At 68.9% G+C, this 55,051-nt stretch carries 54 protein-coding genes; 22 read left to right on the top strand and 32 right to left on the bottom strand.

The genetic code is table 11. The annotated features are described in order from the left end of the window. Positions 1–294 precede the first annotated feature (294 nt). From FOZ76_RS00005 to FOZ76_RS00030, 6 genes are all read right to left on the bottom strand, one after another. On the bottom strand, positions 295–1,065 hold the full coding sequence (locus FOZ76_RS00005; protein ID WP_143946066.1) for an enoyl-CoA hydratase/isomerase family protein: 771 nt from the start codon (positions 1,063–1,065) through the stop codon (positions 295–297). 128 nt (positions 1,066–1,193) lie between these two features. Next, positions 1,194–2,276, bottom strand: coding sequence for a serine hydrolase domain-containing protein (locus tag FOZ76_RS00010; protein WP_143946067.1), 1,083 nt, complete (start codon positions 2,274–2,276; stop codon positions 1,194–1,196). A 37-nt stretch (positions 2,277–2,313) separates the two neighbouring features. Then, entirely contained in the window at positions 2,314–2,913 is a 600-nt protein-coding gene (locus tag FOZ76_RS00015; protein ID WP_143946068.1) for a DUF2076 domain-containing protein, read from the bottom strand. 145 nt (positions 2,914–3,058) lie between these two features. Then, positions 3,059–3,817 carry a Crp/Fnr family transcriptional regulator gene (locus tag FOZ76_RS00020; RefSeq protein WP_143946069.1) on the bottom strand — a complete coding sequence of 253 codons (759 nt, stop codon included), beginning with the start codon at positions 3,815–3,817 and terminating at the stop codon, positions 3,059–3,061. Positions 3,818–3,926: 109 nt separating this feature from the next. Continuing rightward, the gene (locus FOZ76_RS00025) at positions 3,927–4,664 is read right to left on the bottom strand and encodes an aspartate/glutamate racemase family protein (protein WP_143946070.1); all 738 of its coding nucleotides are present in this window, start codon (positions 4,662–4,664) and stop codon (positions 3,927–3,929) included. 14 nt (positions 4,665–4,678) lie between these two features. Next, positions 4,679–5,458, bottom strand: a complete 780-nt coding sequence (locus FOZ76_RS00030) for an ABC transporter ATP-binding protein (RefSeq protein WP_143946071.1) — start codon at positions 5,456–5,458, stop codon at positions 4,679–4,681. 134 nt (positions 5,459–5,592) lie between these two features. Between FOZ76_RS00030 and FOZ76_RS00035 the strand changes: the two genes are divergently transcribed. The 5 genes from FOZ76_RS00035 (at position 5,593) to FOZ76_RS00055 (ending at position 11,914) form a co-directional block, all read left to right on the top strand. Beyond that, on the top strand, positions 5,593–6,579 hold the full coding sequence (locus tag FOZ76_RS00035; RefSeq protein ID WP_143946072.1) for an ABC transporter substrate-binding protein: 987 nt from the start codon (positions 5,593–5,595) through the stop codon (positions 6,577–6,579). 24 nt (positions 6,580–6,603) lie between these two features. Then, entirely contained in the window at positions 6,604–7,689 is a 1,086-nt protein-coding gene (locus tag FOZ76_RS00040) for a CapA family protein (RefSeq protein ID WP_143946073.1), read from the top strand. Positions 7,690–7,705: 16 nt separating this feature from the next. Beyond that, positions 7,706–8,503, top strand: a complete 798-nt coding sequence (locus FOZ76_RS00045; protein WP_211365895.1) for an ABC transporter permease — start codon at positions 7,706–7,708, stop codon at positions 8,501–8,503. 161 nt (positions 8,504–8,664) lie between these two features. Continuing rightward, a complete protein-coding gene (locus tag FOZ76_RS00050) occupies positions 8,665–10,050 on the top strand; it encodes an amidohydrolase family protein (protein ID WP_143946075.1) in 1,386 nt (461 codons plus the stop codon). A gap of 145 nt (positions 10,051–10,195) precedes the next feature. Continuing rightward, on the top strand, positions 10,196–11,914 hold the full coding sequence (locus FOZ76_RS00055) for a SulP family inorganic anion transporter (RefSeq protein WP_281282909.1): 1,719 nt from the start codon (positions 10,196–10,198) through the stop codon (positions 11,912–11,914). A 30-nt stretch (positions 11,915–11,944) separates the two neighbouring features. Here the strand turns inward: FOZ76_RS00055 and FOZ76_RS00060 are convergent, their stop codons facing one another. Further along, positions 11,945–13,009, bottom strand: a complete 1,065-nt coding sequence (locus FOZ76_RS00060; protein WP_143946077.1) for an MBL fold metallo-hydrolase — start codon at positions 13,007–13,009, stop codon at positions 11,945–11,947. Between the two features lie 84 nt (positions 13,010–13,093). Between FOZ76_RS00060 and FOZ76_RS00065 the strand changes: the two genes are divergently transcribed. Next, positions 13,094–13,495: a MerR family transcriptional regulator gene (locus FOZ76_RS00065; RefSeq protein ID WP_143946078.1), complete on the top strand. Its 402-nt coding sequence runs from the start codon at positions 13,094–13,096 to the stop codon at positions 13,493–13,495. A gap of 16 nt (positions 13,496–13,511) precedes the next feature. Here FOZ76_RS00065 and FOZ76_RS00070 read toward each other — a convergent pair whose 3' ends face one another. Then, positions 13,512–14,432: an alpha/beta hydrolase gene (locus FOZ76_RS00070; protein WP_143946079.1), complete on the bottom strand. Its 921-nt coding sequence runs from the start codon at positions 14,430–14,432 to the stop codon at positions 13,512–13,514. 13 nt (positions 14,433–14,445) lie between these two features. Then, complete coding sequence (locus FOZ76_RS00075; protein ID WP_425473206.1) at positions 14,446–15,732, bottom strand: muropeptide transporter; 1,287 nt, start codon at positions 15,730–15,732, stop codon at positions 14,446–14,448. A gap of 105 nt (positions 15,733–15,837) precedes the next feature. Here FOZ76_RS00075 and FOZ76_RS00080 point away from each other — a divergent pair, with 105 nt between their 5' ends. Further along, on the top strand, positions 15,838–16,290 hold the full coding sequence (locus FOZ76_RS00080) for an acyl-CoA thioesterase (RefSeq protein ID WP_143946080.1): 453 nt from the start codon (positions 15,838–15,840) through the stop codon (positions 16,288–16,290). 68 nt (positions 16,291–16,358) lie between these two features. Here the strand turns inward: FOZ76_RS00080 and FOZ76_RS00085 are convergent, their stop codons facing one another. From FOZ76_RS00085 to FOZ76_RS00095, 3 genes are read right to left on the bottom strand one after another with little or no spacing between them, the layout of a single operon-like run. After that, positions 16,359–17,744, bottom strand: a complete 1,386-nt coding sequence (locus FOZ76_RS00085; protein ID WP_143946081.1) for an amidase — start codon at positions 17,742–17,744, stop codon at positions 16,359–16,361. Beyond that, positions 17,741–18,499, bottom strand: coding sequence for an aspartate/glutamate racemase family protein (locus tag FOZ76_RS00090; RefSeq protein WP_143946082.1), 759 nt, complete (start codon positions 18,497–18,499; stop codon positions 17,741–17,743). Before FOZ76_RS00090 ends, FOZ76_RS00085 begins: the two co-directional genes overlap by 4 nt. Beyond that, positions 18,496–19,395, bottom strand: coding sequence for a polysaccharide deacetylase family protein (locus FOZ76_RS00095; RefSeq protein WP_246129221.1), 900 nt, complete (start codon positions 19,393–19,395; stop codon positions 18,496–18,498). Before FOZ76_RS00095 ends, FOZ76_RS00090 begins: the two co-directional genes overlap by 4 nt. A 154-nt stretch (positions 19,396–19,549) precedes the next feature. Here FOZ76_RS00095 and FOZ76_RS00100 point away from each other — a divergent pair, with 154 nt between their 5' ends. Then, positions 19,550–20,047: a nucleoside deaminase gene (locus FOZ76_RS00100; protein ID WP_143946084.1), complete on the top strand. Its 498-nt coding sequence runs from the start codon at positions 19,550–19,552 to the stop codon at positions 20,045–20,047. A gap of 47 nt (positions 20,048–20,094) precedes the next feature. Here FOZ76_RS00100 and FOZ76_RS00105 read toward each other — a convergent pair whose 3' ends face one another. Genes FOZ76_RS00105 through FOZ76_RS00115 form a run of 3 tightly spaced genes read right to left on the bottom strand, consistent with a single transcriptional unit; the run spans position 20,095 to position 22,944 of the window. Beyond that, complete coding sequence (locus FOZ76_RS00105; protein WP_170235230.1) at positions 20,095–21,003, bottom strand: ABC transporter permease; 909 nt, start codon at positions 21,001–21,003, stop codon at positions 20,095–20,097. Then, positions 20,996–21,850 carry an ABC transporter permease gene (locus FOZ76_RS00110; RefSeq protein WP_143946085.1) on the bottom strand — a complete coding sequence of 285 codons (855 nt, stop codon included), beginning with the start codon at positions 21,848–21,850 and terminating at the stop codon, positions 20,996–20,998. Before FOZ76_RS00110 ends, FOZ76_RS00105 begins: the two co-directional genes overlap by 8 nt. Positions 21,851–21,855: 5 nt before the next feature. Further along, entirely contained in the window at positions 21,856–22,944 is a 1,089-nt protein-coding gene (locus tag FOZ76_RS00115) for an ABC transporter ATP-binding protein (RefSeq protein ID WP_143946086.1), read from the bottom strand. Positions 22,945–23,230: 286 nt separating this feature from the next. Between FOZ76_RS00115 and FOZ76_RS00120 the strand changes: the two genes are divergently transcribed. The 3 genes from FOZ76_RS00120 to FOZ76_RS27665 all read left to right on the top strand — a co-directional run bounded on the left by FOZ76_RS00120 (position 23,231) and on the right by FOZ76_RS27665 (position 25,785). Continuing rightward, complete coding sequence (locus tag FOZ76_RS00120) at positions 23,231–24,286, top strand: ABC transporter substrate-binding protein (protein WP_143946087.1); 1,056 nt, start codon at positions 23,231–23,233, stop codon at positions 24,284–24,286. 88 nt (positions 24,287–24,374) lie between these two features. Then, complete coding sequence (locus FOZ76_RS00125; protein ID WP_143946088.1) at positions 24,375–25,088, top strand: GntR family transcriptional regulator; 714 nt, start codon at positions 24,375–24,377, stop codon at positions 25,086–25,088. 76 nt (positions 25,089–25,164) lie between these two features. Beyond that, complete coding sequence (locus FOZ76_RS27665) at positions 25,165–25,785, top strand: hypothetical protein (protein WP_211365898.1); 621 nt, start codon at positions 25,165–25,167, stop codon at positions 25,783–25,785. 87 nt (positions 25,786–25,872) lie between these two features. On the opposite strand, the gene FOZ76_RS00135 is transcribed toward FOZ76_RS27665, so the two are convergent. The 5 genes from FOZ76_RS00135 to FOZ76_RS00155 all read right to left on the bottom strand — a co-directional run bounded on the left by FOZ76_RS00135 (position 25,873) and on the right by FOZ76_RS00155 (position 30,944). Continuing rightward, on the bottom strand, positions 25,873–26,757 hold the full coding sequence (locus tag FOZ76_RS00135) for an ABC transporter permease (RefSeq protein ID WP_143946089.1): 885 nt from the start codon (positions 26,755–26,757) through the stop codon (positions 25,873–25,875). Continuing rightward, complete coding sequence (locus tag FOZ76_RS00140; RefSeq protein ID WP_143946189.1) at positions 26,757–27,722, bottom strand: ABC transporter permease; 966 nt, start codon at positions 27,720–27,722, stop codon at positions 26,757–26,759. The genes FOZ76_RS00135 and FOZ76_RS00140 overlap by 1 nt, the downstream gene beginning before the upstream one ends. A 136-nt stretch (positions 27,723–27,858) precedes the next feature. After that, a complete protein-coding gene (locus tag FOZ76_RS00145; protein WP_143946090.1) occupies positions 27,859–29,163 on the bottom strand; it encodes an ABC transporter substrate-binding protein in 1,305 nt (434 codons plus the stop codon). 36 nt (positions 29,164–29,199) lie between these two features. Continuing rightward, the gene (locus FOZ76_RS00150; RefSeq protein WP_143946091.1) at positions 29,200–30,234 is read right to left on the bottom strand and encodes an ABC transporter ATP-binding protein; all 1,035 of its coding nucleotides are present in this window, start codon (positions 30,232–30,234) and stop codon (positions 29,200–29,202) included. Continuing rightward, positions 30,231–30,944: a GntR family transcriptional regulator gene (locus FOZ76_RS00155; RefSeq protein WP_170235231.1), complete on the bottom strand. Its 714-nt coding sequence runs from the start codon at positions 30,942–30,944 to the stop codon at positions 30,231–30,233. The genes FOZ76_RS00150 and FOZ76_RS00155 overlap by 4 nt, the downstream gene beginning before the upstream one ends. Before the next feature lie 308 nt (positions 30,945–31,252). Here FOZ76_RS00155 and FOZ76_RS00160 point away from each other — a divergent pair, with 308 nt between their 5' ends. Both FOZ76_RS00160 and puuE read left to right on the top strand, forming a co-directional pair. Then, on the top strand, positions 31,253–31,999 hold the full coding sequence (locus FOZ76_RS00160) for an aspartate/glutamate racemase family protein (RefSeq protein ID WP_143946093.1): 747 nt from the start codon (positions 31,253–31,255) through the stop codon (positions 31,997–31,999). Positions 32,000–32,016: 17 nt separating this feature from the next. Beyond that, positions 32,017–32,946, top strand: a complete 930-nt coding sequence (puuE, locus tag FOZ76_RS00165) for an allantoinase PuuE (protein ID WP_143946094.1) — start codon at positions 32,017–32,019, stop codon at positions 32,944–32,946. Between the two features lie 33 nt (positions 32,947–32,979). On the opposite strand, the gene FOZ76_RS00170 is transcribed toward puuE, so the two are convergent. Continuing rightward, on the bottom strand, positions 32,980–33,888 hold the full coding sequence (locus tag FOZ76_RS00170; protein ID WP_143946095.1) for a DUF808 domain-containing protein: 909 nt from the start codon (positions 33,886–33,888) through the stop codon (positions 32,980–32,982). Positions 33,889–34,084: 196 nt separating this feature from the next. Between FOZ76_RS00170 and FOZ76_RS00175 the strand changes: the two genes are divergently transcribed. Continuing rightward, positions 34,085–34,366 carry an antitoxin gene (locus tag FOZ76_RS00175; protein WP_143946096.1) on the top strand — a complete coding sequence of 94 codons (282 nt, stop codon included), beginning with the start codon at positions 34,085–34,087 and terminating at the stop codon, positions 34,364–34,366. After that, positions 34,363–34,776: a type II toxin-antitoxin system VapC family toxin gene (locus tag FOZ76_RS00180; protein WP_143946097.1), complete on the top strand. Its 414-nt coding sequence runs from the start codon at positions 34,363–34,365 to the stop codon at positions 34,774–34,776. The genes FOZ76_RS00175 and FOZ76_RS00180 overlap by 4 nt, the downstream gene beginning before the upstream one ends. A gap of 28 nt (positions 34,777–34,804) precedes the next feature. On the opposite strand, the gene FOZ76_RS00185 is transcribed toward FOZ76_RS00180, so the two are convergent. Further along, positions 34,805–35,593 carry an exodeoxyribonuclease III gene (locus tag FOZ76_RS00185; RefSeq protein WP_143946098.1) on the bottom strand — a complete coding sequence of 263 codons (789 nt, stop codon included), beginning with the start codon at positions 35,591–35,593 and terminating at the stop codon, positions 34,805–34,807. A gap of 133 nt (positions 35,594–35,726) precedes the next feature. Here FOZ76_RS00185 and pyrE point away from each other — a divergent pair, with 133 nt between their 5' ends. Both pyrE and FOZ76_RS00195 read left to right on the top strand, forming a co-directional pair. After that, positions 35,727–36,398, top strand: a complete 672-nt coding sequence (gene pyrE, locus FOZ76_RS00190) for an orotate phosphoribosyltransferase (RefSeq protein WP_143946099.1) — start codon at positions 35,727–35,729, stop codon at positions 36,396–36,398. 8 nt (positions 36,399–36,406) lie between these two features. After that, positions 36,407–37,633, top strand: a complete 1,227-nt coding sequence (locus FOZ76_RS00195) for an MFS transporter (protein WP_143946100.1) — start codon at positions 36,407–36,409, stop codon at positions 37,631–37,633. A gap of 27 nt (positions 37,634–37,660) precedes the next feature. On the opposite strand, the gene FOZ76_RS00200 is transcribed toward FOZ76_RS00195, so the two are convergent. The 8 genes from FOZ76_RS00200 to FOZ76_RS00235 form a co-directional block, all read right to left on the bottom strand. Continuing rightward, on the bottom strand, positions 37,661–38,503 hold the full coding sequence (locus FOZ76_RS00200; RefSeq protein ID WP_143946101.1) for a c-type cytochrome: 843 nt from the start codon (positions 38,501–38,503) through the stop codon (positions 37,661–37,663). Positions 38,504–38,641: 138 nt separating this feature from the next. Then, positions 38,642–39,646, bottom strand: a complete 1,005-nt coding sequence (locus tag FOZ76_RS00205; protein WP_143946102.1) for a quinone oxidoreductase family protein — start codon at positions 39,644–39,646, stop codon at positions 38,642–38,644. Continuing rightward, on the bottom strand, positions 39,643–40,398 hold the full coding sequence (locus FOZ76_RS28110) for a FadR/GntR family transcriptional regulator (RefSeq protein WP_170235232.1): 756 nt from the start codon (positions 40,396–40,398) through the stop codon (positions 39,643–39,645). Before FOZ76_RS28110 ends, FOZ76_RS00205 begins: the two co-directional genes overlap by 4 nt. Positions 40,399–40,468: 70 nt before the next feature. Next, positions 40,469–41,449 carry a Bug family tripartite tricarboxylate transporter substrate binding protein gene (locus FOZ76_RS00215; protein ID WP_143946104.1) on the bottom strand — a complete coding sequence of 327 codons (981 nt, stop codon included), beginning with the start codon at positions 41,447–41,449 and terminating at the stop codon, positions 40,469–40,471. A 138-nt stretch (positions 41,450–41,587) separates the two neighbouring features. Next, a complete protein-coding gene (locus tag FOZ76_RS00220; protein WP_143946105.1) occupies positions 41,588–42,475 on the bottom strand; it encodes a fumarylacetoacetate hydrolase family protein in 888 nt (295 codons plus the stop codon). After that, complete coding sequence (locus FOZ76_RS00225; protein ID WP_143946106.1) at positions 42,472–43,548, bottom strand: cupin domain-containing protein; 1,077 nt, start codon at positions 43,546–43,548, stop codon at positions 42,472–42,474. The genes FOZ76_RS00220 and FOZ76_RS00225 overlap by 4 nt, the downstream gene beginning before the upstream one ends. 46 nt (positions 43,549–43,594) lie before the next feature. Continuing rightward, entirely contained in the window at positions 43,595–45,241 is a 1,647-nt protein-coding gene (locus tag FOZ76_RS00230) for an FAD-dependent oxidoreductase (protein ID WP_143946107.1), read from the bottom strand. Positions 45,242–45,422: 181 nt separating this feature from the next. Continuing rightward, a complete protein-coding gene (locus FOZ76_RS00235) occupies positions 45,423–46,601 on the bottom strand; it encodes an iron-containing alcohol dehydrogenase family protein (RefSeq protein ID WP_143946108.1) in 1,179 nt (392 codons plus the stop codon). Positions 46,602–46,705: 104 nt separating this feature from the next. On the opposite strand from FOZ76_RS00235, the gene FOZ76_RS00240 reads away from it, so the two are divergent. The 3 genes from FOZ76_RS00240 to FOZ76_RS00250 all read left to right on the top strand — a co-directional run bounded on the left by FOZ76_RS00240 (position 46,706) and on the right by FOZ76_RS00250 (position 50,347). Further along, entirely contained in the window at positions 46,706–47,536 is an 831-nt protein-coding gene (locus FOZ76_RS00240) for a GntR family transcriptional regulator (RefSeq protein WP_143946109.1), read from the top strand. Positions 47,537–47,748: 212 nt separating this feature from the next. After that, positions 47,749–48,528 (top strand): enoyl-CoA hydratase-related protein, encoded by a 780-nt coding sequence (locus FOZ76_RS00245; protein ID WP_246129223.1) that lies wholly within the window; start codon positions 47,749–47,751, stop codon positions 48,526–48,528. Positions 48,529–48,553: 25 nt separating this feature from the next. Further along, positions 48,554–50,347, top strand: coding sequence for an acyclic terpene utilization AtuA family protein (locus tag FOZ76_RS00250; RefSeq protein ID WP_143946110.1), 1,794 nt, complete (start codon positions 48,554–48,556; stop codon positions 50,345–50,347). A gap of 97 nt (positions 50,348–50,444) precedes the next feature. On the opposite strand, the gene FOZ76_RS00255 is transcribed toward FOZ76_RS00250, so the two are convergent. Continuing rightward, the gene (locus FOZ76_RS00255) at positions 50,445–51,470 is read right to left on the bottom strand and encodes an NADP-dependent oxidoreductase (RefSeq protein WP_143946111.1); all 1,026 of its coding nucleotides are present in this window, start codon (positions 51,468–51,470) and stop codon (positions 50,445–50,447) included. 40 nt (positions 51,471–51,510) lie between these two features. Further along, the gene (locus tag FOZ76_RS00260; protein ID WP_143946112.1) at positions 51,511–52,632 is read right to left on the bottom strand and encodes an NAD(P)H-dependent flavin oxidoreductase; all 1,122 of its coding nucleotides are present in this window, start codon (positions 52,630–52,632) and stop codon (positions 51,511–51,513) included. A 153-nt stretch (positions 52,633–52,785) separates the two neighbouring features. Here FOZ76_RS00260 and FOZ76_RS00265 point away from each other — a divergent pair, with 153 nt between their 5' ends. Together FOZ76_RS00265 and FOZ76_RS00270 are read left to right on the top strand one after the other, a co-directional pair. Then, complete coding sequence (locus FOZ76_RS00265; protein WP_143946113.1) at positions 52,786–54,015, top strand: CaiB/BaiF CoA transferase family protein; 1,230 nt, start codon at positions 52,786–52,788, stop codon at positions 54,013–54,015. 47 nt (positions 54,016–54,062) lie between these two features. Beyond that, a complete protein-coding gene (locus FOZ76_RS00270) occupies positions 54,063–55,016 on the top strand; it encodes a Bug family tripartite tricarboxylate transporter substrate binding protein (RefSeq protein ID WP_143946114.1) in 954 nt (317 codons plus the stop codon). The last annotated feature ends 35 nt before the right edge of the window (positions 55,017–55,051 follow it).

A 55,051-nucleotide genomic window follows, 5' to 3' on the forward strand; every position in this document is an offset into this window, starting at 1 on the left:
GCGTGCAGACCGCGTCGGTCGACACCCTTCAGATATGGCTGCTGCGCGTGCTGGATGCGGCGAAGCTGGACGACGTGTTCGAGGACTGATCGAGCCGCCGCGGCACGAGCCGACGTGCCCGTGCTGCGGCTTCTTGCTCGGGCCCGCCGCCCCAAAACCTGCACCCTACAAGCCGGATCCGGTGAGCCCTGGATCGCATCGCCGCAGTGTCATACCGCAGCGTGGCGCGCGCAGCGCCATGGATACCTGATCTGCAAAGCAGCCAGGCGCCGCAAGGCCATAGCCATGCGAACCTCAGCGGCGGAACACCGCCGGCCGCTTTTCCAGGAAGGCCTTGACGCCCTCGTCGAACTCGGTCGAGCCGAAGGCGGTCGCCTGTGCGTAGGCCTCGATCTCCAGGTATTCGGCCGGCGAGCGGAACGCGCTGTCCACCAGGCGCTTGGTGAGCCCGAGCGACACGGCGGGGCCGTCGGCGATCTGGGCGGCCAGCGCCAGCGCCTGCTCCTCGAGCGCCTCGGCGGGCGCGACGCGGCCGATCATGCCCATCGCCAGCGCCTCCTCGGGCGACACCTTGCGGTTGGAGAGCAGCAGATCCTTGGCGCGCTGCGCACCCACGGAACGCGTGAGCGACCAGGCTAGGCCGAGGTCGGGCGCGGCGCCCAGCTTGGCGAAACCGCCCATGAAATAGGCGTTGTCGGCGGACATGACGATGTCGCCCAGCAACGCGAACGAAAGCCCGGCGCCCACGGCCGGGCCGTTGACGGCGGTGATGATGGGCTTCTCGCAGGTCATCAGCGGGAGCAGCCAGGCGTGGCTGGAGGCCATGCGCGTGCGGATCGCCGGCGCCGAACGGTCCCCGCGCATGGTGCGGATGTCGCCGCCGGCGCAGAACACCCCCTGTGTGCCGGTGAGGACCAGGCAGCGCTGCTCGGGGTCGCCCAGGAAGGCCGGCACGTGCTCGATGAAGCCCTGCTTCATCTCGAAGCTCAGCGCATTGCGCGACTCGGGCTGGTTCAGGCGGAAAACGGTCACGGGACCATGGCGTTCGACGATAAGAGCGGACATCGGCTGTCTCCAGGTAAGCAGCTCGCGCATCGGACCACGGACCACGGGCGGCGCCGGATCGCGGCGAGCGTCGGTGTGAGGGAGTAACGTCCGGCATTATCGCGCCGGGACGCGGCCGTGCGGCGGCGCTACGCTCTGCCCTGCGCCGCCGCCACGATCCGGCCCAGCAGGGTCTGGTGCAACATCCGGGCGTAGCCGTCGCTGCCGGTCGGGGCGCTGGTGTCGGAGGTGAACACCACCGTCAGGCCGAGCCCGGGCAGGATGTAGAGCAGTTGCCCGCCGTAGCCCCAGGCGTAGTACAGCGGCTCGCCAGCCACCTGGGAAACGAACCAGCCGTAGCCGTAGCCGTCGCCCGTGAACGGAGAACGGGTGCGCGCCAGCCAGGAAGCCGTGATCCAGTCCGCAGGCAGCACCCGCTCGCCATCGGCGAGGCCGCCCTGTCGATACAGCTCGCCGACGCGCAGCAGGGCGCGCGGCGAGAGCGCCATGTTGTTGCCGCCCAGGTAGATGCCCTGCGGGTCGCGGTCCCAGGGCGAGAATGCGATGCCCAGCGGTTCGCCCAACCATGTGCGCGCCAACGCGAGCGTGCTGCGTCCGGTCTGCGCGGTGAGGATCGCCGACAACAGGTGGGTGCTGCCGGTCGAATAGAGCATGACGCCGCCGGGCTCGGCCACCATGGGGCGGGTCAAGACGTAGTCGACCCAGTTCGCGCTCGCGATCCAGCGCCCGTAATACTGACCGGACGTGCGCTCCAGGCCGGCGCGCATGGTCAGCAGGTCCTCGACCGTGATGTCCTTCACGCGGGGATCGGCCTGCGCCGGCAATGGACGGCCCAGCAGCGATACGGCCCGGGCCCGGACATCGGGCACGGCGCCTTCGGCGATTGCCCGGCCGACGAGCGCGGACAGCAGCGACTTGGAGATCGACTTGAGATTGGTCGGACGATCCAGACTGGCACCGCCGAAGGCCTCGCCGACGACCAGGCGGCCCTCCTGGGCCACCAGCAGGGTCTGCAGCCGACGCAGCGTGCGCGCCTGCTCGAGTACCGGCGCCAGATCCTGCGCAGACAGGCGGAGCGCCGCCCCGGCCGGGCCCGAGGCGGGCACAGAGACGCCGGACGGCGCCGCCTGAGCGCGGACCCGCAACGCGGGCCAAGCGGCGAGCGCACCTGCGAGCATGGCGAGAGTCAGACGGCGGCGCGATCCGGCCATGGTGGACGCTCCTGCCGTCACATGTGCGCGCAAGGCCTTAGAAGTCACCCATGTCCATGTCGTCCATGCCGCCGCCGTCGTCCCAGCCACCTTCGTCCTGACCGGCGTCCGCGGCCGGATCGGCGGCCTGCTCGGGCGCCGGCTCCGCGGCGTGCGCCGTGTTGCCGCCACCCAACATGCCGCCGAGCAGGCTGCCCAGCATCATCCCGCCGGCCACGCCGACGGCCGTCTGTGCCGCGCCGGCAAGAAACCCGCCGCCGGCCGAACGCCCAAAGCCCGTGGATTGCGCGCCAGGCACCGCCGACGCGGCGTTCGCGGTCGGCTGCGCGGCGCTGCGGCCGAACCCGAAGCGGCCAAAGCCGCCGGCAGCGGTCCCGGCGGCGGCCGTCTGCTGGCCCGCGGCGCCGCCCGAGCGGCCGCCCTGCTGCGCCAGTTCCTGGATGCGGCGCTGCGCATTCTCGAGCGCCTGCTGCTGGATCACGACGGTCTGGGCCAGATAGTAGGCCGAGCCGGGCTGGGTGCGCATGCGCTCCTGGATCATGGCCTCGGCCTCCCCGTCGCGCGGGCCGGCCTGGCGCTCGACTGCCTCCAGACGGGAGAAGACCTGTTCGATGGCCTGACGGTCCTGTGCATTCATGATGTTGCCTCTGCAGCGAAGTTTGAAGAGCGGGCGCAGCCACGGCGACGAGCACGCGGCGAGGCACCCGCCTGCATAGACCATGCCCGGGGCCTTGCGCTCCTTTTCGTTGCATTCACTTTCAAACTACGCGCGATGGCGTGCATCAGCGACTGCTGCGCTCCAGCGCGAGCAGTTTGCGCCGATCGACGATCACGACCTGTCCCTTATGCATACGGACGACGCCCTGATCCTGCAGGCGGCTGAGCATGGCGGTCACCCACTGGCGCGTGGCGCCGACCACGTTGGCCAGATCGGCATGATTGAAGTCCGCCGCAATGCGGATCGATGCGTCTTCGGCCACGCCATAGATTTCGGAGAGCCGCACCAGCAGGTGGATCAGCCTTTCCGCGACCGAGCGTGTACCCAGCATCTGCGCCAGGGCGGAATAACACTCGCCCTTGAAAGCCAGCCCCTCGATGATGCCGACAGCAAGCGCGGGGATATCCGTCACCAGTGCGCGCAACGCCAGCCCTGGCAGCATCAACACCGTCGTGTCCATCGTCGCGACGCCGGACCATGAATGGACGCTGTTGCCGAACACCTGCGGACCGCCGACGAAGTTGCCCGCGTTCCAGTAAGCCAGCGTGATCTGCCGACCGGAAGGCGCGGTGTAGAACACGCGGACCTGGCCGCGCTCGATCAGGTAGATTCCATCATGCCGATCACCCTGGACGAAGACATCGTCACCCGCTTCGATCAACCTCGTACGGCCGCGCATTCGCACCTGTGCCTGCTCTTGTGGCGTGAGCATATCCAGCAGCGTCGAAGGGCAGCCCACGAGGCTTGCGTTCTCGGAGAGAAACAGTCCGGAGGCAATCGAATCGTGGCCGCCAGCCGCCATGGAAGGCGCGATGGTGAGCATATGGGACGGAGCCGGCAGGAAACCCGCAGTGGTGGTTCTGGACAACCCCTGACCACATGAAAGATCCGTGCCATTATTCGCGCCGGCTCGCGCGCCGACGAGATGCTCGTCAATGGTGCGGGCGGCACCGTAAAGCGGCGGCCAGCGCGTCGGAAAGGCCGGTGGAATCGGCCGCGGCGCACCGAAGCGGAGCGGCGCGTATGCCCAGTCTCGTTGCCGTGCCGGCCGTTGCGATGGCTGCCTCGAGCCCGTCGATGAGCGGCACCGGCAGCATCCGGCGCAGCGGCGCCGAGAAAGCCACCAGACCGGCGCCGCCGATGACGATCGCTTCTGCGCCATCTCGTTCGATGCAGGCGAGGCAGGTCTCGTGCAACAGCGCCACGCTCTCCTGTGCGGCGTTGACGAGCGTAGCGCCGGTCGGCTCCACGGTGCGGATGCTCGCAATGCCGTGGGCCAGTCCGCGGGCGGCCAGGTAGTCCTGCAGCATCGGTTTCCATGCCGCGCCGCCGGTGACAATGGAGAAGCGCGGCGCAGCCTGCATCGCGGCATGCACGGCAGCCTCGGCCATGCCGACGACGGGCACGTCGGACAGCTCCCGCAGTGCGTCGAGCCCCGGGTCGCCGAAGCAGGCGAGAATGATCGCATCCTGCCCTGCGTGCTGCGCGGCCCAGGCGTCCAGTGCGGCATGACTCGCCACCGCGTACGCGGCGCGCGATGCAATGTAGGCGGCACCGAACCGCCCGGTCGCGGCCGTGAAGGCGATGTCCGGGGCGAACGCCTGCGCGGCGGCCAGCACCTTGGCGGTGATCGCGGGCGTCGTGTTCGGATTGATCAGCAAGGCGCGCATGGCGGGGCCGTCCTTCAGTGCTTGAGGCAGTGGAGAATTTCGGTACGGCGCGAGAGCACGTCCACATCGACATCGTTGACGCTGCGTGGCCTCGGCGTGGGAACCTCGATCGTGCGGATGATTCTTCCCGGCGCTGCGGACATCACATGCACCAGATCCGACAACAACAGCGCTTCATCGACGTCGTGCGTGACGAACAGTACGGTGATGCGATGCCGCTCCCACACCCGCAGCAGCAACTCGTGCATGGACAGACGCGTCTGTGCATCCAGCGCGCCGAACGGTTCGTCCATGAGCAGCACTCTGGGTTGCGATGCCAGCGTGCGGGCCACCGCCACCCGTTGCTTCATGCCGCCCGAGAGCTGACCCGGGTATTTCTTTGCATGCTGGGCCAGGCCGACCTCGCGCAGCGCCTCCATGGCGCGATCCCGCAGTTCCGCTTCGGCCAGGCCGAAGCGCTTGAGCGCGAAGACGATGTTGCCCATCGCAGTGAACCAGGGAAAGAGCGCGTACTGCTGGAAGATCACGCCGACCTCCGGTGTCGGCTGCTTGACGAGTTTGCCGTCGACGTGGATGCTGCCGCCCGACGGCGTGATGAAGCCGCCGAGCGCGTTGAGCAGCGACGACTTGCCGCAGCCCGAAGGGCCGATCAGCGAGACGAACGAACCGGGTTCCAGATCGAGGTCGGTGTCGTCCAGCGCGAGGCCGGCGCCCGAGGTCGTCCTGTACGTGATTCTCAGATTGCGGATTTCCACCTTGCCCGTCGTGGCTTCGACCAGGGTTCCAGCAGACATGGGATTCCTCCTGTCGGTGCAGGCATGGTAAGGAGTGAGGCGCGCCGGGCCACGCAATTAATTGCTTGGTGCAGTGCGTCCGGCACGCAATCATCGGTGCTTCCTTTCATGCCCATGTCCAAAGGAGCTCCACCATGCGACGTCTTCTCGTCCTCATGCAGGTGTTCGTGGCTTGCCTCGTGCTGCCTCTGCCAGCGTCGGCGCAGGCGCCCAAGCCCATCACCCTTGCGGTGCAGCTCAATTCCGACATCCCGCAGATCCTGATCGCGGCCGAGCGCAAGCTGTGGGAGGAGCAAGGCCTCGACGTGCAGCTCATTCCGACGGCCACCGGCCGCGAAACGCTGGAGGCACTGGCCGGGGGACAGGCCGACTTCGCCGTGTTCGCCGATCTGCCAGCCACGATCGCGGCGCTGCGCAGGCAGCCCTTCATGATCATTGCCGACGTGGCCCGGTACAACGGGCAGCGCGCCATCGCCTCGAAGAAGCGCATGAAGAAGTTCGACTCTCCCGCCGACCTCGATGGCGTGAGGCTGGGTACGACCCTGGGCACCAGTGTCGAATACCTCACCGCGGTGTTGCTGCAGCGTGGCAACGCAACCGCGACGATCGTCAATGCGACGCCGGCGGACCTCATCCCCGCGCTCGTGCGGGGCGACATCGACGCCAGCGTTCCCTTCCCGAGCGTCTATGCGCAGGCGAAGAAACTGCTCGGCGACGACTACATGGAACTCAAGGCCACCGGATACGCCGCGCACATCCTGCTGGCAACCTCGCCGGCCATGATCAAGGACCGCCCGGACGACGTGGAGAAGTTCCTTCGTGCCGTGCTGCAAGGCGAGGAGGTTGTGGTGAACGATCCCACTGCGGCCAAGGAAGCCGTGATCCGGGCGAGCAAGGGCGTGATGACGCTGGACGTGCTGGATTCCATGTGGCCCGACTACGACCATCGCCTGATCCTGACGAACGATCTGGCCACGTACATGAGCGAGCAGGCTGCCTGGGTGGCCGACAAGGGCATGATCAAGGTCGAGAAAGATCAAGGCAGCCCGCAGGCGCTGCGCGGCTATATCCATGACAAGCCGCTGGCCACGCTGGCGCCCGAGCGCGTGCGGCTGGACTGAAGTCGGCCGGCTTCGAGCAGCCCGATGGCGTCCGCGATCCTCGCGCTGGCCGGCGACTTCGTCGCGATCCGGCCGCAGCACGCGCCCGGCGAGAAGGCGTGCGCGGTGCACGCGCTGCTGCACGCGTCCGACCTGGCCATCGGAAACTTCGAAATGGCCCTTGCCGAGGGCGGCGTGCCGCTGGAGAAGACCGGGGTCCGCAGGGCGGATCCTGCCGTTGGCCCGACCTTGGGCGTGATCGGCTTCGATGTGCTGTCCGTCGCGAACAACCACACGGTGGACTACGGGTGGGAGGGGCTCGAGAGCACGATGCGCTCGCTTCGCGGCGCCGGCTGCAGCGTCATCGGCGGCGGAAGCACGCTCGACGAGGCGGCGGCGCCCGTGATTCGCCACGTGAACGGGCTGCGCATCGGCGTGCTGGCGTATTCGTGCCTCACACCCGCGGGCGCACGCGCCACCGAGGCCGGGCCGGGCATCGCATGCATCCGCATCCGCACAAGCTACGAAATCAACCCCCTGATCCAGATCGAGGAGCCCGGGGATCCGTCGGCCGTGGCCATACGCACCTGGCCGCTCGACGAGGATCTGCGCGACGCCGTACGCCGCGTGCGGCAACTGCGCGAACAGTGCGAGCATGTCGTGGTGAGCCTGCACTGGGGGTTCGGCAGCGGGGGAGCGCTTGCGGAATACCAGGCGCCCCTGGCGCGTTCGCTGATCGACGCGGGCGCGAGCGTGATCCACGGTCATCACCCGCATGCCGTGCAAGGTGTGGAATTTCATCGCGGCCGACCGATTCTCTACAGCGCCGGTATCTATATGGCCGAGCAATGGTCCCAGCCTGCGTCGCCGGTGGTGATGAAGATGCGCGCCGGCATGTCGAAGGACGGCTATGTGGCGTACGTGCAGCTATGCGCGGGCGAGGTGGCGCGGGTATGCCTGCACCCTATCGTGCTCGACGACGCGCACCAGCCGACCCGGGCAACGGGCACGGACTTCGAGCGTATCGCCCGGCAACTGGTGTGGCTGTCCACGCCGCTGGGCACGCGAATAGCCGTCGAGGGCGCCGCGATCTGCGCAGCGCCTTCCGGACAGACGATCAATCAAGGGTGACCCAATGGACCAGACCATGACGGCTGCAGCCAACGTTCCGCACATGCGGATCGCCAGGTTTTTTTCCATCTTCGTCGAACCCGCCAAGGTCCTGGTGTCCCTGGCCGGCGTGGTCTGCGTGTGGTGGCTGTTCGCAGCCAGCGGTGTCGTGTCCACCGATCTGTTTCCGTCGCCGCCGGCGGTGTGGGCCGCCGCCGTGGAGATGTACCGGAGCGGCACGATGTGGCTCGACCTGAGCGCGTCGCTCAAGCGCGCCATCGTCGGATTCAGCATCGGCTCGATCGTCGGCATCATCGTAGGCCTGCTGACGTCGAGGACGCGTTTTTTCCGCTTCGCGCTCAATCCCTTCCTCACGCTGGCCCGCCCGATTCCCGTCATCGCCCTGGTGCCGGTGGCGATCGTCTGGTTCGGCATCGGAGACGAGTCGAAGTATGCGGTGATTTCCTTCGCCGTCGGCCTGACCGTGTGGCTCAACACGCACCACGGCATGGAACATGTGCCGCAGACCTACATCCGCGCCTCCCGCTCGCTCGGCGCGCCGCTCGCCCGCGAGTTCTTCCAGGTGGTTATCCCGGCGTCGGCGCCGCACATCCTCGCCGGCCTGCGCATGGGCGCGGCGCTGGCCTTTCTCAGCCTTGTTGCGGCGGAACTCACGGGGGCGTCGTCGGGTATCGGCTACCGCTTGCAGGAAGCACGCCAGTACTTGCGCATGGACCGCATGTTCGTCGGACTGATCCAGCTCGGTGTGCTGGGCGCGCTGCTGGACCTGCTGTTCGTGGTCCTGGGTCGGCGTGTGGTGCATTGGGAGCAGTGAGCGCGGGTCCGGCACGGTCCGGGCGCAAACCGCCGGCGCCGGCGCTTTCTTCGGCCGCCGCGCCGGCGCAGATTGCGCCGCCCTCGCGCGGCAATTAATTGCTGTGCGTTCGCGTTTCGGGCGGCTACCCTGCAGCAAGACCAACTCACGGGCAGCACAGCGTGAACACACCATTCGAAGCGCTCCGTTCCCCTTCGTACGCGATCGCACCGGCGCTCGTCGTGACGCCGCAAGGTCCGGTTCGCGACTGCGTGGTGGTGGTGGCTTCCGGAAAGATCGCATCGGTCGAGACGATGCAATCGTTCCGGGAGCGGCAACCCGACGAACCGGTGCTCGAACTCAGGCACACCGCCATGATGCCCGGCATGGTCGATGCGCACACGCACGCGGGCCAGACTTTCGGCAAGGCGCACATCTGCGGCGAGCCCACCCAGATCTGGCGGCGGATCTGGGTGCCTCTGGAAGACGCGCTCGACGAAAGACGCGCCTATCTGTCGGCAAAGCTGATGTTCCTGGAAGCGTTGCGGGGCGGTTTCACCACCCTCGTGAATTTCAATCGCAATTCGCCGGAGAACAATGAAGCCGTGCATCGGGCGGCGGTCGATTCCGGAATCCGGCTCGTGTCGGGCGTGGCTGCGTCGACGGATTCTCCGTCCGCCGCCCACGTCATCCGGACCGCGCAAGACCACGTATCCGCCTGCCGTGCGCATCCGCGGGTACATCCGTCGCTGTGCTTCGGCTTCTACGGCGAGTCCCTGGCGGGCCTGGAGCTGGCAGCGCTGTCGGAGATCGGCAAGTTCTGCGTCGAAGACAAGCTGCTGTTCCAGATGCATTCCAACGAACACTTCCCCGACGTGCACGACTGCATCGTCCGTTTCGGCAAGCGGCCCATCGAACTCTGGAACGAACTCGGTATTCTGCACCGCCTCACGCTGCTGCATCACGCCACGCTGGTCAGCGCGAATGAAGTCGCCTTGCTGGAGGATACCGGCGCGGGGGTGAGCTACAACCCGGTGGCGAGCCAGTGGAAGGGCAACGCCGTCGCACCCGCGCTGGAATATGCGCGCCGAGGCATAGCGATGGGCCTGGGCACGGACGCAACGCGCATGGACGGGTTCCGGAACATGGACGCCGCCGAGAGCTGTCAGCGCATTGCGCACGGCATGCCGGTTCTGGACTTCTCTTGCGGTGCAGGCTGGACCTGGGTCGAGGCGGCGACGCGCGGCGGGGCAAGGGCAAGCGGTCTGGGCTCGATCACGGGTGCGATCGAGCCCGGCCTGGCCGCGGACTATCTCCTGCTCGACACCCGGATGCCCGAGCTGCTGCCGTCCTGCGACTTCGAATGGGAGCTCGTGCGGTTCTACCAACGCGACCAGATCCGCGCCGTCGTCGTCGGCGGCAATCTCGTGATGGTGAACGGCCGGCCGGTCGGCTGGGACATGGATGCGTTCATGGAAGAGACCGGGGTGGCCGCGCAGGAGATGCTCGAGGAAGCCCGCATTACCCGAGTGCATGCCGTCTCCAGCACGTTGCGCCCAGGCAAATAGGCGGGACGTCGCTTGCGGCGGGCGCCCGGCTCGGCCATCGGGTCGCCGGGTGTCGGCGGGCGCGGAGCCGAGCCGGGTGCCGCGACGGAAGGCACGAATCGCCTAACGCTTCCTAGTGATAAGCTTATGCCCCATGCGGGCAATGATGCGGCGTTGGCTTCCTTTTCTCGCGTGGCGACGCCCCACGCTTTCAGTCATCGGGGCGGACGCCCGGGCCGGGATCGCCGTCGGGCTGGTGCTCATCCCGCAAGCCGTGGCCTATGCAGTGCTGGCCGGCATGCCGCCCATCACGGGGCTGTACGCAGCCCTGCTGCCCGCCGTCATCGGCGTGCTCTGGGGCTCCTGCAACCTGCTCGGCGCCGGCCCCACCGCGCTCACCTCCATGCTCGTCGCCGGCTCGCTCGCCGGGATGGCCGCCGTCGCCTCGCCGGAATGGGTCGAACTGGCGATCTGGCTGGCCCTGCTCGCAGGCGTCATGCAGATCCTGCTCGGCTCGCTCAAGCTCGGCTCCATCGTCAACTTCCTCTCGGGCCCCGTGATCGGCGCCTTCACCCAGGCAGCCGCCGTGCTGATCCTGCTGTCCCAACTGGGCGGGATGCTCGGCGTGAACGCCCAGCAGGTGCAGGCCATGATCGCCATGGGCGGCGGCGCGGGCGCGGTCTGGCAGACTCTGCATTGGGGGGCATTCGCGTTCGGCGTCGGCACGCTGGCCTTCCTGCTCGTGCTCAAGAAGCACAGCCGCCGCTTTCCGCTGATTCTGATCGCCGGCGTGGTGTGCACGCTCATCAGTTGGCTCACGCCGTTTCATGTCTCCGGGGGCGCCATCGTGGGCGACCTGCCCTCGGGCCTGCCCCAACTCGTGCTGCCGGGCGTGCCGAGCTGGCAGGAGATCCGCCTGCTGCTGCCCCTGGCTGCGGTGATCGCCCTGGTGAGCTTCATCGAGGCCGTCAGCAGCGCGCGCGTCATCACCCGCGACCGGCGCGAGCGCTGGAACGAGAACCAGGAGCTGATCGGCCAGGGCCTGGCCAAGGTGGCTTCGGGGCTGTCGGGGGCCTTCCCGGTGAGCGCGTCGTTCTCGCGCTCCGCGCTGTACCTCTACGCCGGTGCGGTCAGCGGCTGGGCGGCGGTCTTCACCGCGCTATGCATCGTTGCCGCGCTGCTCTGGCTGACGCCGGCGCTGGCCTGGGTGCCGGTGGCGTTTCTCGCCGCGGTGATCGTGGTGTCGGTGCTGAACCTGATCCGTCCTTCCTGGTTCATCAACCTGTGGCGCAGTTCGCGCGCCGAGGCCCTGATCGCCATCGCCACCTTCGCGGCCACGCTGATCGCCGCGCCCCAACTGCAGTGGGGCGTGCTGACCGGCTTTCTGCTCGCCCTGGTGCACTACCTCTACCAGCGCTCGCATCCGCGGCTGGTGGAAGTGTCGATCCACCCCGACGGCACGCTGCGCGACCGCGCGCGCTTCGCCCTGCCGAGGCTGGCGCCCGATCTGCTCGCCGTGCGCATGGATGCGTCGCTGAACTTCGTCAGCGCGCCCCAGCTCGAACGCTACCTGCGCGACGCCATCCAGCGCGAGCCCGGCCTGCGCCGGGTGCTGCTCGACGCGCTGCCCATCAACGACATCGATACGACCGGGCTGGACATGCTCAATACTCTGATCGCCGAGCTGCGCGACCGGGGCGTGACGTTCTACTTCGCGGCCGTGAAGAAACAGGTGGAAGACGCCTTCCGTCAGGACGGCCTGCTCAAGCGGGTGCCGGCCGAGCAGTTCTTCCGCACCGAGGCCGAGGCGGTGGCTCACCTGCGCGCGCCCGGCGAGGATGCGGACGGCACCGAGGCCAAGGGCCTCGACGCCGCCCTGGCCTGACGCGCCGGGCCGCAGCCTCGGCGCGGCGTGCTAGACCGTCTCGAAGCGGATGACGTTCTGATCGTCCAAGAAACGGCGCAGTACGCCCTGGAAGTAGAGCATGTGCAGGTGCGCCAGCGCTTCGCCGAGAGCGAAGGTGAGCTGGTGCAGGTCGAGCTTGCGGTGGAACATGATCGGCACCACGTCCGCCGCGGACATGGCGCGCTCCGCGCACGCGGTGCGCACTTCGTCCAGGCGGGCCGCGTGATGGTCGCGCTGCTGCTGGATGCGGGTGTGCAGGCCGAGGAACGGGCGCCCATGGGACGGCAGGACCAGGGTGTCCTCGGGCATGAAGGTGTACTTGTCGAGCGACGTGAGATAGAGGCGCAGCGGGTCGGCGTTGGGCTCCATGTCGTTCACGCTCACGTTGGTCGAGATGCGCGGCAGCACCATGTCGCCGGCGATGAAGATCTTTTCCTGCGCGCAGTAGAGCGACGCATGCTCGGGGGCGTGCCCTTCGCCGATGATGATCTGCCACTGCTTGCCGCCGATCTCGATCATCTGGTTGTCGACGATGCGATCGAACGACGGCGGCACCGAAGGTACAAGGTTGTTGTAGTACTTGCGGCGCTCGCGAAGCTGCTGCAGCGCCCCCTCGTCCAGCATGCCGTGACGGCGGAAGAACTGCGCCGCGTTCTCGCCGCCGGTGGCGCCGCCCTGCACCGAGGCCTGGGAGAACAGGCGCGCGGTCGTGTAGTCGGTGAGCGTCATCGCCAGCGGCGCCTCGAAGCGCTCGCAGAGCCAATCCGCCAGACCGACGTGGTCCGGATGCATGTGCGTGACCAGCACGCGCACGATGGGCAGGCCGTCCATGCCGTGCGCGAACACGTGCTCCCAGTGCGCCTTCACTTCGTCGCGCGAGATGCCGCAATCGACTACCGTCCAGCCCTCGCGCCCGTCGACGCAGTCGCGCAGCAGCCACAGGTTCACGTGATCGAGCACGAACGGCAGGGGCATGCGCACCCAGCGGATGCCGGGCGCCACGTCGAATACATGGCCGGCCTCGGGCTGGGTGTCGCCCAGCGGATAATCGAGTTGTTGTTCCAGGGGATTCATCGTTTTTCCGTTTCCGCGCCGCTCGCATCGCAGCGCTACTCTGCCTACAATATCTTTACGTTTACGTAAAGTGCCAGACCCTTCATGACTTCGTCAACCACTTGGACGATATCCCAACTCGCGGAAGAGTTCGGCATCACCCCGCGGACCATCCGTTTCTACGAGGACGAGGCGATCCTGTCGCCCACGCGCCGGGGCAATCGGCGCGTGTACACCGCGCGCGACCGGGCGCACCTGAAAATGGCCGTGCGCGGGCGGCGGCTGGGGCTCTCGCTGGCCGAGATCCGCGATCTCATCGGCATGTATGCCTCGCCGCAGGATGGCCGCCGCCAGCTCGAGCGCTATCTGCAGGTGCTGCGCGAGCATCGCCGCATGCTCGAACAAAAGCGCGAGGACATCGAGCAGACGCTGGCCGAGATCGACGAACAGGAAACGCAGTGCCTGCGTCTGCTCGCGCGCAGCAGCGAGGCGAGCAGCGCCGCGTGAGAGGCTTGCCCTGCGCTCAGGCCGCGCCGGCCTCGCGCAGGAAGTCCAGGATGTGCGTGCCGAGGATCTCCTCGCCGCTGTTGAAGTGCGCCATGATCGAGGCGTGGTTGTGCCGCGGCAGTTGCAGAAAGCGCGGCGCCACCCGGCGCGCCACGGCCAGGCGATGCGCGAACTCCAGCCCGTAGATGTCGAGCAGCGGGTTCTCGAACTCGGCCGTGACGACGAAGGTGGGCAGCGGGCTGCAATGCGCGAACAGCATCGGCGAATGCCGCTCGTATACCGAGAAATCATCGCCGAAATAGGACGACACGCCGCCGGCGTTGGGATTCTCGGGCGAGCGGTCGGCACGCAGGCGCGCCGAGACCAGGATGTTGGCGGCCAGGTGCCGGCCGAGATAACCGACCCCCGAATCGAAAACGTAGCTCGCCACATGGGTGCCGCCCGCCGAATGCCCCAGCAGGGACATGCGCGCGGGGTCGCCGCCATGCTCGGCGATGTGCGTGTGCATCCACTGCACGGCGGCGGCCACGTCGTGGACCGCGTCCGGATACATCGCCTCGGGCGCCAGCCGGTACTCGATGTTCACGCCCACGAACCCATGGCGGGCGAACCAGTACAGCACATTGTCGAACATGCCCTGGGGGCCCGACTTGTCGCCACGCATGAAGGCGCCGCCATGCACGAAGGCGATCACGGGCGCGCCCGGTTTGACGGCCTTGGGCACGAAGACGTCGAGCGTCTGGCGCGGGTGCTCGCCGTAGGCCACGTCGCGCAGCACCTCGGCATGGCTGTTGTCCACGGCGGCAAGCAGGGGAGCGTAGGCGGCCTTGGCCTCGGCCGAGGCCGCGCGGATGTCCTGGTGCCAGCGCGGGCCGAGGCGGGCCATGAGTTCGCGCAGCGCCGCGGGCGCATCCTGCAGGGGAAGGGGATGGGTCATGGGTATCGGAACGCTAGGAAGTGATGGGACGATCGAGCTCGCGTATGGCCTCGCGCCGCAGATACAACAACCACAGCCCCGGCAGCGCGATGACGACGGTCACCAGGAAGAACCCCGGCCAGCCGAAGGCCTGCACCAGCGGCGGCGCGAGCGGGCCGGCGAGGTAGGTGCGGCCCACGGCCGACAGCGCCGACAGCAGGGCATACTGGGTGGCGGTGAAGCGCGCATTGCAAAGCCCCATCATGAGCGCGACGAAGGCCGCCGTGCCCATGCCGCCGCAAAGGTTCTCGAACCCGATGGCGCTGGCCATGAGAACGAGATTCTTCGGAGTGACCGCAATGAGCCAGTATGAAAGATTCGATACCGCCTGCGCAAGCCCGAAGACCATGAGCGAGCGATACAGGCCCAGCCGCGCGAGCAGGCTGCCGCCGACCAGGGCTCCGACGATGGTCGCCGCCAGCCCCATCACCTTGTTCACCGCGCCGACCTCGGTGGCGGAATAGCCCGCGCCGCGGATCAGGAACGTCGTCGACAACGCGCCGGCGAACGCATCGCCGAGCTTGTACAGCACGATGAGCGCGAGCAGCACGTAGGCGCCCTTGCGCGAGAAGAACTCGCGCATCGGCCCGCGGATCGCCTCGGACAGGTTGCGCGGCGCCGCCGCCGGCGTGTCCGGCTCGGGCGCGAAAAAGGTGGCGATGGCCAGCGCCGCCATCGCCGCGCCCATGACGACATACATGGCCTGCCAGCCGATCCAGGCGTCGGCGATGATGAGCGCGAGCCCGCCCGAGACCAGCATGGCTATGCGATAGCCCAGCACCGACACCGCGGCGCCCGCGCCTCGCTCGGCCGGCGTGAGCACTTCGGTGCGATAGGCGTCGAAGGCGATGTCCTGGGTCGCCGACAGAAACGCGACCAGCACCGCCAGCAGCGACAGCGCCAGCAGCGCGGAGGACGGCGGAAACAGGCCCATCGCGGCGATGGCGGCCGCCAGCCCGAGCTGCGTTGCCAGTATCCAGCCCCGCCGCCGCCCGAGCCAGGGCGGCGCGTAGCGATCCACCAGCGGGGCCCAGAGGAACTTGAGCGTATAGGCCGAGCCCACCAGCGTCAGAAAGCCGATGGCCTGCAGATCGACCAGCTCCACCGTGGCCCAGGCCTGCAGCGTGCCGCCGGTGAGCGCCAGCGGCAAACCGCTGGCGAAGCCGAGCAGCAACAGCGGCGCGACGCGGCGGCTGGAATAAACGAGATAGGCCGGCGTGGCGATGACACTCTCCCGAGAGCGCGCATGGAAAACAGGCAATCATACAGGCCGGCCTGGCGGGCCGCCTTCGACGCCAGCCGCCCCGCCGAACCCGGAACGCGCGCGCGCTCCTACAATGCCCGCAAACCACCGCAGGGAGACCCCATGTCACGTCCGCAACCGCCCGCGCGCAGCGACTACGCGCATTTCTCGCCGATCAGCACACGCTGGATGGACAACGACGCGTACGGCCACGTGAACAACGTCACGTACTACTCGTACTTCGACACCGCGGTGAATCGCTACCTGATCGAGAGCGGCGTGCTGGACATCCAGAGCAGTCCGGTGATCGGGCTGGTCGTGGAAACGGGGTGCCAGTATTTTGCATCGGTGGCCTTTCCCGAGGCCGTGACCGCGGGCATCCGCGTCACCCGGCTCGGCACGAGCAGCGTGCGCTACGAAGTGGGCATCTTCCGCGAGGACGACCCGAGCGCCGCCGCGCAAGGCCATTTCGTGCACGTCTACGTCGACCGCGAGAGCCGGCGGCCGGTGCCGCTGCCGGCGCCGCTGCGCGCGGCGCTGGAGCGGCTCGTCGTCCCGCAGGCCGACGGCGGCTGAGGACGCTGCCTCGCGCGACACGGACCCGCCGGCTTGCCCGTCATCTCCCTGGCGGGCGCCACATCCGGCTATCCGAGCGCCTCGATGACCGCAGCCATGCGCAACGCGCGGGCATCCTCGAAGCGCGGCGCAACCACCTGCAAGCCGACCGGCAGGCCGCGCACGCTGCCCGCGGGCACCGCGCAGGCCGGTACGCCCGCGTAGTTGAAAAGCGGCGTGAAGGCCGCGTGGCCGCGCGAGGTGGCGGGCCGCCCGCCGATCGTCGCCGGATAGGGCTCGGCCAAGGGCCAGGCGGTGACGGGCGCAGCCGGGCACAAGAGGACGTCCCAGGACTCGAAGAACCGGGCCATGGCCCCGCGTATGCCCTCCTGCAGCCGCAGCGCCGCCGCGATCACGGCAGGCCCATGCCGTGCGCCGGCCTCGATCTGCGCGACGAGATCGGGATCGATGCGCTCGCGCTCGGCGGCCAGGCGTTCGCCATACAGCCGGTACAGCCCGGCCTGCTGCAAGGCGACGAGGGGATATTCGTGCACGCCGGGCGGCCAGACGGGGTCGGCGTCGGCGATCCGCCAGCCGGCGGCGCGCAAGGCCTGGATGCGTCGCGCGAATGCCTCGCGCACGTCGTCGTCCATGGCGAAGCCGCAGCCCAGGCCAGGGCTCCAGGCGACGCGCAACCCATCCGTGGCACGCAGCGGCGCGTCGACCCAGCCCGTCTCGTAGAGAATCGGCACGCCCGCCGGATCGCCAGCGTCATAGCGCGCGAGCAGCTCGAACAGCAGGGCCGCGTCGGCTACCTGCCGCGTCATCAATCCGATCACCGAGAATCCGAAGTTGGGCTCGGCGAAACCCCACGGATGCGGAATCGTGCCGGCGCTGGGCTTGAGCCCGACGAGCCCGCAGTGCGCGGCCGGGCGCCGGGTGGAACCCCCGGCATCCGTGCCGACGGCGACGAGGCCCAGGCCTTGCGCCAGCGCCGCCACCGCGCCGCCCGAGGAGCCGCCCGGCGTGAGCCGCGGGTCCAGCGGATGACGCGTGGCGCCATGGAGCGGACTGTTGGTCACCCCCTTGCAGGCGAATTCCGGGCAATTGGTGATGCCCAGCATCACGCCGCCCAGCTCGCGCAGCCGGGCGACGACCCAGGCATCGCGCGGCGCGACGAAATCCTCGAAGAGACGCGAGCCCTGCGCGATGCGGTAGCCCTCGACCCACAGGTTGTCCTTCACCGTGAAGGGCACGCCGGCCAGGGGCAGCGCGGCGCCGTCCGCCACGCGCCGGTCGACGGCGGCGGCTTCCTCGAGCACCCTCTGCCGATCGAAGCGCACGATGGCGTTCAGTGCGGGGTTAAGCCCGGCCACGCGATCGACGAAGTGGGCCGCAACGTCGACGGCGCGCGTGCGGCCCGATGCGACCTCTTCAGCCAGCTCGCGCAGACCCAGCTCGTGCCATTGCCTCATGATGAAGACCTGGAGGAATCCTTGAAACGCGCGGCCAACGCCGGCGATACGCCCGTCACGTCGCGGCCCGAGAGCGGCGCATCCGCCCCGAGCGTGCTGGGCGGCAGGCGAAGATCGACGCGGGCCTGGGCCAGTGCCACCGCGCACGCCACGCCGTCGAGCACGGGCACCGGCGAGGCAGCCTGGGCGTCGGCCGCCATCGACGCCAGGGCGGCGCCCGCGAGCAGCACGACATCGACACCCCGACGCTCGCGCATGCGGGCAATGGCGGCGCACAAGGCTTCGCGTACGGCGTGCGGCTGCGCGAGCGCCTGCGCGGGCATGATGTCCACCGCATCGACCGCGGCGACGCGCGCGGCCATTCCGTAGGCCGCCGCCAACTCCTCGTACAGCGGCACCATGGCCCGCCCCAGCGTCAGCACGCCGATGCGGGTCCCCACCGTGGCGGCCATCAGCAGGCCCGCCTCGGTCATCCCGATCACGGGCACCGTGAAAAGCTCGCGGCACGCCCACAACGCCGTGTCCAGGGAGACCCCCAGCACGATGGCGTCGGCATCCGCGCCATGCGCCGCGGCAAGCTCCAGGACTTCACGCTGCGCAATCGCATTCTCGGCGCGCGAACCGATCACCAGCGGCCCGGATCGGCCCGTGACCGCCACGAGCGAAGTGCCGGGGCGAGCGGCGGTCCAGCCTGCGGCGAGGACTGCGTCCGTGACGGCCTGGGTGCGGTTGGGATTGACGAGCAGTATCTTCATCGGTAAGCCTTGGGAGGGACATGGGCAAGCCAGTGGCGGGCGATCTGCTCGCGCGTTGCCAGCCATACGCCCTCGGCGCCGACGATGCGCGCCACCAGATCGCGCAGGCCGCCGATGCGGCCCGCCCGCCCGATGATCCGGGTGTGCAGCCCGATGGACATCATGCGCGGCGCCTGGCGCGACTCCGCCAGCAGCCAGTCGAAGGCGTCGCCGCAGTACTCGGCGAAATCGCTGCCCTTGGCGAACGCGTGGCTGTCGAAGAAATTCATGTCGTTCGTGTCGAACGCGTACGGCAGGACCAGGCGCGGCTCGCCGTCGACCTGAACGTAGTAGGGCAGATCGTCGTTGTAGGCATCGCTGTCGTAGAGGAATCCGCCGTGCTCCTTGAGCAGCCGGCGCGTGTTCACCGACGCCGACGACTTGGTGTGCCAGCCCACGGGGGCCCTGCCCGACAATCGCGTGATGGCGCCGACCGCGCGGGCGATGCGCTCGCGCTCCTCGGCTTCGGCGAGACCGGCGTGGGATTCCCAGCGCCAGCCGTGGCAGCAGATCTCGAAGCCGCGCCGTGCGGCGTCCTGCGCGATCCATGGTGTCGCCTCGAGCGCCCGGCCGCAGGCATTGAGCGTCAGCGCAACGCCCGCATCGGCCAGCAGCCGGGTGATGCGGCCGTAGCCCACGCGAGCGCCATATTCGAAATGGCTCTCCATGCACAGGTCCGGCGCGCCCAGCACTTCGTGATTGACTTCATGGCAGCCTTCGTTGCGCTCGTCGCCGGCGCTCAGGGCAAACTCGGCGCCCTCCTCCACATTGAGGACGAAGGACACGGCCAGGCCGGCGCCGCCGGGCCAGCGCATGTCGGGCTGGGCCTCGCCGTAACCCAGGAAATCGCGCTGCATGGGACATTCGTTCATGGCAAACGTGCGGTAAGAATGTGGGGAACGACAGTATGGCGCAACCCTTCCCGGCATACGCCCTTGCTCATGGCTTCGTGCTCGTGCTAATGCTCGTGCTAACTATGCACGCCGTGTCGCAAGGAATGGGGAGAAAGGCATGGACACCAACGCTACGCGGCTCGCCGACGCCGCGCAGGACGAGACCTGGATGCGGGTGGCGCTGGCCGAGGCCCGCGAGGCTCATGCGCGGGGCGACTGGCCGACGGGCGCGGTCATCGTGCGCGACGGGGTGATGCTGGCCACCGGCCAGAACCGGCAGAACTCCCTGGGCGATGTCACGGCGCATGCCGAGACCGAGGCGCTGAAGGCGGCGTTCCGCGAGCATGGCGCGCAGGCCGTGCGCGGCACGACGCTGTACTGCACGATGGAGCCCTGCCCGATGTGCGCGGGCGCGCTCAAGATCGCCGGCGTGCACACCCTGGTGCTGGCCCTGCGCCATGCCACCCTGCGCAGGTCCGATCTGGGCGCCTACAGCGTGGAGCGCTTCTGCGAGCTCACCGGATATCCGCTGGTGCTGCGCGACGGCGTCCTGCAGGCGGAATACCTCGCCCTGCGCCGCGCATGGGGGCAGGACCCGGTCGCGCCCGCAAGCTGAGCGCAGCGCGGGCGCCGGCCGGAGGCGGGTCCCCACGCCGTGCACCCTCATCGCATGTGGCGCGAGATGCCCGCCACGCGTTCCATCAGCAGCATCATCAGCAGCGTGATGCCGATCAGCACGCCGGATACGGCGGCTGCGCGCACATCGAGATTCGATTCGATGATGTGCCACATGCGGATCGGCAGCACCTCGCTGCGCGCGTCGGACAGAAACAGCGACACCGCCACGTTGTCGAAGGAATACATGAAGCCGATGAAGGCGCCCGCCGCGACGCCGCGCGCGATCAGCGGCAGCGTGACGGTGCGAAAGGCGTAGGTCGGCGAAGCGCCCAGGGCGTGCGCGCTCTCCATCAGGGCGCCGTCCATCTGCAGCAGGCTCGCCGACGTGGTGCGCACGATGTAGGGCGTGGTGATGACCACGTGGCCCAGCACCAGCGTGGTGAAGGACAGCCCTGTGCCCGCCAGGTTGAACAGCATCAGCAACGAAAGGCCGATGGCCAGCGCGGGCAGCATCAACGGCGACAGGAAGACCGCCTCCAGCAGGCGCGCCCAGCCTTCGCGCCGGCGCGCGAGCGCAAGCGCCGCGGCCACCGCCAGGACGATGGATATCCCCGTGGCGACCGCCGCCAGCCTGAGCGACAGCAGGAAGGCATCGATCAGTTCGGGCGATTGGGTCCACAGCGCTTCGTACCAGCGCAGCGAATACCCCGGCGGCGGAAACCTCAAGGAGTAGCCGCTGGTGAACGAGGTGATGACCACGATGACCGTGGGCGCGAGCAGCAGGATGCCCGCGAGCACCCCGAGCATGCCGAACACCGCCTTGAACGAAAAGCGCTCCAGCGACCCGGACGTCGAGGCGCGCGCGACGGCACCGGCCTCGGGCCTGGCCACGCGCCCGAGATAGACCGAACCGCGCTGCCGCGCGCCGGTGGGAATACCGGATCTCTTAGGCATGCACGAACCCCTTGCTGCGGCGACCGAGCGCGTTGATGAGCACCACCACGGCCAGCACGCTGACCAGCAGCAGGATGGCGATGGCGGCGGCGAACGGGTAGTTGTTGGCCTGCACCGCCTGCTGATACATGTAGAAGGGCATGTAGATGTTCTGCCCGCCGCCGACCAGCGTCTGCGTGACGAACGCGCTGATGCTGGAAGCGAACACCAGCAGGCTGCCGGCGAGCAGGCCCGGCGCCGACAGGGGCAGCGTGACCTTGAGGAAGGTGCGCCAGTGCCCGGCGCCGAGCGCGAGCGAGGCCTGGTGCAGGTTCGGGTCCAGCGCGGTGAGCGCCGAGATCAAGGGCAGCACCATGAGCGGCAGCTCGATCTGGGCCAGCGCCACCACCACGGCCGTATCGGTGTACAGCAGGCGCAGCGGCTCGGCGATCCAGCCCAGTTCGAGCAGCGCCGTATTGATGATGCCCTGCCGCCCCAGGATCACGACCCACGCGAAGGTGCGCACCACCGAGCTGGTGAGCAGCGGCAGGATGATGAGCAGCAGCAGCAGGCCCTGCCAGCGCGCGGGCGCCTGCGTGTACAGGTAGGCCAGCGGAAAGCCGACGAGCATCGCGAGCAGCGTGACCTTCACGCCCAGCCACAAGGTATTGCCCAGGATGGCCAGGTTGAAGGCATCGCCCAGGAACTTGACGTACTGGGCGACGCCGGGCTCGGACAGCATGGGATCGTTGTGCAGGCTGACGTAGCCCAGCAGCAAGATGGGCGCGAACACGAACGCGACGAAGAACAGGCCCAGCGGCACGGCAAGACCGATGGGCGGCGCCAGGCGGGAGGAGGACGCGGCCATGGCGCTCAGCCCACGAAGACGCTGGCGGGCGAACCGCGCCGCAGTTGCAGCCCGACCCGGTCGCCGCTGCCGAAGCGCTGCGCATCGGTGGTGCGCGGCTGCGTCACCTTGACGGCCGCGCCATCCGCGAGCCGCAGCTCATACACCAGCGACGGCCCGAGCGGCAGCACCATCTCGACCGTGGCCGGCAAGGCGTCGCCGCCCGGCTCGGCCAGGCACAGATGCTCAGGCCGGGCGGCCAGCACCACCGCGCCGGGCCGCGAACAAGGCCACGCCTCGTCGAGCAGCACCTTCCCGCCGCCGGCGCACGCCACGCTGAAGCCGTCGGCGTCGGCGGCCAATCGCCCCGGCACCAGGTTGGCCGTGCCGATGAAGGTCGCGACGAAGCGGCTGCCCGGGCGATCGTAGATGGCTTCGGGCGTGTCGAACTGTTCGACGTTGCCCGTGTTCATGACCGCGATGCGATCGGCCATGGACATCGCCTCTTCCTGATCGTGCGTGACCAGTATCGTCGTGATGCCCAGCTCTCGCTGGATGCGCCGGATCTCGATCTGCATGTCCAGGCGCAGGTTCTTGTCCAGCGCGGCGAACGGCTCGTCCAGCAGGAGAACCCGGGGCCGCACCGCCAGTGTGCGGGCGAGCGCGACGCGCTGCTGCTGCCCGCCCGACAACTCGCGCGGATAGCGCTTGGCGAAGCGCGACATCTGTACCATGTCGAGCATCTCGCCGGCGCTCGCCTGCGCCTTGGCCGCGGCCACGCCGCGCGCGCGCAGGCCGTAGGCGACGTTGGCCAGCACGGTCATGTGGGGAAACAGCGCGTAGTTCTGAAAGACGATGCCGGCGCCGCGCTCGTTGGTCGGCAGCGCATCGACCACGGCCCCGGCGATGCGCACCGTGCCTTCGGTCTGGTGCATAAGCCCGGCGACGATCCGCAGCAGGGTGGTCTTGCCGCAGCCGCTCGGGCCCAGCAGCGCCACCAGCTCACCCGCCTCGATATGCAGGGAGACGGACTCCACGGCGGTCGTGCCGGCATAGCGGTGATGGATCTGTTCCAGTTCGACGTCGACGCCGGCGGTCGGGGCAGATGGGGACATGCGCAATCCTGTTGAGGCCAGTGCTGAATCGGTATCCGCCCGTTCGGCACACAAGATCCATGCCAATCTTGAGTACAAAGCCTGTCATGGATTGGACCCAATCAATATCGATCTTTGCGCGCAATTCTGTGCACAAGCTCACCATAGGAGGGCATGCGCGGCGCAACTTTGGGGCATGCGCCGCTCGCGCAACCGGGCGTACCGCATGCATCGCAACATGGCATGGACCTTGCCCTAGCAGCATCACGCTGACTCGAGCCTTCATCCGCAAGCAAGGAAACCCTCCATGACCTCACGCATCTCCCGTCGCCATTTCCTGCAGGGTGCCGCCGGCCTGGCCGCCGTTCAACTTGCCTCCCACCCCGGCCTGGCCTTCGCGCAAAGCCAGTCCATCGTCGCCACGACCTATCCTGGCGCCTGGGAGTCGGCGCATCGGGGCATCCTGCTGCCTGCGTTCACCAAGGCGACCGGCGCGTCGGTCAGTCTGACGCCCTCGCTGGCGGTGGACACCGTGTCGAAGATCGTCGCATCGCGGGCCAACCCGGCCTTCGACGTGATCATCCTGGACGAAGGCCCCTATCTCGCCGCCATGGCTCAGGACCTCTTCGAGCCGATTCCGGTCGACAAAGTGCCCAACCTCAAGGATGTCCCGGCCTCGATGGTCGACCCGCGCGGTCAGGGTGTGTTCGTCTCCGGCCAGATCATCGGCATCGCCTACAACACCGAGCGCATCAAGACCCCGCCCACCTCCTGGAACGACCTGCTCAAGCCCGAGTACAAAGGCCGCGTGGGCCTGGCCGGCATGGGCTCGACGTTGATGTCCGCCTGGATGGTCGAGATCGCGCGCCTGAACGGCGGCGACGAAGAGAACCTGGAGCCCGCGTTCGAGTTCGTGAAGAAGCTGCTGCCCAACGTGAGCGCGGTGGCCAGCAACCCGGGCTCGCTCGCTACGCTGTTCCAGCAAGGGCAGATCGACATCTCGGTGCACTACAACAACAACGTCGGCGACCTGCAGGGCAAGGGCGTGCCCGTGGCCCTGACCAGGCCCGACACCGGCTGGATCCACATCAAGAGCGTGATGAACATCGTCAAGAACACGAAGAACGTCGACCTGGCCGCCGCGTACATCGATGCCGCCCTCAGCCCGGAGGTGCAGACCCAGATGGCCGCGGACCCCTACTTCATCGTACCGGTCAACACCAAGGCCGAGTTCAGCAAGGGCCTGCAGGCGTATGCGTCCAGCATGGCCGAAGTCGAGGCCATGAGCGGCGTGGACTGGGAGAAGCTCAACCCTCGCCGGGGCGAGTACATCGATCGCTTCAATCGCGAGGTGCGCGTCTGAGGCAATCCGCGTTGCCGGCGGGCGGGCCCAACGCAGGCGGGCCGGCCCACGGCGTTTCCGACGAACCCCGGCCCGACCCGCGCGCCCCATGCTGCAATCCGGCGAACCAGCGCCTGGCAAACCCTCTGCCTCCAAAGCCAACATCTACCAGCGCATCTACGACGCCATCGTCGAACACCGCCTGCTGCCCGGCACGAAACTCTCCGAAGAGCGCGTGGCCGAGCTGTTCGCCGTCAGTCGAACCCAGGTGCGCGGCGTCCTGCAGCGCCTGGCCGCCGAGGAACTGGTCACGCTGTATCCGAATCGGGGCGCCTTCGTCACCACGCCCACCGCAGCAGCCGCACGCGACGTCTTCGACGTGCGTCGCACGCTGGAGCCCGCCGTCGTCGAGCGCTTGATCCACCGCATACGATCCGGCGCCGCGCCGGACGCCGTGGACCGCCTGCGCGCGCTGGTGCGCAGCGAGCAACAGGCGCACGCGGCCGGCGATCGCCGCACCGCGGTACGGCTCTCGGGCCGCTTTCACGTGCTGCTGGCCGAACTCACGGGCAGCCCGCTGCTGACGCGCATGATGCGCGAGCTCACACCGCTCACCTGCCTTGCGATCCTTGCCTTCGAAGCGCCGATCGCGTCGGCCTGCAAGCACTGCGACCATGCGGCTCTGGTCGAAGCCATCGCGCATGCGCGCACGGGCCAGGGCCGCGAGCTGATGATCGCCCATCTGGATGCCATCGAGCGTTCGCTGCGCCTCGATACGCCGCAGGCCGGCGCGATCGACCTTGCCACCGTCCTTCTGCGTTGATCGCACGCGGCAGCCGCGCATGCAGGCAAGCATCTTGCTGAGTCGACGCGTTCGTTGCATTCGACAGGAGACCAGGATGGCATATACGCGCACACAGGCGCAGAAGCTCTTGACCACGAGCGAGCTCGCCTTGTTCGACGCAGGTCGTTCCACCGAGATACGCAAGCTCGGCAAGGCCGAATTGCGCGGCAAGCTCGAACGCTCGCGCAAGCTGCGCGACAAGTACCGCGATCTCTATCGCCGGCAGCGCCTGGCCATCCGCGGCGCCACCGGCAGCAAGAGCGGCGCGCGCGGCACGGCCAACCTGCGCACGCAGCAGAAGGAAGAGATCCTGGCCGAGGTGGTCGCCCGCATGGAAGCCCGCATCGCGCAGATCGAACAGCAGGAAGACCAGGCGTTCGAGACCGCGCAGCGAGCCAGCGTGAGCGGCTCGGTGGCGGGGCTGGGCAGGGCCGTGAAGAAGGCCGTGGCCAAGAAGGCCGCAGCCAGGAAGTCGGCGCGCAAGGCGGCGGCCAAGCACGGCGGCGCGGCCACCGCCAGCAAGGTAGGCAACGCCAAGACGGCACGCCGCAACCAGAGCGAAGCCGCGCGCGCGGTCGAACCCAAACGCGGCGCCAAGAGCACGCGCTCGACCGTGCTGAGCGCCCGCCAGCGCTCGGCCAACGCGCGCGCCCAGGCCAAGCGCGACAGCCGCTGAGGCCGTCCCGAGCCCTCGGGAAAAAGGCGGCCCGCGGGCCGCCTTTTTCCTGCCGCTACGCGCGAACAGCCTGGACTGTGCGCAAGATCAGCCGACCCTGCCGGGCACGCGCCTGCGCAACGCGGCCAGCGTGCCCAGCGACACCGCGATCACCACGAGCGAGACCGCCGTGGTGAGCGTACCCAGGGCGTAGATCACCGGCGTGGTCACGGTGGTCGTCAGGCCCTGCAGTTCCAGCGGCAGGGTATTGAGGTCGCCGATGGCCTGCGACGAGCGCGCAATCTCGTCCCAGCTCAGCGTGAAGCCGAACATGCCCACGCCGACCAGGCTCGGGCCGATCATGGGCAGCACGACGTAGCGAAAGGTCTGCCAGGGCGTGGCGCCGAGATCGCTGGCGGCCTCCTCGAACGCCGGGTCAAAGCGGTTGAACACCGCGAACATGATGAGCAGGCCGAACGGCAGGGTCCAGGTCAGATGCGCTCCCAGGCCCGAGGTGAACAATCCCATGGTGGTCGTGTAGTCCGACAGGAAGTCGTACCACTCGTAGTACTCGGCCAGCGCGACCACGGCCGAATCGAGCAGGCGGAACTGCAGGCCGATACCCAGCGAGACGATGATCGAGGGCATGATGAGGCTGGCCACGCTGACGTAGAAGAGCAGGCCCCCGCCCTTGAAGCCCTTGCGAAAGGCCAGCCCGGCCAGCAGCGAGAGCGCCACCGTCAGCGCCATGACGATGCCGCCCAGCGCCAGCGAGCGGCGAAACGCCGCGCCGATGTCCACCAGCCCGACGCCCTCGAACAGACGCTGGAACCAGTGCAGCGACACGCCGCGCATGGGAAAGGTGAGCCCGCCTTCCGGCCCCTGGAAGCTCAGCACGAAGATGCCGAGCATCGGCCCGTAGAGAAACAGCACGAAGGCGCCGAAGATCGCGGCGAGGACGTAGAAGCCGGGTGTGCGTCGTTCGCGGTCCATCACAGCTCCTTGCGGACGTCGACCAGGCGGGTGAGCGCCCAGATGATCATGAGCACGATGGCCAGCAGGATCACCGCGTTGGCCGCGGCCATCGGGAACTGCAGATAGGAGGTCTGCACCTGGATGGTCTTGCCCACGGACGGGATCTGCTGGCCGCCCATCACTCCCACCGTCACGAAGTCGCCCATCACAATGGTAATGACGAAGATCGAGCCGATGATGATGCCGGTGCGCGTGAGCGGCACGATCACGTTCCAGAGAATCTGCCAGGACGAGGCGCCGGCGTCGCGCGCTGCCTCGACCAGGCTGCGGTCGATGCGCATCATGGCATTGAAGATCGGTACGATCATGAACAGCGTATAGAGGTGCACGTAGGCGAGCACCACCGAGAAATCCGAGTACAGCAGCCATTCCAGCGGCCGATCGACCAGCCCCAGCGCCAGCAGCGTGTCGTTGACCAGCCCGTGCCGGCCGAGCAGCGGCATCCAGGCGATCATGCGGATCACGTTGGACGTCCAGAAAGGCACGGTACAGATCACGAAGAACAGGATCTGCATGCGCAGGGTGCGCACATGGAAGGCCAGGAAGTAGGCCACGGCGAAGCCCAACACCAGCGTGATCAGCCAGGTAAGGAAGCTGAATTTCAGGGTGGACAGATAGGTGCGGAAGGTGGTGCACAAGCCATCGCCGGCCAGGCAGCCGGCGAAGACGTCGCTGTAGTTGCGGAACGTGAACGCGGGGATGATCTCGTACTGGTTGTATTCCCACACGCTGATCGTGAGCACCAGCGCGAGCGGCACGATGAAGAACAGCGCGAAGACCAGCGAGAAGGGCGTGGCCTGCAGCCACGCCGGCGCCCGCCAGCCCAGGCGGCCGGGCGGCGGCGCGGGCGGAGCATGTGCCGGCCCCGCGCCGGCGTCGGTGCGGGCCGTGCTTTCTTCGGAAGTGACGGCATGCGCCTGCATCATGCACTCCAGAACAGGGTTGACCCCCCGGCCATGGCCGGGGAAACCGCAGGTACGGCGCGGCTGGGCGCTGCGCTGAGCGCGCGGGCCGATCCCGCCACGGCCGCGCAGCCGCCCGGCCGCCGCGCCGCGACGATCAGGCGGCGACGAACTCGTTCCATTTCTGGATCATGTACGCGTTCTCGTCCATCACCGAGTTCCAGCAGGCGATCGCACCCATGCGCTCGTTGTAGGAACCGCCGTCGCGCACCGTGCCGGCCTTCTCGAGCAGACGCCCGTCGGGCGCCGTGATGTCCTGGGCGGCGGGCTTGCCTTCCATCCAGTAGTCCCACTCGTACGGCTCCATGTTCTCCTTGGCGGTTTCGAGCACCGCCGAGTAGTAGCCCTGGCGGTTCAGGTAGGCGCCCGCCCAGCCGTCGAGGAACCAGTTGATGAACTCGTAGGCCGCATCGACCTTGGCGCCCGCCAGCGTGCGCGGCAGACCGAAGCCCGATGCCCAGGCACGGTAGCCCTCCTTCAACGGCTGGAACGTGCACGCGATGCCCATCGAGCGAACCTGAGTGACCGCGGGCGACCACATCGACTGGATCACGACTTCCCCCGAGGCCATCAGGCTGACCGACTCGTTGAAGTCGCGCCAGAGCGCGCGGAACTGGCCGTTGCGCTTGGCCTCGATCAGGGTCTTGATCGTGAGGTCGATCTCCTCGCGCGTCATGTTGCCCTTGTCGGCGTACTTGTGGATGCCGGCCGCCTCGACCGCCATCGCGGCGTCCATGATGCCGATCGACGGGATGTTCAGCGTCGCGGCCTTGCCCTTGAACTCCGGGTTGAGCAGTTCTGACCAGGATTCCACCGGCCGGCCGATCAGGTCCGGGCGGATGCCCAGCGTATCGGCGTTGTAGGTGGTGGGAATCAGTGTCATGTACTGCGTGGGCTCGGCCGCGAAGGTCTTGGCGCTGGGCGACTCGAGGAACATCACCTTCTTGGGCGCCGTGCCCTGATCGCCCACCGGCTTGCCGTCGACTTCGCCGCGGGTGAAGAGCGGGGTGATCTTGTCGGCGTACTTGATGCGCTTGGTGTCGATGCCGACCAGGTTGCCCGAGGGCATGATGTTGCGCAGCGCGAAGTACTCGGTGTCGATGAGGTCGAACGAGTGCGGCGCGGTGAGGGCGCGGCGGCCGACGTCGTCCGTGGTCACCGGGATGTACTGGATGCGGATGCCCGTGTCCTCGAAGAACTTCTGGGCGATCTCGTTGCTCTGGTTCACCGCCGTGCCCAGATAGCGCAGGGTGGGCTTTTCCTGGGCGTGCACGAAGGGAAAGGCGAGCATGCCGGCGCCCGCGGCCGCGCCCTGGAGCAGGCGGCGGCGCGTCGTGCTGCGCGGGTTGGCTGGCGAGACGATGGAACGGGCGGTGCGGTCGTGCGGCTTGCGATCGGACATCTCGTGGCTCCTTGCCGGGGTGGGATAAGGCGGCGCTCAGGCCTGCAGGCGATGCGCGGCCTCGGGGGCCCAGGCCGCGCGCAGGGCGGCGCCGGGCTCGATGGGTGCGGCGTGAAACACCTGGTCGGGCACGGTGGCGGTCCACTCCTCGCCCTGGGCGGTGGCGAGCGCGACCTGCACGTGCGTACCCTGGTATTCGCAGGCGGTGACCGTGACCGGCACGCCGTCGCCCTGCGGCGCAAGACGGATGCGGTCGCTGCGCACGGCCACCTTGCCGGCGGGCGTGTGCACGACGTTGTGGCTGCCGATGAAGCGCGCCACGAACTCGGTGCGCGGCGCGTCGAACACCGCGCGCGGGCTGCCCGCCTGCTCGATGCGCCCGGCGTTCATGACCACCACCAAGTCGGCCAGCCCCATGGCTTCTTCCTGCGAGTGCGTGACGTGCACGAAGGTGAAACCGAGCGTCTTCTGCCAGCGCTTCAGCTCGGCGCGCATGCGCACCCGCAGAAAGGGGTCGAGCGCCGAAAGCGGCTCATCGAGCAGCAGGGCGCGCGGCTCGGTGATGAGCGCACGCGCGAGCGCCACGCGCTGCTGCTGGCCGCCCGAGAGCTGCGCGGGCAGGCGCGCGGCGTAGGCGTCCATGTCGACCAGGGCGAGCAGTTCCCGGGCGCGAGCGTGCCGGGCGGCCTTGTCCACGCCCTTCATCTTCAGGCTGAAGGCGACGTTGTCCAGTACCGACAGGTGCGGGAACAGGGCATAGCTCTGGAACATCATCGCCGTGCCGCGCGCGGCCGCGGGCAGGTTGGTGATGTTGCGCGAGCCGAGCACGATGTCGCCTTCGCTGGCGATCTCATGCCCGGCGATCATGCGCAGGGTGGAGGTCTTGCCGCAGCCCGAAGGCCCGAGCAGGCAGCAATAGCTGCCGCCTTCGATGCGCAGGTCGATGCCGTCGACCGCCACGGTATCGCCGTAGCGCTTGGTCACCGCCGCCAGTTCCAGACGCGACTCGTGCGGGGGCGGCGCCTCCAGCGCGAGGGCCGGACCGCTATCGGGGGCAAGCGACTGACTCATGCGGATTTCCTCCGTTTCTGGACATCCCGGCCCAGCAGCCGGGCCAGGGTGGGCGAGACCGCCGAGCCCAGCGGGGCGAGGCGGGTCTCCAGCTCGAGCAGGTGTGCGCGCATCTCGCCGGCAGCGCGCGCCACGTCGCCCGACGCGATGGCGTCGAGCAGGGCGCCGTGATGATGCGCGACGCACATGGGCGCATCCTTTTGCTGGTACATGGCAAAGAGCAGGGACGTGCGCGAGACCAGATCCCGCAGCAGCTCGTACAGCACCGGATTGCCGGCGGCGCGCGCGAGCTGCAGGTGGAACTCGCCGGACAAGCGGATCGACTCGGCGCGGTCCGCGCGCGCCACCGCCGCCTGCTCGAGCGCCATCGCCTCGCGCAGCGCGGCCACGTCACGTGCCGTGGCCGCGCTGGCCAACTGGCTCACCAGCTCGCCCTCGATGAGCTGGCGGGCGGCGAAGACATGGCGCGCCTCCGACCAGGCCGGCCTGGCCACCTGCGCCGTGCGCTTGGGTTCCTGCACCACGAGACGGTCGCGGATCAGCCCGATCAGGACCTCGCGCACCACCGTGCGGCTCACGCCGAACGACGCGGCGATCTCCTGTTCGCGCAGCTTGGTTCCCGGCGGCAGCCGATGGTCGACGATCGCGGCGCGCAGCTCGGCATACACCTGCACCGCCGAACCGGCATGTGCGGCTTCGGCGGCGGGCACGGGTGGTGCAGGAGGATGGCGCAGCGACATGGCGGACCGAAAAAGGCGGCTTTGCACGACAAAGTGCAAGGGCTGTGCCAATTTGTGCAGCGCACCGGCCGGGCGGCTCGCCGTGCCGACGCCGCCGCCGCAAACCCCTGCCGGGTCAACGGCTTGGAGCCGGCAGGCGGCCGCCCGCGCAATCTTGCATGGAAAATGCTTATGGCGGTGTAGGCTAATCTTGCATACAGGATCAGTACACGATGCCGCACGAATCCAGTGCACCACGCACCAGAACGGATGCCCACGCCCTTCTTCCGAGCCCCGCCATGCGCCTATGCGTCATCAATCCCAACACCTCGAGCGCCATGACTCTCAAGATCGGCGAGCAGGCGCGCCGGGCCGCAGGGCCGGGCACCGAGATCCTCGCGGTGAACCCGGACATGGGGCCGGCGTCCATCGAGTCCCACTACGATGACGCCGTGGCGGTGCTGGGTGTGCTCGACGTCATCCGCCGCGGCGAGGCCCAGGGCTGCGACGGCTATGTCCTGGCGTGCTTCGGCGACCCCGGCCTGGCGGCGGCGCGGGAAGCCGCGCGCGGCCCCGTGATCGGCATCGCCGAGGCGGCCATGCATGCGGCGAGCTTCGTCGCCACCGGCTTCTCGGTGGTCACCACCCTGACCCGCACCTGCGTGATCGCCGAGCACTTGGCCGAAGCCTACGGCATGGCGCGCTTCTGCCGCAGCGTGCGCGGCACCGATATTCCCGTGCTCGACCTGGAGCACGACGACCCGGCCGCCTACGCCGAGATCCTGGCGGCCTGCCGGCGCGCCTTGAGCGAAGATCGCTCGGGCGCCATCGTGCTCGGCTGCGCCGGCATGAGCGACCTCGCCCTGCGGCTGCGCACGGAACTCGGCGTGCCCGTCATCGACGGCGTCGGCATGGCCGTGCGCCTGGTGGAATCCCTGGTCGCCCTGGGCATCGCCACCAGCAAGCAGGGCGACTACGCCGACCCCATCCCCAAACCCTATACCGGACTCACCGCGGGCTTCGCCCGCACCGCCCGCACCGCCTGAACCGCATGGAGCAACGCATGCAAACCCTCGACGACCTGGCCCGAACCCCCTACCCGCGCGACCTCATCGGCTACAGCCGCAAGCCGCCTCACGCCGCCTGGCCGGGCGGTGCGCGGATCGCCGTGCAATTCGTCCTCAACTACGAAGAAGGCGGCGAGAACACCATCCTGCACGGCGACGCCGCCTCCGAGGCCTTTCTGTCCGAGATGGTGAGCGCCGTCGCCTTCCCGGGCGAACGGCACATGAGCATGGAATCGCTGTACGAGTACGGCAGCCGCGTCGGCGTCTGGCGCCTGCTGCGCCTGTTCGGCGAACGCCGCCTGCCGCTCACCGTCTTCGGCGTCGGCATGGCCCTGGCGCGCAACCCCGAGGCCGCCCACGCCTTCGTGGAGGGCGGGCACGAGATCGCCTCGCACGGCTGGCGCTGGATCGACTATCGCAACGTGCCCGAGGAGATCGAACGCGAGCACATCGCGCTGGCCGTCGAGACCATCCGCCGCTACACCGGCGCCCCGCCCGTCGGCTGGTACACCGGACGCACCGGCCCCAACACGCGGCGCCTGGTGGCCGAGCACGGCGGCTTCCTGTACGACGCCGACTCCTATGCCGACGACCTGCCCTACTACGAGGACGTCGGCGGCAAGCCCCTGCTCATCGTGCCCTACACCCTGGACACCAACGACATGCGCTTCGTGCAGGCGCAGGGCTTTCACACCGGCGAACAGTTCTATACCTACCTCAAGGACGCCTTCGACGTGCTGTACGCCGAAGGCGCCACCACGCCGCGCATGCTGTCGGTCGGCCTGCACTGCCGCCTGGTCGGCCGCCCGGGCCGCCTCGCCGGCCTGGCGCGCTTTCTGGACTACATCCAGGGCCACGAGAAGGTCTGGATCTGCAAGCGCGAGGACATCGCGCGGCACTGGCTGGCGACGCACCCGGCGGGGTGAGGCGCGGGCCATCGCCCCCGCGCACACCGCCCTTCAGGCGGCGCGGCGCATGCGCTTGAACAACGTCACCGCCGCCAGGATGATGGCGCCGGCGATGATGCCGACGAGCGCGTTGAAAGCCATGACGCTCAGCGAGCCGACGAAGGCGCCGAGCGCGCCGAGATCCTCGGACTGATGTTCGAGGAAGGGCACCCCGTGAACGAGAATGCCGCCGCCGACCAGGAACATGGCGGCGGTGCCGACCACCGAGAGGGCCTTCATCAGCCACGGCGCGGCAGCCAGGATGGCCCGGCCGGTGCCTTGCGCCAGTGCGCCGGCCCGTTCGCTCAGGTGCAGCCCCAGGTCGTCCAGCTTGACGATGCCCGCGACCAGCCCGTAGACGCCGACCGTCATGGCCAGGGCGATGCCGACCAGCACGACGACCTGTTGCATGAAGGGCTGACCCTGCGTGACGCCGAGGGTGATCGCGATGATTTCGGCGGAGAGAATGAAATCCGTCCGGATGGCGCCCCGGATCTTGTCCTTCTCGAGATGCACAGCGTCGCGCGGTGCGTGCTGCAGCTTGCGCACGTGCTCTTCGTGCGCGGCAGCCCGTTCCGGCGCAGAATGCAGGAACTTGTGCGCAAGCTTCTCGCAGCCTTCGTAGCAGAGAAAGGCGCCGCCGATCATCAGCAGCGGCGTCACCAGCCAGGCAGCGAAGGCGCTGATCAGCAAGGCGAGCGGCACCAGGATCGCCTTGTTGACCAGCGAGCCCCGGGCCACGGCCGCGACGACCGGCAGCTCGCGATCGGCGCGCACGCCCGTGACCTGCTGCGCGTTCAGGGCGAGATCGTCGCCGAGCACGCCGGCAGTCTTGCGTGCCGCGACTTTGGTCATCACCGACACGTCGTCCAGCAAGGAGGCGATGTCGTCGAGCAAGGCAAGCAGACTACCGGAAGCCATGGGGCGACCCTGAAAAGGCGGTGACACGCAGCATAGCGCATGCTTTTGTGCCTATGCCTGGCGAATCCAGGCCGCATGCAGACCGCGAGGTGGACCACGCCTGGATCGATGGCTAGGAACCGGCAATGATATCTATCATGATATATACTCTACCGGTTGGTGACCGTTACTCTTTGGGATAGCGAGGACATTCGACATGCAAACCGCCAAACTGTTCAGCAACGGACGCAGCCAGGCCGTGCGCCTGCCGGCCGAGTTCCGCTTTGAAGGAAGCGAGGTCTTCATCCGTCGTGACCCGCTGACCGGCGACGTCATACTCTCCAAGCGGCAAGGCTGGTCTTCATGGGATGAATTTCTCAGCCAGCGCGACCTCGAGGCGGTACCGGAAGACTTTCTCGCTGATCGGCGGCAGCCGCCCGAGCAATCCCGTGCGCTGTGGGAGCCCGCACCACCCATCAAGCATGAAAGTGAAGAATGACACCGCGCTTCATGCTAGATACCAACATTGCCAGCTATCTGCTGCGCGGCAGCCATCCGGCACTGGAGCAGCGGTTGCGGCGGGAGGCTGTGGCCGCCGTCTGCATCTCGGCCATCACCCGCGCCGAACTGCGCTACGGTGTCGCCCGCCTGCTGCCCGCCGCCACACGGCTGGACCGTGAAGTGGAGCGCTTTCTGCGGGGAATCACCACGCTCGCCTGGGACGACGCCGCCGCCGACGCCTACGGTCAGGTACGCGCACGGCTGGAACGCCAGGGGCAGGCCATTGGTGCCCTGGATACTCAGATCGCCGCCCATGCCCTGATCACGAATCTGACGCTGATTACGCACAACGTACGGGAATTCCAGCGCGTTGCCGGTTTGCAGGTGGAAGACTGGACACGAACCTGATGCCTGGGATGGGCCGCTTTGCCAGGCCCTACAGCGTTGCCTCGTAATCGATGACGAGCGGCGCATGATCCGAAAAGCGCTCGTCCTTGTAGATCGAAGCGGCATGGGCCTTGGCCGCGATGCCCGGGGTGGCGATCTGATAGTCGATGCGCCAGCCTACGTTCTTGGCCCAGGCCTGGCCCCGGTTGCTCCACCAGGTGTACTGGTCGGGCCGGTCGTCCACGACCCGGAACACGTCGACGAAGCCGCGCTTCTCGAAGACGTCGGTGAGCCAGGCGCGCTCCTCGGGCAGAAAGCCCGAGTTCTTCTGGTTGCCGCGCCAGTTCTTGAGGTCGATTTCCTTGTGCGCGATGTTCCAGTCGCCGCAGATGACGAACTCGCGGCCGGTGGCCTTGTGTTCGGCCATGAGGCCATCGAGCCAGGGGCCGAACTCGTCGAGAAAGCGGTACTTGGCGGCCTGGCGCTCTTCGCCGCTGCTGCCCGAAGGCAGGTAGGCGCTGATCACGCTGGTCCTGGGCCAATCGGCGCGGATGATGCGGCCCTCGGCATCGAACTCCTCCACCTCGAAGCCGCTCACGACGCGCTCGCAGGCATCGCGCACGTAGAGGCCGACACCGCTGTAGCCCTTTTTCCGGGCGGAGAAGAAATGTCCGGTGTAGCCGGGCGGGTTGCGCAAGCCCTCGTCGAGGTCGGACTCCAGCGCCTTCAGTTCCTGCAGGCAGATGACGTGGGCGCCGCTGGCTTCGATCCAGGGCTGCAGGCCCTTCCTGAAGGCTGAACGGATGCCGTTGAGGTTGAGCGAAACGATACGCAGCAAGAAGGTCTCCGTGGCGCCGGCCGCTCAGGCGGGCGCTCAAGAAATGGCGGGAAACGGACGCCGCCCGGCTGGTCGGCCGCGGCGACGGCATACAATGTCGGCCCCGATGATAGCAACTCCCCCCTCCGCCACCATGTCCGACTCCACCCTGCGCACCACCTTCGTCCGCTTCGCCATCGAGCAAGGTGTGCTGCGTTTCGGCAGCTTCCAGACCAAGTCCGGGCGCAACAGCCCCTATTTCTTCAATGCCGGCCTGTTCAACACCGGCGCTACGCTGGGCCGGCTGGCCGCGTTCTACGCCGAGACGCTGCGCACGAGCGGCGTCGCCTTCGACATGCTGTACGGGCCGGCCTACAAGGGCATCCCGCTGGCCGCGGCCACGGCGATGGCGCTCTCGGTGGACGCGCAGGACGTGCCGTTCGCCTTCAACCGCAAGGAAGCCAAGGACCACGGCGAAGGCGGCACGCTGATCGGCGCACCGCTCAAGGGCAAGGTCGTGATCGTGGACGATGTGATCACCGCCGGCACCTCGGTGCGCGAGTCGGTCGACATCATCCGCGCGGCGGGCGCCGAGCCGGCCGCCGTGCTGATCGCGCTGGATCGCCAGGAGCGCGCGGGCGACGCTGAAACCCTGTCCGACGGCTCGGCCGTGCAGGACGTGCAGAAGACCTACGGCATCCCGGTCGTGAGCATCGCCTCGCTGGACGACATCCTCGCGCACCTGGAAAGCGCAGCGGGCGAGGCGCTCGCCGAGCACCGCGACGCCGTGCTGGCCTACCGTACGCGCTACGGCATCGCGGGCTGACGCCCGCCATGCCCGCCGACGGCACGCCGCGCTCGCTCGCCATTCCCCGCGGCACCATCCTGCTGCTCGCCCTGGCGGGCTTCTTCAGCTCTTCGGCGCTGCGCGTGTGCGACGCCCTGCTGCCCCGGCTGTCCGAGGAGTTCCAGCGCACGCCGGGCGAGGTCAGCCACGTGGTCACCGGCTTCGCCCTGGCGTACGGGCTGATGCAGCTCGTCTTCGGGCCGCTCGCCGACCGCTACGGCAAGATGCGGCTGATGTGCCATGCGCTGGTGGGCTGTGCGGTCGCCTCGGTGATCGCAGCGGTGGCCTTCAACTTCCACGCCCTGGTCGCCGCGCGCGTGCTGTGGGGCGCCGCCGCGGCCGGGATCATTCCGCTCGCCATGGCCTGGATCGGCGACGCCATGCCCTACGAGGAGCGGCAGACCACGCTGGCCCGCTTCATGACCGGCACGCTCACCGGCATGATTGCCGGGCAGCTCGTCGGCGGCGTGTTCGCCGACCTGGCCGCCGGCTGGCGCGGCGCGTTCGCGCTGTTCACCCTGGGCTATCTGTGCATCGCGATCCTCCTGGCCAGGCGTGCCGCGGGCATCACGGTGGGCAATACGCCCCAGCCGCAGACGGGCCAGGGCTTCGCCGGCAAGCTCGCCACCGTGCTGGGCGAGCCGTGGGCGCGGGTGGTGCTGCTCGCCGTATTCGTCGAGGGCCTGTTCCTGCTCGGACCGCTGGCCTACATTCCCACCCTGCTGCACGACACCTTCGGCATCCCGCTGGTGCTGGCCGCCGGCCTGACGGCGTGCAACGCGCTGGGCGGGCTGCTCTACGCCCTCAATGCCAAGCGCATCGTGACGCGCCTGGGCGAACGGCGCATGGTGTTCCTGGGGGGCCTGTTCGCCGGCGTGGGCTTTCTGGCCTGGATGGCGATGCCGCACTGGGTCTGGGCGGCACCGGCCGCCTTCGTGCTCGGCTTCGGCACCTATCTGTTCCACAACACGCTGCAAACGCACGCCACGCAGATGGCGCCGTCGGTGCGTGGCAGCGCCGTCTCGGTGTTCGCCTTCTGCCTGTTCGTCGGCCAGGCCCTGGGCGTGCTGCTGGCCGGCAGCCTGATCGACAGCCTGGGCTTCGCCTTGCCCTTGCTGCTGCCGGCGGTCGTGTTGCCGCTGACGGGCGCGGCTTTCGCCCGGGCGCTGCGGCGGCGGACGGCCCTGCGGCGCGCCTCGGCCAGCGCCAAATAGCTTCGGCGCCGCACGAGAAGAGGCGCGTCAGCGGGTATCCGCCCCGCCTTGCCCGCGGCTTTGCGCCATGTGGCCCAGATAGGCCAGCAAGGCGTCGAGGTCTGCCTGCGGCAGGATGTTCTCGTCGAAAGCCGGCATGCGCGCCTGCGGCCAGTGACGCAGGGCCTGCGGATCGCGGAGGTACATGCGCAGGGCGTCGGCGATCATGTACTCGGTGGGGCTGTGCGGCTGGTTGAGATCGGGCCCCATGCTGGCGTCGCCCTGCCCGTTCAGCGTGTGGCAGACCATGCAGTGAGTGCGGAACACCTGAAAGCCCCGCCAGACGGGGCTGTCCTCGCTGGTGCCTGCCTGCGGCTGCATGGCGGGGAAGCGTTCCGCCGCCGGCGCGACCAGCCGCAGGGCGGCCATCTGGTAAGGCCATTGCTCGGGCACGATGCCGCCGGCCGCCGGGTTGGTCCAGACGAGGTAGAACGGGCCCGCGCTCGGCTTGCCCTCGCCGAGGGCCGGCCAGGGTTGGCCTGGCGGCTCGATGGCGAGCCAGGCGCGGGCGCCGGCGGGATCGGTGGCGAGCAGCGGTGCGGCCGCAAGATCGGCAACGAAGCCGTCCAGCGCCACGGCCTGCAGGGTGGCCTCGGGCGCGACACCTTCGAGCAGCGCGGCGATCGGCACAGCGCGATACCGCATATCCCGCTTGTAGGCGACATCGGCCGGGATTTCCACTGCCTGGGCATCGGGACGGGCCAGCAGTTCCTCGGTGGAGACGGTGCGCTGGCCAGCACCGGCTTGCACGGCAAGGGTCGCCGCCTGCGCGGCGGCGCTCGCCGCGAGGCTACAGGCGACGACGAGCAGGGGCAGGCACAGGGTACGCATGGCGGGACGACCTCGGAAGGCATGACAGGGCACGATCGAGGCAGTCTACCGGCGAGCCCCTGCAGTATCAATCCGTAACGGCTCCGGCGACAGCGCCGGGGCTCGGCACACCGGAAAGACCGCCAGTGCGGCGCGCGTTCAATCCGGCCCCGCCCTCACGCACAGCATGGGCTTGCCCAGCGAACGGCGCGCTTGCAGCGCGGCGTGCGCCTGCTCGACGTCGTCCAGGGTGTGGCGTGTACCGATCGTCACGCACAGGCCGCCGTCGAGCAGCGCGCCGAAGATGGCATCGGCGCGGCGCTGCAGGGTCGCGGCGTCGGGCAGGTGATCGGCCAGCCTGGGCCGGGTGAGGAACAGCGAACCGGCCTCGCCCAGCTCAAGCGGGTCGAGGTCACGCACCGCGCCCGACACCGCGCCGTAGTTCACCACCAGTCCACTGCGCCGCGTGGCCCGGAAGCTGTGGCGCAAGGTGCTGGCGCCCACGGCGTCGAACACCACATCGCAGCCTGCGCCCTGCGTGACGCGCAGTACGTCGTCGACGAAGCCGCCGGCCTCGCCGTAGCCGAACACGTGGTCGGCGCCGTGGGCGCGCGCCACCTCGGCCTTCTGCGCCGAACTGGTGGTGGCCAGGACCGTAGCGCCGGCCCGCTTGGCCAGTTGCACCAGGATCTGGCCGATGCCGCCGGAAGCGGCGTGCACCAGGCATTGCATGCCGGGGCCGATGCGGCCGACGTCGTGCAGCAGATAATGCGCCGTGCAGCCATGAAACAGCGTGGCCGCGGCCATCTCCAGCGGCAAGGCGTCGGGCACGCGGGCAAGCCGGGCGGCCGGCACCACCGCGTACTCGGCATAGCTGCCCCAGACGATGCACCAGGCCACCCGGTCGCCCGGCCGCACGCCGGCCACGCCCGGCCCGGTCTCGCACACCACGCCAGCGCCCTCCATGCCCAGCGTGCAGGGCAGACGGACGGGGTACGTGCGCGAATCGGCATACTTGCCTTGCCGGGTATGCACGTCCATGAAGTTGACGCCAGCGTGCCGCACCTCGACCAGCACCTCGCCGGGCCCCGGCCGCGGCACGGGCAGCTCGCCCCGGCGCAGCACCTCAGGGCCACCGTAGCGCTCGATCCAGATCGCTTTCATCGCGCACCCACCTTGGCGTCGGCGGCTTCCAGCAGATACAGATGCAGCGCACGCAGGTGCTCGGACATCAGTTCGGCGGCGGCGTCGGCGTTGCGCGCGCGCAGTTCGCCGATCACCGCACGCTGCACCTGCAGGGTCAACGGCCTGGGCGGGACGTTCACGCGGTTCAGAATGCCCAACACGATCTCGGTCAGCGAATCCATGAACATGATCATCACTTCGTTGCGCGCGGCGCGGCTGAGCAATCCATAGAACGCCACGAGCTGGACGCGGCGGCGTTCAAAATCGCCGGCGCGCTCGAGCTGCTCGGTCTGCGCGATGCTGTCTTCCAGGGCCTGGAAGTCGGCCTCGGTGCCGCGTTCGCAGGCCAGCCGCACCACGGCATCGGTGACGATGACGCGGCTCTCGGTCAGCGCCTGCAGGGAGATGCTGCCCAGGTACACCATGTCGCGGATCGAGCGCGTCACCACGGCCGGGTCGCCCTCGCGGATGAAGGCGCCGCCCTTGACGCCTTTGCGCAGTTCCACCAGGCCCGCGATCTCCAGGCTGCGCAGCGCCTCGCGCACCGCGGGGCGGCCGGCGCCGAGCTGGACGGCGAGCTCGCGCTCCGCGGGCAGTTTGTCGCCGGGGCGCAGCGTGCCTTCCTGCAGGCGCGCGCGGATCTGCCCGCAGATTTCCTCGAAGAGGCGCGGCGCCTTCGTGGCTGTCGGCGGAGATACCAGCGTGGCGAGATCGTTGCGGTCGGCGTTCATGGCGTGCAGCCCGCCGGCGAGGCCGGCCGGGCTTGGGGATAAAGCCGTATTAGACCAGCGATGGCGGGCATCACTCCGGCGTGACGCCGGCCGCCTTGACCATCTCGGCCGTGCTGGCATTGTCGGCCGCGATCGTCGCGCGCAACTGCTCGCCGTCGCCGACCACCACGGCCAGTCCCTTGGAAGTGGCGTGCTTCTCCGCGAAATCGGGATCGTCCAGGACTTCCTTGATGCCGTTGCGCAGCTTGTCGACGATCTCGGGCGGCGTGCCGGCGGGCGCGAACAGCGCATACCAGATCGAGGTCTTCACATACGGCAGGCCCTGCTCGGTCGTGGTGGACACGTCGGGGAACTGCGCCACGCGCTCGTCGCCCGCAACGGCCAGCGGCTTGATCTTGCCCGCGTCGATCAGCGGCTGGACCACCGCGACGCTGCCGCTGCCCAGGTTGACCTCGCCGGCGGCGAGCGCCGTGAGGTTCGGCGTGATGCCCTTGTACGGGATGTGCAGCAGGTCGAGCTTCTCGCGCTCGTTGATGGTTTCGAACAGCAGGTGCGGCTGACTGCCGTTGCCGAACGAGCCGAAGCTCAACGAACCCGGCTTGTCGCGCGCCAGTTGCAGGGCGTCCTCGAGCGTGTCGGCGGGCAGGCCCGCGTTGGCGACGACCAGTTGGTCGGCCCGCACCATCATGGTGATCGGCACGAAGTCCTTGTCCGGATCGTAGGGCAGGTTCTTGAACAGGTAGCGGTTGCCCACCATGGTCTGGTTCACGGTGGCAAGCAGCGTGTAGCCGTCGGGCCGCGCGCGCGCCACGGCGGACGCGCCGATCAAGGAGCCGGCGCCGGGCCGGTTCTCCACGACGAAGGGCTGGCCCCAGCGCTGTGCCAGCTCGGCGCCCACCGCGCGCACGAGGACATCGATGCCGCCGCCCGGATCGAACGGCACGATGACGCTGATGGGGCGCGCCGGATAGGCCGCGGTGTCGGCGGCCTGGGCCGTGCCGGCGCAGAGCAGGGCGGCGGCCAGAGCCGCGGTGTGCAACAGGGATTTCATGGTCTTCTCCTCCTCCAACGTTTCAGGCGGGCCTGGCCGCGCAGGGCCATGCCCGCTTGTGAGTGCGACGCTTTCGCCTGGCGAATCCGAGCGGCATGCAGGCCGCGAGGTGGACCAGGCTTGCGTTTGGACCCGTGGTCAATACGGCCTGGGCGCCCGCACCGCGCGCTCGCGCACGTCCAGCGTCATGTCGCCGACGCCTTCGATGGCGATGCGCACGCGGTCGCCCGGGGCGAACGGCCCGACGCCTTCGGGCGTGCCGGTCGCGATCACGTCGCCCGGCTGCAGCGGCAGCACCGAGGACACCAGCTCGATCAACTCGGCGATGCCGACGATCATCTCGGCCGTGTTGGCGGACTGGCGCAGCTCGCCGTTGACCCAGAGCCGGTTCGCCAGGGCCTGCGGCTCGGGCACCTCGTCGGCCGTCACCAGCCAGGGGCCCAGCGGCGTGAAGCCGGCGAAGGACTTGCGCATGGAGCGCTCTTCCTCGGCCACGCCCTTCTCGATGCGCATGGTGGCGTCGATCAGGCAGGCATAGCCGAACACATAGTCCATGGCCTCTTCGCGCGGCACGTCGCGCGCCGGCTTGCCGATGATCACGGCGAGTTCGGATTCGTGATCGAACCGGCGCGCCGAACCGCGCGGCAGTTCGATCGCGCCGCCGGCGCCCACCAGCGAGCCGGGGGCCTTCAGGAAGAAGCCCTGCTCGCGGGCGCTGCGGCCGCCCTGGGTGACCGCGCGCGAGCCCAGCTCGCCGATGTGCTTGCGATAGTTCGCCGGCGCCGCGAAGACGTGGCGGGGAGCCGGGTTGGGCGGCAGCAGCGTCACCTGGGACAAGGGGATCGCGGCTGCGCTCTCGGCCGCCTGCTGCAAGGCCTGGGCGGTATCGGCCCAATGGGCGATCAGCCAGTTCATGCGCTGCGCGGGCAGGGCGTCCAGGAATGCGGGCAGCGCCGCGGTGGCGTCGCGCACCGTGTCGCCCTGCACCAGGCCGATGCGATAGTCGTCGTAGACAGCGATCTTCATGTTTGCTCTTCGATGGTTTGGTGCCCGCCCAGCGCCTGCTCGCGGTAGTAGCCCAGGGCCTGCATGGCGGGAATGTCGTTGACCTGGAACAGCACGGCATCCTCGCCCGTGTCGTTGTGGTGCTCGTGCCAGGCCCAGGGCTGCACGGTGAGGAAGTCGCCCGGCGCCCAGTCGTAGCGGCGGCCGTCGACGATGGTGCTGCCGTGGCCGCGCACGATGTAGTACAGCTTGCTGCCGGTGTGGCGGCGCGCCTGGGTGCGCGCGCCGGCGCGCAGCTTCTGCAGGCGCATCCCCATGGTGCGCATGGCCGGCCCGCCGTTGCGCGGGTTCTGGTACTCGAGCACGACATCGTCGTAGGGGTCGGCCGGCAATGCGGCCGCGCGCTCCAGCGCCGCCATGGCCATGTCGGCCGGGTAGGCCAGCAAGGGATTCGGGCCATCGCGCTCGCCCGGGTCCACCGGACGCATCAGCCCGCTGCCGAACTCGCGGAACGAGCGGTCGGGCACCTCGGCTACCGGCTGCATCCTGTCGGGATAGCCTTCGAAGAATGTGCCGTGCACGGCGCGCATCAGCGAGATGTCGAGCACGTCGAGCCAGATCATGGGCTCGCTGCCCTTGTGCACGTGGTCGTGCCAGGTCATGGCCGGCGTGAGGACCAGGTCGCCCTCGTGCATGGGATAGCATTCGCCGTCCACCGTGGTGGTGGCACCCCCGCCCTTCATGATGAAGCGAAAGGCGCTGGCGGTATGGCGATGCGCCTCGGCGACCTCGCCGGGCAGGATCACCTGGATCGAGGCCCAGAAGGTGTGGGTGGTGCCGTAGGGCAGCCCCGGATTCTGCAGGCGCAGCGTGCGCCGCATGCCGGCCGAGCCGAGCGCGATCTCGCGGCCCAGGCGCTCGAGCAGCGGCTCGAGATCGCGCCAGCGCCAATGCACCGTCTGCGTGGCCGACGATGGCTCGCGCGTGAACAGCGGTGGGTCGTCGGGCTGGTGCACCCGGCAGTGGTAGCGCGCCAGATCCTGCTTGAGCGCCTGGCGGGCCGCGGCGTCGGACATGGCAGTGTCGTGTCCCATTTCAGTCTCCGTGCAGCGAACGTGGTGAGCGTGGGGGGCGTTTCATTCAGTTCACCTCCTGTGGCACGGACGCAGCCACACCGCGTACGGTGTCGATCAGCGCCGCGCAATTCCTTGGCAAGGCGTCGTCGCGCCAGGCGACCTGCCCGTCGGGCCGCACCAGTACCAGGCGCTTTTCGTACAAGGCGGCCGCCTCGGCATGATCGATGTCGATCACCTCCAGCGGCATGCCGACGCCGGCGGCGGCCTGCACGAGCGGGCCCGCGTCCGGCGGGCTGGCGCCGAAACGCAGCAGCACGAAGCCGCGGCCGTAACGGTCGAGGATGGAATCGCCCTCGCCCAGCCAGACGTGCGGCGCGCGCGAGCCGGGCCGGGCGGTGGGGGTATAGGTGGAAACTTCGTCGGGCGGGCGCGGCGTGCCGTCAGGCACGACGATGGGCGAGCCTTCATAGACGTAGCCCAGGTGCACGCCGATGGAATACCACTCGCGCCGCATCATCTCGGTATAGCGGGCGCCGTACTCCCGGCGCGCGGCCTCGGCTTCGGGGCCACTGCCCTCGAACATGATCGGGTCCGGCCGCAGGATGCGCGGCGAGAGCATGCGGCGCAGGTTCTCGCCCGCCTCGCCCACGTTGCGCACCGCCACCGGACGCTGCTCGATGTCGTAGGTGGCGGGCAACTGCGCGCCGCCCCAACCCTGCACGCAGGCCGCCAGCTTCCAGGACAGGTTGACCGCGTCGAGGATGCCGGTATTCATCCCGAAGCCGCCCGTGGGCGAGGTCAGGTGGGCAGCGTCACCGGCGATGAACACGTTGCCGCGGCCATAGCTTTCGGCCACGAGCTGGCGCCGCACCCATGGCAGCATGGAAAGGATCTCGAAGTCGAACTCGCGTCCTACCGCGCGCACGATGGCGCGGCGCGCCTCCTCCTCGGTGAGGGTGCGGCGCTGCTCGTCGCCGACCAGCGAGAAGCGCCACTGGTCGCGCCCGTCGATGGCGACCAGCGTGGCCCAGGTGCCCTCCGGGCCGATGAAGATGTAGCGGTACGCGGGCGCCTTGTCGTGCAGGCGCTCCAACCCCGCGCAGCGGAAGATGATGTTGGTGGTGTAGGTGAGCACGGCATCGCCCTGCATGGCGATGCCCAGCGCCTGGCGCACCACGCTCGCGCCGCCGTCGCAGCCGACCAGATAGCGCGCGGTGATCGTGCTCTGCGTTCCGTCGCCCACGTTGTGCACGGTGGCGACCACGCGCTCGCCCTCGTCGCGAAAGCCGACCAGCTCGCGCTGGTAGCGTAGCTGCACCTGGGGAAAGCCGGCGGCGAACCGCCGCAGCACCGGATCGAAGAAATTCTGCGGACAGCGCTCGCGCTTCTGCGGGCTCTGCGGCGGGCAGCGCTCCTGGCTGGGCGGCGGAAACGGCTCGCGGCCGAATTCGTAGCCGTTGAGATCGGTGACCCAGGCGCAGTCCTGCGGGTAGTCCCGGTTGTAGCCGGCCTCGTGCACCCACGGCACGATGCCCCAGCGCCGGCAGAACTCCATGCTGCGGATCCCGACCATGTCCATCTTGGGCTGGGCGACCGTGCCATCGGTACGCTCGATCAGCATGCAGTCCACGCCCCGCCAGCCGAGATCGCCGGCCAGCGCCAGCCCCACCGGGCCGCCGCCGACGATCAGAACGGACGTATCGACATTCATCCTCACTCTCTCCGGAGTGGCGCGCCGCGCTGCTGTCGCGAACGGGTCCCGGCACGCCGTTAATGGTCTTACCTATTTGGTAAGACCATTCTAGAGGGCGTGCGCCGTCATGGCAAGCGTTGCGTCAGGTTCGCTTACGAGCCGTGCCCATCACCGCCCCTGCCCTTGCCAGCGCGGGGCTTCACTCGCCCCAGGCAGCCTCGATCACCGTCTGCACTTGCGCCGCGGAATCGATCGGCCTCGGGTTGTACTGGAGGAACCAGTCCTGCATGGCGGCCGTGGCGACCGCCGGCACCTGTTCGCGCGCCAGGCCGACCTCGCGCAGCGTACGGGCGATCGGCAGCCGATCCAGCAACTGCCGCAGCCGTCCGACGGCAAGCGTCGCGGCGTCCCCCCCTTGCCGCGGCCGCTCGCCCAGGGCTGCGGCCACCTTGGCCAGGCGCGCGCCGCTCGCCGGTGCGTTGTACGCCATGGTGTGGGGCAGAACGATGGCATTGACCACACCGTTCGGCACATGGCTGCGCGGGCCGATGGCATGGCCCAGGGCAGAGGCCAGGCCGCCGCCGGCAATGTCGGTACCGCGCCCGCATAGCACCGCGGCCAGCATCAGGGCCTCGCGGTGCGCATCCTGGCCGTCGCCGTCGAGCCGGGCCGGCAGGTGTTCGTCGAGCAGGCGCACCGCATGCATGAGCGAGGCATCGGACAACGGATCGGCGCGGGACGACTCCAGGCCCTCCACCGCCATGGCAAGGCAGTTCAGGGCCGCGGCGCGCACCACGTCGGCCTGTGCGCCGCGCAACAGCGCCGGGTGCAGAAAGATGGCGCGCGCACGCGTCTTGGGATCGAACAATGCCAGCCGGCGCCCCGAGGCGGGATCGTGCAGCGCGCTGCCGGCCTTCACGCACGCCGTGGTCGGCGTCGTGGGCAGCACGAACTGCGGCAGCTTGGGCGCCTGCAGCCGAGGGCTCGTCCATCGGCCGTCGGCCTCGCGCCGGCTGCACAACGCGTGCGCGGGCTGTCCCTCGGCCAGCAGGATGGAGGCGGCGCGCGCGGTGACGATCACCGAGCCTCCGCCCAGCGCCACCACCGCGTCGGCACGGCTGGCCGCGAGGAAGTCCACGGCTTCCTGGACCGCGTCCACCGGGCTGTGCGCCCGGGTCTGCGCAAACACGCCGCACAGCCGCTCGCCGAGCACGGGGCGCAGCAAGTCGAAGCCGCCGCCCGGGCGCGCGGCCGATGCGCTGCCGATGACCGCAGCGCGTCGGCAGCCGTTGCGATCGAGCTCGCGCACCAGCGCCTGCAGACTGTCGGGGCCGGCATGCAGGCGCAGCTCCGGTGCGAGATGTTGAAAGGACGACATGCCGGACTCCTCCAGGGCCGCCGTTCGGGGGCGACGGGCGATTCTTGTATCATAAGAGCATTATTAGTCCAAGTTCTCGACTAGAGCCCAACGCGACACCCGCCATGAACCAGATCGCCCTTCACCATGGGCCCGTTACCCTCTACGCCCAACTGGCCAGCATCATGCGCGATCGGATCATGAGCGGTGTCTGGAAGTCCGGCGACGAGATCCCCACGCTGGATCAGATGGTCAGGGAATTCGCCGTCGCCCGCGTGACGGTGCGCCAGGCGGTGCAGATGCTGGCCGACGAGGGCCTGCTTTCCAGCCAGCGGGGGCGCCGCACCTACGTCACCTGGCAGCCGCCGACGAGCGACGACGCCAACCCCATCTTTTCCTATACGGGTTCGGTCGACAAGGAAACCGCCAACTACGCCATCAACGTTCTGTCCAAGCAGGAGTTCGATGAACTCCCCGCGCATCTGGCCTTCCTGGGCGAGCCTCACGGCCGCTACGTGCGCATCCGCAAGGTCGACAGCGAGAACGGCATCCCCTACGTCATTTCCGACAACTACGTGGCCCTGCCGGTCTACCGGCGCATTCCGGCCAATGGCGAGAAGAAGGCGAAGCTGGTGCGGCTGGTGCGCGACCATGCCCAGACGCCGATAGCCTGCTGGAAGGAGCGGATCACCGTGACCGCGCTGAACTACGAGGATGCCACGCACTTGCAGGTGCCGATCGGCAGCCCCGCTGCCCGCATCGTTCGCGTCTTTCTCGACGCGGACGACAAGATTCTCTATACAGGACACCTGCTGTACAGGGCCGACCGCTTTGCGGTCGATCGCGACATAACGGACCTGCTGTACGACAGCGACCGGCCGGCGGCATCCGGGCGGGCCGCGCGGCGCACGGCCCGTTCGTCGGCGCAACCCACCGCACGCCGCCGCACCCACTAGCCGCAGCGCCAGGGCGGGCGGGGGACGCCTGCCGTCGCTGCCCGTTCGACCGGATCGGCATGGCATGCGTTCAGGCCCGCACCAGCTCAGGCTCGCACCGAGTTGTACTATTGACAGTCCTAGAGGACTACCATACGCTTTCCATGCCGCGCTCGGACGCCTGATCTCCACGTCCCGCCCGCTTTAACCTCTCTTCCCAGGAATCCCCGAAGGTGCAGACTGACAACGACATCCTGTTCGAGGCGAAGGACGGCATCGCCGTCATCACCCTGAACCGCCCCCACCGGCGCAACGCGCTCACCAACCCGCAGATGCAGCGGCTGGGCGAGATGATCACGGCCGCCTCCAGCCAGCCCGAGCTGCGCGCCATCCTGCTCACGGGCGCGGCGGACAAGGCCTTCTGCGCCGGCGCGGACCTGACGCCGGGCGATACCCCCTTCAAGCCGGACTTCTCGCGCATGCACACGCCGTTCGCCGAGTTCCTGCGGGCCGGCAAGAACAGTGCCCTGCCCATCATCGGCCGCATCAACGGCGACTGCATGGCGGGCGGCATGGGGCTGCTGGGGGTGTGCGACATCGCGATCGCCGCCGAGCATGCGCGCTTCGCGCTGTCCGAAGTGAAGATCGGGCTCTTTCCCATGCAGGTGGTGGCCGTGCTGCGCGACATGATGCCGCGGCGCGTGCTGGCCGACCTCAGCTACACGGGCCGCTTCATGGCGGCGGCCGAGGCGCAGGCGCTCGGGCTCGTGAACCGGGTGGTGCCGGCCGCCGAGCTGGACCAGGCGGTGGACGCGGTGCTGGCCGACATCCGCCGGGCCTCGCCCGCGGCCCTGCGGCGTGGCCGCTACGCCCTGCGCGCCATGGAATCCATGTCGTTCGACGAGATGATCGCGTTCGCGGAGACGCAAGTCGGCCCGATGATCCTGACGGACGACGCACGCGAAGGCCTGGAGGCCTTCAACCAGAAACGCAAGCCGAGCTGGGCCGTCTGAGGCCGCAACGCTTTCCGGAGGAGACATGAAACAGAGCATACGCATCGGCGGGGCCGGCGGCTTCTGGGGCGACAACGTGGCGGCGCTGGAGCAGCTCGTCACGCGCGCCGACGTCGACTACATCATCTCGGACTATCTCGCCGAGCTGACCCTGGCGATCCTCGCCAAGCAGAAGGACCGCGACCCTTCGGCAGGCTACGCGACCGATTTCGTCGCGCTGTCGCTGCGTCCCGTCCTGCAGGAAGTGCTGCGCCGCAAGATCCGGATCGTCGTGAACGCGGGCGGCATGAATCCGGCGGGCTGCGCGGCCGCGCTGCGCGAGCTGGCGGCCAAGCTGGACGTGCCGGTGAAGATAGGCGTGGTCGAGGGCGACGACCTGATGCCGCGCATCGCGACCCTGCGCGCGGCCGGCACGGTGGAGATGTTCACCGGCCAGCCGCTGCCGGAACAGGTGACCAGCATGAATGCCTACCTGGGCGCCTTTCCGATCGCCGCGGCGCTGGACATGGGCGCCGACGTGGTCATCACCGGCCGCTGCGCCGACAGCGCGCTCGCGCTTGCGCCGCTGATCCACGAGTTCGGCTGGACGCCGACCGACTACGACCGGCTCGCCGCCGGCAGCCTCGTGGGCCACATCCTGGAGTGCGGCACGCAGACCACGGGCGGCCTCTACACCGACTGGGAGGACGTGCCCGGCCGCGAGGAAGTGGGCTTTCCGATCGCCGAATGCCGGCCGGACGGCAGCTTCGTCCTGACCAAGCCGGCAGGCACGGGCGGCCTCATCACCCCGCTGGTCGTGGCCGAGCAGATGCTCTACGAAGTGGGCGATCCCGGCAACTACCTGCTGCCGGACGTGACGGCGGACCTGCGTTCGGTGCGCCTGGAGCAGACCGGCCCCGACAGCGTGCGGCTCACCGGCGTGCGCGGCCGTCCGCCCACCGATACCTACAAAGTGAGCGCCACCTACCTGGACGGCTTTCGCGCCACCGCCACCCTGACCATGGTGGGACGCGGCGCGGCCGACAAGGCGCGGCTGATCGGCGAGGCCTTCCTGAACCGCACGCGCGCGCTGATGCGTGCGAAAGACCTGGGCGACTATTCGGAAACCTGCATCGAGGTGCTGGGCACGGAAAGCGCCACCTTCGGCCCGCACGCGCGCCAGCACCTGACCCGCGAAGTGGTCCTGCGCATCGCCGTGCGGCACCCCCTGGAGAAGGCCCTGCAGATCTTTGCGCGCGAACTGGCGCCGTTCGGCACCTCCGGCACGCCGGGAACGACCGGCTTCGGCGGCCGTCCCAAACCCACGCCCGTGTACCGCCTGTTCTCCTTTCTCGTGCCCAAGGCGCAGGTGGAAGTCGCCGCCGCGGTCGGCCAGGAGCGGGTCGGCGTCGGGGCGCCGCCGGCCGCGGCCTGGGTGCAAGCCCCGCCGGTCGAGGTGCCGGCGCCACCGCGCGGCGGCGAGCCGCTGGCCACGGTTCCGCTGCGCTCGATCGCGGTCGCGCGCAGCGGCGACAAGGCGGACATCTCGCACCTGGCGCTGATCGCGCGCTGCGCCGAGTTCCATCCCGTGCTGCGCGCCGTGGCCACGACCGAGGCGATCCGGGGCTATCTCTCGCATCTGGTCCAGGGCAGGGTGGAACGCTACGACGTGCCCGGCATCCATGCCGTCAACTTCATGCTGCACGAAGGGCTGGGCGGCGGCGGCACGGCCTCGCTGCGCAGCGACTCCCTGGGCAAGGCCTTCGCCGAGATCGTCCTGGACCATGAAGTCGAGGTGCCGCGGGCCTGGCTGGATCACCCGCGGTTCCGCAGCGCGTGACGGCCTGACGCCCTGGGGGCCCGGGCCTGCGCGGCCCGGAAGGCGTCCCGATCGTCCAGCGGCCACCGGTGGAAATCCGGGTGGCCCATGGCACCGCTCACGTCTTGCGCGGCTCCGTCAGATGGACGACGGACTTGCCCAGGTTGCGCCCCTGCAGCATGGCGATGAACGCAGCCGGGGCCTGCTCCAGCCCGAAGCTCGCATCTTCCCGGAACCGCAGGCGCCCGCGGCGGTAGAGTTCGCCCGCCTCGGCGACGAACTCGGCCTGGCGATGCACGCGGTCGGACAGGATGAACCCCTGCACGCACAGGCGCTTGGCCAGCACGTCGGACCACGCGGGCCCCGGCTCGGGCGCGCCCTGGCGGTTGTATTCGGAGATCAGGCCGCAGACGACCACCCGCCCGCCCTGATTGAGCAGCGGCCAGACGGTCTCCCTCACCGCCCCGCCCACGTTCTCGAAATAGACGTCGACACCCTGCGGGCAGGCGGCCCGCAACTGCTCGGCGAAGTCGGGCGCCCGGTAGTCGACGCAGGCCGCCAGGCCCAGGCTGTCGACGGCGTACCGGCATTTGTCGGTACCGCCCGCGATGCCGATCACCCGGCATTCCCAGGCCTGCGCGAACTGCGCCGCGCACGAGCCGACCGCGCCCGACGCGGCGGACACCACCACGGTTTCCCCCGCGCGCGGCCGGCCGATCTCGCGCAGGCCGATCCAGGCGGTCATGCCGGACACGCCCAGCGCGCCCAGCCAGACGGCGGGCGGTGCCAGCGCGGGGTCGATCTTCCAGACCTTGGTGCCGTCCGTGACCGAATAGTCCTGCCAGCCACCGGCCATCGTCATGACCCACTCGCCCTCGCGGAAATCCGGGTGCCTGGACGCGACGACACGGCCCACGGCCTGCCCGTACACGGTGTCGCCGATCTGCAGCGGCGCGGCGTACGAGCCCGCCTCGTCGCTCATGCGCAGACGGGCCGCTGGCGCCAGGCCGAGCACTTCGTGCGCAACCAGGAACTGCCCGGCCCCGGGCACCGGCACCGGCTCGGCAACCAGGGCGAAGTCGGACGGCACGGGCAGCCCGCGCGGCCGCGCCGCGAGCGCGATCCGGCGATTGGCGGGCGTCACCGCAGGCCCCTTGCGCAGCCGGAGGCGGCCGGCCCGCGGCTCATTCGGCAACCTCGTCGCTGAGTTCGGCCATGTCGACCAGGGTCTCGCCGAACTCGGCCAGAATGTCGTAGATGACCTGGCGTACCGAGGTCTCGTGCCTCATCGTCCCCACGATCTGGCCCACCGGGCAGGTCATGAAATCCTTGGCCACGGCCCGGTCGAAACGCAGCCGCGCCTCCGTGCTCAGCACGCTCTGCCAGGGCATCGGCAGCGGCTGGGGGGCGCCCGGCTGCACCCAGGCTTCGGTGAACTTGCTGCGCAGCATGCGTCCGGGCTTGCCGGTGCGCGAGCGGGTCTGCACCGCGTCCTCGGCGTTGGCGGCCCAGAGCAGTTCCTTCATTTCGTCGGGCAGGTCGCTCTCGCGGGTGCCCAGCCAGATCGAGCCGCACCAGATGCCCTTGGCCCCGAGCGCGAACGCCGCGGCCATCTGGCGGCCGCGCCCTATGCCGCCCGCGGCGAGCACCGGCATCGGCGCAACCGCATCGACGACTTCGGGCCAGAGCACCATGGAACTGACCACGCCCGTATGGCCGGCAGCCTCGGTGCCCTGCGCGATGACCAGGTCCAGGCCGTTGGCCTTGTGCTTGAGCGCGTGCTGCACCTTGCCGGTCATGGCGCCGACCTTGATGCCGTGCTCGTGCAGGCGATCCAGGATGTGCCTGGGCGGCGAGCCCAGCGCGCTCACGACCAGCTTGACGTTGGGATGCCGCAGCACCACGTCGAGCAGTTCGCCGGCGTGCTCGGGCGTCATGTGCAGTTGGTCCAGGGCCTCGCGCAGCAGCGACTCGCGCTCGGATTCCGGCAGACGCGGAACGCCGCCGGCGTCGAGCAGCTCGCGCACGAACCTCACGTGCTCCTCGGGCAGCTTGTCGAAGTCGAGCTTTTCCTGGCCGACGGTCTCGAACTTCTGCGGCAGCAGCAGGTTGACGCCGTAGGGCTTGCCGCCCACACGTTCATCGATCCAGTTGAGTTCCATCTCGAGCTGTTCCGGCGTGTAGTAGGCCGTGCCCAGCGCACCCAGGCCGCCAGCGCGGGTGATCTCGGCGACCACGTTGCGGCAGTGGGAGAACCCGAAGATGGGTACTTCGATGCCGAACATCTCGCAGATCGTGTTGTTCATGTGTAACCCCTCTGGTTGATAAGCGTTGCCAATCCGCTGCGCCGATTGCCTTGACGGCTGGCCATCCTGAAGTAGAATTATTAATAGGACTTGTAGCCTTGTCAAACGCCATCCGGGCGCGAGAACGCAGGCCCCGCCAAAGAGGAGCACCCCATGCAGCAAACCAGCGGCCCCCTGGCCGGTGTACGCGTGATCGATCTGACGGCCGTCCTGATGGGGCCGTCCGCGACGCAGATGCTCGCCGACCTCGGCGCGGACGTCATCAAGGTCGAAACGCCGGCGGGCGACGCAACCCGGCATTTCGGCCCGGGCAGCGAGGCCGGGCTGGGGCCGATCTTCCTGGGCGTCAACCGCAACAAGCGCAGCCTGGTGCTCGATCTCAAGAAGCCCGCGGGGCGCGCGGCGCTGCTGCGCCTGGTCGAGAACGCGGACGTGGTCACATGCAACGTCCGTCCCGCGGGCATGGCGCGGCTGCGGCTCACGTACGAGGACCTCGCGAAAGTGAACCCGCGCATCGTCTACGTGTCGATGATCGGCTTTTCGCAACGCGGCCGATATGCCCGCTCGCCGGCGTTCGACGATCTGATACAGGCCGCGGTCGGCGTGCCGAGCGCGATGGCGACGAGCATCGACGGCACGCCGCGCTATGTACCCATGAACATCGCGGACCGCTCGATGGGGCTGTATGCCTTCGGCGTCATCAGCGCGGCGCTGTACGCGCGCGAACGCACCGGCGTCGGCCAGCAGGTCGACGTGCCCATGTTCGAGACCATGGCCCAGTACGTCCTCGGCGATCACCTGTACGGGCAGAAGTTCGTTCCGCCCCGGGGCGACTTCGGCTATCCGCGCATCCTGGCCCGCTCGCGCCAGCCCGTGCGGACCAAGGACGGCTTCGTCAGTTGCACGATCTACCACGACCACCACTGGCGCGCCTTCCTGGAAGTGATCGGCCATCCGGAATGGCTGATGACCGACCCTCGCCTGAAGGACATGACCACACGCATCGAGCACAGCGACGAACTGGGCGAGCTGGTGGCTTCCGAACTCGTCAAGCGCACCACGGCCGAATGGCAGGAACTGCTCAGGAGCGCGGACATCCCGGTCTTTCCGGTCCACACCTTCGAGACCCTGGTCGACGATCCCCATCTGGCCGAGATCGGCTTCATGCGCGAAGAAGAGCATCCCGAACTCGGCACCCTACGCGAGATGGCCGTGCCCAGCGAATGGCACGGCACGCCGCCCCAGGGATACCGCCCGCCGCCACAGCTCGGCGAGCACAGCGCCGAAGTGCTGGCCGAGGCCGGCTACACGCAGGACGAGATCGCCGGGCTGGCCGCGGAGAGCGTGACCGCATTCGCGCCCGAGCGCCGGAAGGCGGCTTGACGCGGCAGTCGTCCGCGCACATCGAAAACAACCAGGAGGAGACAAGCATGAACTGGCAAAAACGGGGCATGGCGATCGCCTTGAGCGGCCTGCTGTGCGCGGCCGCCAACGCGCAACAGGTGACGCGCTTCGTCACCGGCAGCGCACCCGGCGGAGGCGTCGACTACGTCGCGCGCACCGTCGGGGAAGCCATCGGCCCCTTGCTCGGGCGCACAGTGATCGTGGAGAACAAGCCCGGCGCGTCGTACAACATCGCCGCCGAGGCCGTCGCGAAGGCGCCGCCCGACGGCAACACCGTGCTGGTGACGTTCAACGTACACCCGATCGCCGGCGCCCTGCATCCCACCCTGCCCTTCGACCCCGTCAAGGATTTTCGCGCCATCGGCATGGTGGCCACCACGCCGTACGCGCTGGTCGCCAACCCGAAGGTGCCGGGCAATACCCTCAAGGAGATGATCGAGCTCGCCAAGGCGCAGGGCCGCCCGCTGTCGTTCGCGTCCATCGGCCTGGGCACGCCGCAGCACCTGATGCTGGAACGCCTGAAGCAGCAGACGGGCGTCGACATCATGATGGTGCATTACAAAACCCCGTCCACCGGCCAGACCGACGTCGCGGCCGGGCATGTCGACTTCATCCTGTCGACCATTGCGTTCTGCGAACCGCTGGTGAAGGCCGGCAAGCTGAAGGTGCTGGCCGTGACCAGCGACCAGAGGCTGCCGCAGTTTCCCGACGCACCCACGGCGCGGGAGTCCGGTTACGAGGGCTTCATCACGGACGGCTGGTACGGTCTGCTGGCGCCGGCCGGGACGCCGGATGGCACGGTCCAGGCCTACAACGATGCACTGGCCAAGGTTCTGGCCATGCCGGACATCCAGGCCAAGTTCCAGAGTGCGGGCCTGAAGCCGATGCCGGGCAAGCCAGAGGAACTGGATCGGCAGATCCGGGAGGATGCCGCGATGTGGCAGAAGGTCATCACCGAACAGGACATCAAGGCGGAGTAGCCGTTCGCCGGCGCGCGGTCGGGGCCGTCCACCGG

It is taken from the genome of Verticiella sediminum, from assembly GCF_007558815.1.
Classification (GTDB): Bacteria; Pseudomonadota; Gammaproteobacteria; order Burkholderiales; family Burkholderiaceae_B; genus Verticiella; species Verticiella sediminum.

Coding starts and splice junctions, on each gene's coding strand:
- FOZ76_RS00005 (WP_143946066.1), bottom strand. CDS start 1,065: ATGTCCGCTCTTATCGTCGAACGCCATGGTCCCGTGACCGTTTTCCGC.
- FOZ76_RS00010 (WP_143946067.1), bottom strand. CDS start 2,276: ATGGCCGGATCGCGCCGCCGTCTGACTCTCGCCATGCTCGCAGGTGCG.
- FOZ76_RS00015 (WP_143946068.1), bottom strand. CDS start 2,913: ATGAATGCACAGGACCGTCAGGCCATCGAACAGGTCTTCTCCCGTCTG.
- FOZ76_RS00020 (WP_143946069.1), bottom strand. CDS start 3,817: ATGCTCACCATCGCGCCTTCCATGGCGGCTGGCGGCCACGATTCGATT.
- FOZ76_RS00025 (WP_143946070.1), bottom strand. CDS start 4,664: ATGCGCGCCTTGCTGATCAATCCGAACACGACGCCCGCGATCACCGCC.
- FOZ76_RS00030 (WP_143946071.1), bottom strand. CDS start 5,458: ATGTCTGCTGGAACCCTGGTCGAAGCCACGACGGGCAAGGTGGAAATC.
- FOZ76_RS00035 (WP_143946072.1), top strand. CDS start 5,593: ATGCGACGTCTTCTCGTCCTCATGCAGGTGTTCGTGGCTTGCCTCGTG.
- FOZ76_RS00040 (WP_143946073.1), top strand. CDS start 6,604: ATGGCGTCCGCGATCCTCGCGCTGGCCGGCGACTTCGTCGCGATCCGG.
- FOZ76_RS00045 (WP_211365895.1), top strand. CDS start 7,706: ATGACGGCTGCAGCCAACGTTCCGCACATGCGGATCGCCAGGTTTTTT.
- FOZ76_RS00055 (WP_281282909.1), top strand. CDS start 10,196: ATGCGGCGTTGGCTTCCTTTTCTCGCGTGGCGACGCCCCACGCTTTCA.
- FOZ76_RS00060 (WP_143946077.1), bottom strand. CDS start 13,009: ATGAATCCCCTGGAACAACAACTCGATTATCCGCTGGGCGACACCCAG.
- FOZ76_RS00065 (WP_143946078.1), top strand. CDS start 13,094: ATGACTTCGTCAACCACTTGGACGATATCCCAACTCGCGGAAGAGTTC.
- FOZ76_RS00070 (WP_143946079.1), bottom strand. CDS start 14,432: ATGACCCATCCCCTTCCCCTGCAGGATGCGCCCGCGGCGCTGCGCGAA.
- FOZ76_RS00080 (WP_143946080.1), top strand. CDS start 15,838: ATGTCACGTCCGCAACCGCCCGCGCGCAGCGACTACGCGCATTTCTCG.
- FOZ76_RS00085 (WP_143946081.1), bottom strand. CDS start 17,744: ATGAGGCAATGGCACGAGCTGGGTCTGCGCGAGCTGGCTGAAGAGGTC.
- FOZ76_RS00090 (WP_143946082.1), bottom strand. CDS start 18,499: ATGAAGATACTGCTCGTCAATCCCAACCGCACCCAGGCCGTCACGGAC.
- FOZ76_RS00095 (WP_246129221.1), bottom strand. CDS start 19,395: ATGCAGCGCGATTTCCTGGGTTACGGCGAGGCCCAGCCCGACATGCGC.
- FOZ76_RS00100 (WP_143946084.1), top strand. CDS start 19,550: ATGGACACCAACGCTACGCGGCTCGCCGACGCCGCGCAGGACGAGACC.
- FOZ76_RS00105 (WP_170235230.1), bottom strand. CDS start 21,003: ATGCCTAAGAGATCCGGTATTCCCACCGGCGCGCGGCAGCGCGGTTCG.
- FOZ76_RS00110 (WP_143946085.1), bottom strand. CDS start 21,850: ATGGCCGCGTCCTCCTCCCGCCTGGCGCCGCCCATCGGTCTTGCCGTG.
- FOZ76_RS00115 (WP_143946086.1), bottom strand. CDS start 22,944: ATGTCCCCATCTGCCCCGACCGCCGGCGTCGACGTCGAACTGGAACAG.
- FOZ76_RS00120 (WP_143946087.1), top strand. CDS start 23,231: ATGACCTCACGCATCTCCCGTCGCCATTTCCTGCAGGGTGCCGCCGGC.
- FOZ76_RS00125 (WP_143946088.1), top strand. CDS start 24,375: ATGCTGCAATCCGGCGAACCAGCGCCTGGCAAACCCTCTGCCTCCAAA.
- FOZ76_RS27665 (WP_211365898.1), top strand. CDS start 25,165: ATGGCATATACGCGCACACAGGCGCAGAAGCTCTTGACCACGAGCGAG.
- FOZ76_RS00135 (WP_143946089.1), bottom strand. CDS start 26,757: ATGGACCGCGAACGACGCACACCCGGCTTCTACGTCCTCGCCGCGATC.
- FOZ76_RS00140 (WP_143946189.1), bottom strand. CDS start 27,722: ATGCAGGCGCATGCCGTCACTTCCGAAGAAAGCACGGCCCGCACCGAC.
- FOZ76_RS00145 (WP_143946090.1), bottom strand. CDS start 29,163: ATGTCCGATCGCAAGCCGCACGACCGCACCGCCCGTTCCATCGTCTCG.
- FOZ76_RS00150 (WP_143946091.1), bottom strand. CDS start 30,234: ATGAGTCAGTCGCTTGCCCCCGATAGCGGTCCGGCCCTCGCGCTGGAG.
- FOZ76_RS00160 (WP_143946093.1), top strand. CDS start 31,253: ATGCGCCTATGCGTCATCAATCCCAACACCTCGAGCGCCATGACTCTC.
- puuE (WP_143946094.1), top strand. CDS start 32,017: ATGCAAACCCTCGACGACCTGGCCCGAACCCCCTACCCGCGCGACCTC.
- FOZ76_RS00170 (WP_143946095.1), bottom strand. CDS start 33,888: ATGGCTTCCGGTAGTCTGCTTGCCTTGCTCGACGACATCGCCTCCTTG.
- FOZ76_RS00175 (WP_143946096.1), top strand. CDS start 34,085: ATGCAAACCGCCAAACTGTTCAGCAACGGACGCAGCCAGGCCGTGCGC.
- FOZ76_RS00180 (WP_143946097.1), top strand. CDS start 34,363: ATGACACCGCGCTTCATGCTAGATACCAACATTGCCAGCTATCTGCTG.
- pyrE (WP_143946099.1), top strand. CDS start 35,727: ATGTCCGACTCCACCCTGCGCACCACCTTCGTCCGCTTCGCCATCGAG.
- FOZ76_RS00195 (WP_143946100.1), top strand. CDS start 36,407: ATGCCCGCCGACGGCACGCCGCGCTCGCTCGCCATTCCCCGCGGCACC.
- FOZ76_RS00200 (WP_143946101.1), bottom strand. CDS start 38,503: ATGCGTACCCTGTGCCTGCCCCTGCTCGTCGTCGCCTGTAGCCTCGCG.
- FOZ76_RS00205 (WP_143946102.1), bottom strand. CDS start 39,646: ATGAAAGCGATCTGGATCGAGCGCTACGGTGGCCCTGAGGTGCTGCGC.
- FOZ76_RS28110 (WP_170235232.1), bottom strand. CDS start 40,398: ATGAACGCCGACCGCAACGATCTCGCCACGCTGGTATCTCCGCCGACA.
- FOZ76_RS00215 (WP_143946104.1), bottom strand. CDS start 41,449: ATGAAATCCCTGTTGCACACCGCGGCTCTGGCCGCCGCCCTGCTCTGC.
- FOZ76_RS00220 (WP_143946105.1), bottom strand. CDS start 42,475: ATGAAGATCGCTGTCTACGACGACTATCGCATCGGCCTGGTGCAGGGC.
- FOZ76_RS00225 (WP_143946106.1), bottom strand. CDS start 43,548: ATGGGACACGACACTGCCATGTCCGACGCCGCGGCCCGCCAGGCGCTC.
- FOZ76_RS00230 (WP_143946107.1), bottom strand. CDS start 45,241: ATGAATGTCGATACGTCCGTTCTGATCGTCGGCGGCGGCCCGGTGGGG.
- FOZ76_RS00235 (WP_143946108.1), bottom strand. CDS start 46,601: ATGTCGTCCTTTCAACATCTCGCACCGGAGCTGCGCCTGCATGCCGGC.
- FOZ76_RS00240 (WP_143946109.1), top strand. CDS start 46,706: ATGAACCAGATCGCCCTTCACCATGGGCCCGTTACCCTCTACGCCCAA.
- FOZ76_RS00250 (WP_143946110.1), top strand. CDS start 48,554: ATGAAACAGAGCATACGCATCGGCGGGGCCGGCGGCTTCTGGGGCGAC.
- FOZ76_RS00260 (WP_143946112.1), bottom strand. CDS start 52,632: ATGAACAACACGATCTGCGAGATGTTCGGCATCGAAGTACCCATCTTC.
- FOZ76_RS00265 (WP_143946113.1), top strand. CDS start 52,786: ATGCAGCAAACCAGCGGCCCCCTGGCCGGTGTACGCGTGATCGATCTG.
- FOZ76_RS00270 (WP_143946114.1), top strand. CDS start 54,063: ATGAACTGGCAAAAACGGGGCATGGCGATCGCCTTGAGCGGCCTGCTG.